Source organism: Inquilinus sp. NPDC058860, from assembly GCF_042743185.1.
Classification (GTDB): domain Bacteria; phylum Pseudomonadota; class Alphaproteobacteria; order DSM-16000; family Inquilinaceae; genus Inquilinus.
Genome location: NZ_JBHYMS010000001.1, coordinates 175,089 through 231,680, shown reverse-complemented (window position 1 = coordinate 231,680; position 56,592 = coordinate 175,089). Strand labels below are relative to the sequence as shown.

Below are 56,592 nucleotides of genomic sequence, written 5' to 3'. Positions count from 1 at the left end.
TCAGCCCGGCCGGATCGCACAGATTGGCCAGGGTGTTGAGGCGCACCGTCTGATCGTCGCCATCCTCCGCATCCGGCCGCGGATGCAGATCCGGCCAGAACTGCTCGACATAGCCGGCCAGCAGCTCGAGCCCCCCGCGCAGGCCGGAGAAGCCGGACTGGTTGAGGGCCGAGCGCGCCAGCAGCACGCCGATGCGCAGATCCTTGGTGCGGCCGGCGAGGTCGAGGCCCAGGCGCCAGACCTCGCGCCAGTCGGGGGGCTCGTCGGCCACGACGGCATCGCCGATCTGCTGGCCCGGCTTGCCCTGCGACGCCATTTCGAGCTCGAGGAAGCCCAGATCGTAGTCGAGGGCCTCGCCGCACGCATCGCCGTCGTCGACCGGCTTCAGCAGATGATCTGCGTCGAGCATGACCATGTCCGTCACTGCGGCTTTCCGGTTCGCGCCACCTTCGGGTCCCGGCAGTAAAGGCAAGAAGATCCGGGGGAAGGGGCGGTCGTTCGATTTCCGGAATCTAGCGAAGCCTCAGCGCCGGACTGCATGCGCGATTGATATGCGGGCATGTTGCGGCGCGTGCGCCGCATCCCGATCCCGAATGACCGGATATCAACTGCGCATGCGAGGGCCGCGCCGTCAGCCGTCAGAGTGTCCGCATCCTCGATCGCCGGCCCGGGCCCATGCCCGAGCGGCCTCGAATGATGCGGAGCGAGCAGGATGTCTTGGGACAACAGGGTCGTCTGGTCGGAAGGGCTGTTCCTCCGGCCGCAGCATTTCCAGCAGAGCGACCGCTATGTCGAAAAGCTCGTCCGCAGCCGGACGGCCGCCCTGCGCGGCTATGGCTGGGGCGTCACCGAGCTGCGGCTGAACCGCGAGCTGCTCAGCCTCGGCAAGATCGCGATCGAGACGGCCCGCGGCGTGATGGAGGACGGCACGCCGTTCAGCATCCCCGACGACGCCGACCAGCCGATCCCCTATGAGGTGCCGGAGCATCTGCGGGATTCGCTGATCCACCTGGCCGTGCCGCTGTACCAGCCCGGGGCGGTCGAGACCGACGGGCGCGCCGCGACCGACGTGCCGATCCGCTTCGCGGTGGCGGACCAGGACCTGGTCGACACCAATGCCGGCGAGCGCGACGGCGCCTCGATCGAGGTGGCGCGGCTGCGCTTCCAGCTGCTGCCGGACGGGGCGGACCGGGCCGGCTTCTCCTGCCTGCCGATCGCCCGGCTGGTCGAGGTCCGGGCCGACCGGCAGGTCGTGCTCGACGACACGCACATCCCGCCGACGATGGACTGCGCCGGCTCCCGCACCCTCGCCAACTTCATCACCGAGATCACCGGCCTGCTGCACCATCGCGGCGAGGCCCTGGCCGCCCGGGTGTCGCAGTCCGGCACGCGCGGCGTGGCCGAGATCGCCGATTTCCTGCTGCTGCAGGCGATCAACCGCTACGAGCCCTATTTCTCGCACCTCTCCGGCGCCGCGGTGGTGCATCCGGAAGCGCTGTACGGCCTGATGGTCCAGCTCGCCGGCGAGCTGGCGACCTATGCCCGGACCGAGAAGCGGCCACCGGCCTTCGGCGGCTACAGGCACGAGGACCTGGCGCTCAGCTTCCGGCCGGTGATCCAGTCGATCCGGGCCTCGCTCAGCGCCGTCTTGGAGCAGACGGCGGTGCCGGTGCCGCTCAGGCAGCACAAATACGGTGTCCACATCGCCGAGGTCGCCGACCGCTCGCTGTTCACGACCGCGACCTTCGTCCTGGCCGCCCGCGCCGATGTCGAGGTCGACCGGCTGCGCCGCGAATTCCCGACCCAGATCAAGATCGGCCCGGCCGAGAAGATCAAGGAGCTCGTCAACGTCGCGCTGCCGGGGATCATCATCAACCCGCTGCCGGTGGCGCCGCGGCAGATCCCCTTCCATGTCGGCGTCACCTATTTCGAGGTCGATCAGCAGAGCCCGTTCTGGAAGGACATGCGCCATTCCGGCGGCCTGGCGCTGCACGTCGCCGGCGACTTCCCGAACCTCGAAATGGCGCTCTGGGCCATCCGTGGCCAGTAGCAACCCGCAACCGACCTGGTGTCCCCCATGGCCCTCGTCCTCCGCGTAGACAGCACCGAGCCCGGCCTGCCTGGGACCATCGGACCCGACGGTCTGGTCGAGGCGGAGTCGGGGCTGACCATCGGCCGGGCCGACGACAACGGCCTGGTTCTGCGTGACGCGCAGCAGACCATCTCCAAGCATCACTGCTCGATCGAGCCGGCGGAGGGCCGCTTCGTCCTGATCGACCGCAGCCGCAACGGCACCTTCCTCAACGACGAGGCCGAGGCGCTGCCGCGGGAGGTGCCGGTGGCGCTCAAGGCCGGCGACGTCATCCAGATCGGCAGCTACCGGATCGACGTCGTCGCGGCGCCGGGCTCGACGCCGGCTGCGGTCGAGGCCGACGAGCCGGCGGAACGCACCGCGCCTTCGGCGGAGGAATTGAGCTTCCTCGGCACGGTCCAGATGGGGCCCGGGCTCGGCGGCGGCATCACCAGCCGGCGCGAGGAGCCGCTGCTCGGCGGGATCGACGGCGACCTGCTGCCGGCCCCGGGCTTCGGCGCGCCGCCGGAGCCGCCGGCGGACGACTGGTCGGCCGTCCGGAAGCCGGCCGCCTCCCATGCGGACCACGTGCCGGAGCATGCCGCCGTCTTCGTGCAGCCCAGGTCCGGCGTCGAGGCGATCCCCGACGACTGGGACATCATGGCGGAGCTCGGCGCGGCGCCGGCCGCAAAACCCGCGCCGGCCTTCACCAGGGTCGACATCGTCAGTCCCCCGGACGACGACGACATCCTCGAGGCCCCGCCGCCGCAGCCGGAGGCGCAGCCTGCCCCGCCACCCCGGCCGGCGGCGGATCAGCCGGCCGGCTCCAGCGGTGACGCCGATCGCGCCGTGGCCGCCTTCCTCGCCGCCTGCGGCCTGTCGCCGGCGGATGTCGGCGCGGCCGACCTCACCGCCGTGATGGACCGGGCAGGGCGGATGCTGCTGCATTCCGTCGCCGGGCTGCACGGCATCCTCTCGGCCCGCCGGCTCGCCAAGCAGGAATTCGGCCTCGAGCGCACGATGATCGAGCGCTCCGGCAACAACCCGCTGAAGTTCACGCTGGACGCGAAGGAGGCGATGCGCACGCTCCTCTGCGTCGAGATCCCGGGCTTCATCCGCGGCGACGCGGCGGTCGAGCAGGCCTTCTCCGACATCAGGGCGCACGAGGTCGCGATGCTGGCGGCGCTGCAGGAGGCGCTGCGCAGCGTCTGCGACCGTCTGTCGCCGGCTTCGGTCGAGCGGGCAGTCGGGCAGGCCGGCTGGCACTGGCCCGGCACCCGCAAGGCCCGCGGCTGGGACGAGTACCGGCGGATCTTCGACGACGTGGTCTCCGGCCTCGAGAACGACGCGCTGCGGATCTTCGGCGCCGACTTCGCGCGCGCCTATCGCGCCGAAACCTCGCGCCCGCGGGGACCGGAACGCAGGGACACGGATGGCAGCACCCATCCGGAAGGGAAAGGGCTGGATGGCGATGACTGAGGAAACCGTCCTGCTGCCGCGCGGTCCCGCCGCCCGGCCCAATCCGGGCGGGCGGCTGACCCTGGTGCCGCCGTCCCCGGCCTCGCCGGCCGAGCGGTTCTGGGAGGCGTTGGCGCTCGACCGGCTCGGCCCGCTGGTCGCGGCCGCGGCGGCGCTGCTCGGCCTCTGCGCCCAGCTCAAGAACAGCGCCAGCCATCCCGATGTCGAGGGGCTGCGTCTCCGGGTGCTGCGCGAGATCGACGCCTTCGAGCGCCGGGTCACCCCGCTGGGCCTGGCGCCGCGGGCGATCAAGGCCAGCAAATACGCGCTCTGCGCCACCATCGACGACATCGTCCTGAACACGCCCTGGGGCAGCCGCAGCGTCTGGACCACGCGCAGCATGGTCGGGTCGCTGTTCAGCGAGACCTGGGGCGGCGACCGGTTCTTCGACCTGCTGGCGCAGCTGAAAAAGGACCCGGGCGTCAATGTCGACCTGCTGGAGCTGCTCTACTACTGCATGAGCCTGGGCTTCGAGGGCCGGTTCCGGGTCGCGTCCCGCGGCGCCTCCGAGCTCAGCGTGCTGCGCGAGGACGTCTACCGCCTGATCCGGGCGGCCCGCGGCGAGTTCGAGCGCGACATCTCCCCCCACTGGCGGGGCGTGGCGGCGGCCCGCAAGCCGCTGCGCGGCATCGTCCCGGCCTGGGTGGTCGGGGCGGCGGGCGCGGCGCTGCTGCTGCTGCTCTATGCCGGGCTGCTGTTCGCGCTGAACGGCCGCTCCGACCTGGTGTTCGACCAGCTTGCCGCGCTGCCGCCGACCGGCGCGGTCAGCCTGGCGCGGGCGGCGCCGCCGCCGGTGATCGTGATGCGCGGCGACAAGCTGCGGCGCTTCCTCGAGCCCGAGATCCGCGAAGGTCTGGTCACGGTGGCCGAGGACGCCCAGCAGATCGTCGTCACCATCCGCGGCGCCGGCATGTTCGACTCCGCCAGCCCGACGGTGAAGAGCCGGTTCGAGCCGCTGCTGCTGCGCATCGGCGAGGCGCTGAACGACCAGCCGGGGGCGGTGCTGCTGACCGGGCACACGGATTCGACGCCGATCCGGTCGCTGGCCTTCCCGTCGAACTATCACCTGTCGGTCGCTCGCGCCAAATCGGTCGGCGAGATCATCACCTCGAAAATGAACGAGCCCGGGCGCGTGCGGGAAGAGGGAAGGGGCAGCACCGAGCCGGTGGCGCCGAACGACACGCCGGAGGGCCGCCAGCAGAACCGCCGGACCGAAATCATCATCAGCAAGACGAATTGAGGGAACGGACGGCCATGCAGTCCATCAAGAGCGCGCTCCGGTCGAAATGGCTCTATGTCGGCCTCGGCACCGGGATCGTCTGTGCCCTGATCTTCACGCTCGGGCCGCTGATCTCGATCGCGGGCTTCTCTCCGCTCGACAACCTCAGCAGCCAGCTCATGGCGTCGATGCTGATCCCGGTCGGATACAGCGTGACCTACCTGATCCAGTCGCATTTCCAGAGCCTCGTCCAATCGCGGGTCTCGAATGCCCTGTCCGGGATCGGGCAGAAGGACGAGGCCGGTGCCGCGGAGTCCTCGCGGAGCGGCGGGCGCGACGGTGCCGCCGCCGCGGGCCGGGAGCTGGAGACGATCTCCGGCCGCTTCCGCGAGGCCCTGGCCACGCTGAAGGGGCGTCGCTTCGCCGGCGCCAGCGGCCGGCGCTGGCTGTACCAGCTGCCCTGGTACGTGATGATCGGCCCGCCGGGGTCGGGCAAGACCACCGCGATCGTCAACTCCGGCCTCAGCTTCCCGCTGGCGGAGAAGTTCGGCCGCAAGGCGGTCGGCGGGGTCGGCGGCACGCGCAACTGCGACTGGTGGTTCACCGACGACGCGGTGCTGATCGACACCGCCGGCCGCTACATGACCCAGGACAGCGACGCCGAACAGGACAAGGCGGCGTGGCTGGGGTTCCTGCGGCTGCTGCGGCGCCATCGACGGCGCCAGCCCCTGAACGGCGTGCTGGTGGCGATCGGCATCAGCGAGCTGACCTCGACCTCCGAGGAGGCGCGGCTCGACCACGCCGCCCGGATCCGCCAGCGCGTGCTCGAGCTGTACCGCGAGCTCGGCCTGCGGCTGCCGGTCTATGTGATGCTGACCAAGAGCGACCTGCTGGCCGGCTTCGTCGAGTTCTTCGACGATCTCGGCCGCGAGGGGCGGGAGGCCGTCTGGGGCTTCACCTTCGCGCATGAGCCGGAGCGCGAGGGCGGCCCGATGGAGGCCTACGAGGCCGAATACGACGCGCTGGTCGGCCGCCTCGGCGAGCGGCTGCTGGAGCGGATGCAGCAGGAGAGCGACATCCAGCGCCGCGCCCTGGTGTTCGGCTTCCCGCAGCAGGTGGCCAGCCTGAAGCACCTGACCCACCAGTTCATGCAGGAGGCCTTCGCCCCGAACTCCTTCGAGGAGCCGATCATGCTCCGCGGCGTCTACTTCGTCAGCGGAACCCAGGTCGGCACGCCGCTGGACCGCGTGGTCGAGGCGATGTCGCGCACCTTCGACGTCGCCCGGCCGCCGCGCCCGACGCTCGGCGGGCAGAAGCGCAGCTATTTCATCAGCCGGCTGCTGCGCGAGGTGGTCTTCGCCGAAGCCGGTCTGGTCAACGCCGACCCCCGTGCCGAACGGCGACGGCGGCGGCTGCAATACGGCCTCTACGCCGGGATCGCGGCGGCGGTGGCCGTGGCCGGCATCCTGTGGGCGACCAGCTACGGCCGGAATGTCGACCTGATCGAAAACGTCCGGCTGACCGCCAGCAGCTACGCCGCGGAGGCCAACTCGCTGAAGCTCGACCGGGTCGACAGCGCCGATCTGCGGCCGGTCGTGCCGCTGCTGCAGAAGCTGCGCGAGATCCCGACCGGCTATGCCGACGGCGATGCCGCGCCCGACCGCCTCGCCGGCTTCGGCCTGGACCAGAGCGACAAGCTCGGGGTGCAGACGCGGGCGGCCTATCGCCACGCCCTCAACACCCTGCTGCTGCCGCGCCTGATCCTGCGGCTGGAGACGGTGCTAGCGGGGCGGCAGGACGATCCGGCGTTCCTGTACGAGGCGCTGAAGGTCTATCTGATGCTGGGGCAGCAGGGGCCGCTGCAGCGCGATGTGGTCCGCAGCTGGATGGCCCTCGACTGGGGCGTGCAGTTCCCCGGCGATGCCGATGCCGGGCTGCGCCGCGCGCTGGCCGGCCATCTCGACGCCCTGCTGGAAGGCCCCCTGTCCAATATCGGGCTGAACGGCGAGCTGATCGAGAAGAGCCGCGCCGGGCTGCAGGGCGTCTCGCTCGCCCGCCGGGTGCTCGACGCCGTCGTGGCCAGCCCCGAGGCTGTGGGGGAGCCGAGCTGGCGCTTGGCCGACCATGCCGGGCCGGTGGCCGAGGGCGTGCTGACCCGCCGGTCCGGGCAGCCCCTCGGCGCCGGCATCCCCGGCATCTACACCAGCGCCGGCTTCTACGAGGCCTTCCTGCCGCAGCTGCCGCAGGTGGCCGACGCCGTCGCCGCCGACGGCTGGGTGCTCGACCCTCAGGCGGCCGCGGCCCCGGCCGGCGGCGAGGCCAGCCTGAAGCTGCAGCGCGAGGCGACGGCGCTCTATGCCCAGGAATTCGCGCTGCGCTGGGACCGGCTGATCGGCGACGTCGCCATCCGGCCGATGCGGACGGTCGACGATTCGCTGCGCACCCTGAACACGCTGGCCGCGCCGACCTCGCCGATCCGCCTGCTGCTGGTCGCGGCGGCGCAGGAGACCAAGCTGGAGCGGCCGCCGGCGCCCGACGACGCGTCGCCGGCCGGCGACGGCGCCGCGCAGCCGGGCAAGGTGCCGCCGAGCAAGCTCGAGGCGCTGTTCCGGCCGCAGGCCGCGGCGGACGCGCCCGAGGCCATCGCCCGGCGCTACCTGAACGATCACTTCCAGTCGCTGCACCAGTTGGTCGACGTGCCGCCGAACAGCCAGGCCGACGCCCAGGCGCCGATCGACAGCGCCATCCGCGACCTCGGCGGCCTGTACCGCTCGCTCAGCGAGATGCAGGGGCTAGGCGGCGCGGGCTCGCTGCAGAAGGGCGACCAGGCGGCCGTCGCCATCCGCCGGATCGAAGCCGGCGCGGCCAACCTGCCGGAGCCGATCCGGCAATGGATCCTCGGCGTCAGCCGCACCAGCTCCGACCTGTCGATCACCGGCGCCAAGCGCCAGCTGACCGGCGTCTGGAGCAGCGGCCCCGGTGCCCTGTGCCAGCGGGCGACCGAGGGGCGCTATCCCTTCACCCCCGGCTCCGCCCAGGACGTCCCGCTCAGCGACTTCGGCCGGCTGTTCGGCCGCAACGGCGCGATCGACAGCTTCTTCGCCGAGAACCTGGCGCCCTTCGTCGACATGTCGGAAGGGTCGTGGAAGGTGCGGCCGACCGGCAATGTCGACTTCCGGCTCGACCGCGGCACCCTGGCCCAGTTCGAGCGGGCGGCGGCGATCCGCGACAGCATGTTCCAGGACGCCGGGGCGCAGCCCTCGGTCGGCTTCGTGCTGACCGTCGCCGAGACCGACCCGTCGACCGAGACGGTGGTGGTCGACATCGACGGCCAGCGGCTGGAAAGCCGGCGGGGCCAGTCCGCGGCGATGCATTTCCGCTGGCCGGCGACCGGCGGCGTCGGCGGCGCCTCGGTCACCTTCACCGGCGGCCAGGACGCGACCCTGTCCCGGACCGGCGCCTGGGGCCTGTTCCGCCTGCTGGATCAGGCGGCCCCGCGGCGCCTCGGCGGTTCCGACCGGCTGCAGCTGCGGCTGGCGGCCGGCACCCATTGGGCGACCTTGATCCTCCAGGCCGACAGCGTGATGAACCCGCTGTCCGGCAAGCTGCTGTCGCAGTTCCGATGCCCGCAGGATCTGTAAACTCCCGCATCCCGGCCGCGATCGCGGCCGGGCGGCCCTGCGGCTTCTACGGCAAGCTGCCGGCCCGCGCCGATTTCGTCGGCGCCGGGCTGCGGCCCGAGACGGTCGGCCGCTGGGACGCCTGGCTGCAGCAGGCGCTCGCCGCCGGCGAGGCCGCGATCGGCGCCGACTGGGCCGAGCTGTTCTTCGTCGCGCCGCTGTGGCGCTTCATCCTGCCGGCCGGCGCCTGCGGCCGGTCCATGCTGATCGGCGTGCTGATGCCGAGCGTCGACGCGGTCGGCCGCTGCTTCCCGCTGATGCTGGGGCAGGAGATCGAGCGGCCGGTCGACCCGGTCGGCCTGATGGCGGGCAGCGGCGCCTGGTTCGCCGCCGCCGAGGCCCTGGCGCTCGACGCCCTGGCCGACGGTTTCGACCCGGCGGAGTTCGGCCGCGACCTGCCGCCCTGGTCGGTCGTCCGCGGTGTGTCGGCCTCTCCGGCTCCGGTCCGGGAGGGCGGGGCCGGAACCTGGATCGAGCTTCCGATCGCCTCGGCGGCGCCGGCCGCTGCCGCGGCGCTGGCCGGGCGCGGGGCCCTGTGGTGGACGACCGGCGCCCGGCATGTGCCGCCGGGCGTGGCGGTCAGCGCCGGACTGGTCGCGCCGGACGGCTTCCCGGCGCTGATTGACGGCCGCTGGGCGCTGCACGGCTGGTCCGTCCGGCCGCCGACCCGCGGCGGGATCGAAGACGACGAATGGGACCGGGAGGGGTGACCGTCCGGTCCTGCCGCTCCGCATCAACCTCTTTTCATTTTCGACCAGAACGACAGGAGACAGATCATGCCGAAGCCACACACGAAGGAACGGGCAAGGAAGTTCATGAGTCTGATCGAGCAGACCCAAGGCAAGACAGACGATAAGGGCACGGATATTCGCTGCTGCTTTGCCGGCGGCTTCTACAAGGACGGAACCTCGGTCGTCATCGTCAGGGGCGTCGGTATCGAGACGGTGGAGACGACGCTCAAGAAGATGGCATATGACAACAAAATCACTAAGAAAAAGTTTGCGTCCAAAGATCCGGTCAAAGTCGATGTGGTCGGCTGGTTGAGATACGATGGTGCCAGTATCAGAGTGGATCTGAGGGAAGGAAATATCAGCAGAGCGAAAGAAAGAATTCAAGAGTATTTTAATGATTTTAAAGAGGGAAAGAAAAAAATTGTGATCGATGGTCCGGTGACCGAAGATCAAGATCTGGTTTTTACAAAGATGTTGGCGGAGAATCATAAGTATCTGAATCTTAAAGATGATGATGTGGAGCGTGACGAGAACGAGACCTCTCAGCCGGCTGGCGCGGCTGAGCAGCCGATGTCCGACCCGCTGGTCGGCGAGGATTTGGACTCGGATCCGGAAGACTCGGCGCCGATCTTCACTCCCCCGGAAAGCGAGGCCGGGGAGGAGGTGCCGGACGAAGATCTGACGGAGGGCGTGGATCTGTCGGCTGAGGACAGCGACTCCGACGAGGAGGATGAAAGCCCCGAGGAGGCGAGGACCTCGCGGGCGATGGAGGCCCTCTCGCCGGAGTTGAGAGAACAGGTCGCTGCCAAGGCCGGGACGATCGCCGCTCTCGATCTGATCTCGAGCCAGCAGATCGGCGTAGGACAGATGGCCGAGCAGGACCAGGTGCTGGGAAAGATCGCGGATGCGTTTGCGATCGCTCTGGCCGCGGTGCCGGAGGAAGAGCGGGAGATGCGGCTGCACAATCTCGCCGCCAGGCTGACCCTGATGCTGGCATACGCCGATAATCTGCGGTACCTCCAGCATGTCGACGAAAGCCAGACGGCCGATCGCTGGAAGCCGTACATGTCTGCTGCCGACGACGGCACCGAGCCCGAAGAGGCGACGGTGGACGGGATCGATCTCCGCGCCGTCCCGAGCGACGCTCTCAGCCAGGACGAGGTGACGAAGACGCTGTTCGACCTGGCCAAGATGAAGGCCATGGAGCGGCTGCTGCCCTATCCCCCGAACGAAGCCAGATCCGACAACATCGCGAAGATGGTGACGGGGCATTGGAGGGAAGGTGACGCGGCGGCCAATGCCGGGATCGTCGAACGCGTGCTCAAGGCAATGAAGCCGATGCTCGAGAACGACCAGGGGCTGACCCGCCTGCTGGGCTTCAAGCCGACGGACAAGATCGCCGGCATTGTCGAAAGCATTCGGGAATTCTGGGAGATGCACCGCAACAGCGCCATGGGGCAGAAGGAGGAGGTGAAGAATCGGGTCAACCAGATCCTTGGGGTCCCGGTGGAAAGGCTCGGCGGGACCTGGAAGCATGTTGACGACATCTTCCTGCAGATCGACCAGGAGATCTCCCAGCAGCTGGATGACATCCCCAAGCAGGAAGGAGAGGCCCGGTCGAAGGCGATCGAGCTCGTCATGGGCACCGTCGAGACGAATCTCGACTATCTGAAAGGCAACAATATCGTCGAGTTGCTCGACAAGCCTCCATTCGACGACGTCAAGGCCACGGTCGGCAAGACGTTGGTCGACGGCCTCGACCATGTGGCCAAGGGGCTGAAGCGGATCGAAGCGACGGGCGCCGCGGCCGCGGCATAGGCTCTCACCGGGCCGGTCTCCGCACCCGGAGGCCGGCCCGGGCCGATGCGAGCTGCCCTGGATTGCTTCGCTGCGCTCGCAATGACGATCCTTCAATGGGATCGCCGGTTTCAGACGTCCGCGAGATGGGCGAGCACGATAAGAGTGACATTGTCGGGGGCGCCACGCGCCAGCGCCAGGTCCAGGAGCGCGGCCGACGCCTCCTCGCAGGGCAGGGCGGCCAGGCGGTCCGCGATCTCGGCATCGGCCACGACATTGGTCAGGCCGTCGCTGCACAGCAGATAGACGTCGCCGGGCCGGCTGTCGCCCTGCGCCATGTCGAGCTCGAGCGGCCCCGTGGCGCCCACGGCGCGCGTGATCACATTGGCGCCGGGATGGCGGCGCCCCTCCTCGGGCGTCAGGCTGCCGTTGTCGATCAGGCGCTGGACGTAGGAATGATCGCGGGTGATCTGCCGCAGCACCCCGTCGCGCAGCCGGTACAGCCGGCTGTCTCCCGCCCACAGGCAGGTGAAGCGGCCGTCCCGGACGACCAGGACGACGACCGTCGCGCCGATCACCGCGCCGTCGCCGAGGCCGGTGGCCTCTGCCACCAGTGCCCGGTGGGCCGTGGTGAGCCGCGCGCGGATCTCCTCGATCTGAACGTGGCCCTGCGCCAGGGCCTCCATGATCATGCGGCTGGCGTGGTCGCCGCGCAGATGGCCGCCCATGCCGTCGGCGACAGCCCACAGCCCAAACTCGGGTCGCAGGAGGAACGCATCCTCATTGTGCCGTCGCACGGCCCCGGCATCGGTCTTCGCCGCCCAGTCGTATCGATGCTCGACCATGCGGCTACCGGGCCGGAGGGGCCTTGCTGTCTCTCCGCAACCGTTCCTCCCGTTCCGCCTGTGTGCGCGCCATGAACTCATCCTAGGCGGCTTCGGAGCGGAATCTCTTCATACGAAAGTGGTATGGTGATATGTCTCGGGACGGCGTGGCGCTCACCGGCGGATGAAGCAGTATTTCCGATGCTTTTGCCCGCCAATGGCCATGCTTTAGCGCATGGAGACAGGTCTGACCGAACTCGCGGGCGAGGTTACGCGGTGAAACGTATTCTCGTGGTCGACGACGATCCGGCGATGCGCGATGTGATCTGTGAATACCTCGAGCGCCATGATTTCGAGGTCCGGCCGGCCTCATCCGGCGCGGCGATGACGCGGATCCTGGCCACGGAGGAGATCGACCTGGTCATCCTCGACCTGAAGCTGGGACAGGAGGACGGGATGGATCTGATGCGCGGTCTGCGCACCGGCTCCGACGCGCCCGTGATCCTGATCACCGGCCATCGCCTGGAAGAGATGGACCGCGTCATCGGGCTCGAGCTGGGGGCCGACGACTATCTGACCAAGCCGCTGGCCCTGCGCGAGCTGGTGGCCCGGGTCCGGACCGTCCTCCGGCGCCTGGAGTCGGCCGGGGAACGGGCGCGCCGGCGGGAAGGCCGGGCCCGCTACCGCTTCGATGGGTGGGAGCTGGACATCGCCAGGCGGCGCCTGACCTCCCCGGCAGGCGCCGAGGTCAGCCTCACCTCCGGCGAGTTCAACCTGCTGACGGCCTTCGTCCGGTCGCCGCAGCGGGTGATGAGCCGGGAGCAGCTGCTGGTCACCAGCCGGGTGCATGATTCGGAGGTCTTCGACCGAAGCGTCGACGTGCTGGTCCTGCGCCTGCGCCGCAAGCTGGAGGCCAATCCCAGCGACCCGGGCCTGATCAAGACCGAGCGCGGCGTCGGCTACGTCTTCGCCCCCGCCGTGGAGTCGCTGTGATGAGTATCGTCTCGCGCGGTCTGGCCTGGGGCTTGGCCGCCGGCCTCGCGGTCCTGGTGTTCGGCGCGGCGCTGGGGCAGGGCGTCGACCCCGCCCGGGAGGAGCCGATCACGCCGGTGGAGCCGGACCGCACCCTGGACCCGGCGAAGGTCGCGCTCGGCAAGGCGCTGTTCTCGGATGTCCGGCTGTCCGGCGGCGACGTCCGCTCCTGCGCCTCCTGCCACGAATTCAATCGCGGCGGTGCCGACGGCCTGGCCCATTCGCAGGGCGCCAACGGGCAGCTGGAGCCCTTCAACACGCCGACGATCTTCAACCTCGCCGGCGATTTCCGCCTGAACTGGCGTGGCAACCATCGGGTGCTGGAGGCGCATAACGAGGCGGTGCTGCTGGAACCCCGGCTGATGAATGCCCGCTGGCCCGACGTGCTGGCGAAGCTGAACAAGGATTCCGGTTACCGCAGCGCCTTCGAATCGGCCTATGGCGCCGGGCCCAGCCGCGACTCCGTGCTGGACGCGCTCGCCACCTTCCAGCGGTCGCTGTCGACCCCCAATGCCCGGTTCGACCGCTATCTGCGCGGCGACGCCACGGCCATCACCGCCGACGAGAAGCGCGGCTACGAGCTGTTCAAGGCCTATGGCTGCGTCGCCTGCCACCAGGGCCGCAACGTCGGCGGCAACCTGTTCCAGAAGTTCGGCATCTTCTCCGACCCCTTCTCGGGCCGGACGGATGACGACATCGCGGATCAGGGCCGCTTCGCCATCACCGGCCGCGAGTCGGACCGCCGGGTGTTCCGCGTGCCCAGCCTGCGCAACGTCGCGCTGACCGCGCCCTACTTCCACGACGGCAGCGCCGACACGCTCGACGCGGCCGTCGCGATCATGGCCCAGGCCCAGCTCGGCCGCACCATGCCGCAGGTCGACCGCGACCTGATCATCCAGTTCCTGGGCACGCTGACCGGCGAATACGAAGGCAGGCCGCTGTCGCAGATCACCGCCGCAGAGGCCAGATGAGAACTCTGGGCGTCGCGCTGCTGGCCCTGATGCTGGCGCTGACCTATCTGCTGGTCCAGGGCGCCACGCCCGATGCCGGGCAGCACGAGCGCACGCTGGACGCGCTGCGCTCGCTCGATCTCAACAACGCGGCGCTGCAGCGCGATGTGCTTCGGTCCCGCACCGGGCTGCTGCGCAGCTACGACCCCCTGGTGCAGTCCGTGGCGGCGCTGCGGCAGGCGGCAGCCAGCCTGAGGACCGCCGGCGACATCGCCCAGGGCGAAGCGCGCGCTGCCATCGACCAGGACGTCGCGCGGTTGACGGCGGCGATCGACGATCAGGAGAGGCTGGTCGACGACTTCAAATCCAGCAACGCGATGCTGCAGAACTCGCTCAGCTATTTCAACCACACGGCCCGGCAGCTCGACCAGGCGGAGGGCCTGCGGCAGACCGCCCTGGGGTCGGAGATCGGCAGCCTGGCCAGCGCCATGCTGCTGTTCGCGGCCGACCCCAGAAGCGAGATGGCGGCCGAGCTGTCGGCCGCGCTCGACCGGCTGCGCAGCCTGGATGTTCCAGCCGCCGCGGCCGAGGGCGTCGACGCCCTGGTCATGCACGGGCACCTGATCCTCGCCACCCTCCCGACCGTGGACAGCCTCGTCGCCCGCCTGCAGGCGGCGCCGATCGCTACGCAGGCGCAGGAGATCAAGCAGGCCTATTTCTTCGCCTACGGCCGGGCTGCGACGCGGGCCCTGTATTTCCGTCTCCTGCTCTATGCCGTGGCGGTCGGCCTCGCGGCCTATGTCTGTTACCTGTTCCTGCGGCTGCGGGCCAATGCGCGGGCGCTGGAGAAGCGACTCGCCCTGGAAAACCTGATCGCCACGATCTCGACCGACTTCATCAACCTGCCCCGGGCCAGCCTCGACGACGGCATCGAACGGGGCCTGGCGCGGCTGGCCGGACACATGCTGTTCGACCGGGCCCATATCTTCGTCTGGGGTTTGGGCACGGCGCCCGGCGACCGCGAGTATTCGTGGTCGCAGCCCCAGGTCCCGAACACGGCCGACACCGGCCGGATGCTGCTCGACCTGGCGAATGACTGGCCGATCGCGGCCGGGGTCGACGACGGGACGATCCATGTGCCGTCCGTCGTCGCGCTGCCCGACGGGCCGATCAAGGACCGCCTGGCGCTGCTCGGCCTCCGCTCCTGGCTGTCGATTCCGTTGGGCAAGGCCGGCAGCCGCTCCGGCGTGCTGATGTTCGAGGGGGTGACGGCCGAGAAGCACTGGTCGACGGCCGATGTCGGCCTGCTGCGCACCGCAGCCGAAAGCTTCGCCAATGCGATCGAGCGGGAGCGCAGCGAGATCCGGCGCGAGGCGCTGGAGACCCAGCTCGCCCAGTCCCAGCGGCTGGAATCGCTCGGCGCCCTGGCCGGGGGCATCGCCCATGAGTTCAACAACATCCTGGGCGCGATCCTGGGCTATGGCGAGCTGGCGCTGTCGACGCTGACCCGCACCGGCTCGACCCAGCAGTATGTGAAGCAGATCATGACCGCGGGGACGCGGGCACAGTCGGTGATCGACCAGATCCTGGCCTTCAGCCGCCGCCGCGAGCGCCGGTATCGCGCGATCCGCCCCGAGCCCGTGGTCGCCGAGGCGCTGGAACTGCTGCGCGCCTCCCTGCCCCCGACGATCGCGCTGCACCGGCGCTTCGCGGCCGGGGACGCGGCGATCCTCGGCGATGTCACCGAGCTGCAGCAGATCGTGATGAATCTGTGCACCAACGCGTCGCACGCCATGACCGGGCAGGGCCGGATCGAGATCGGCCTCGACCTGGCCCGGATCCCCTCGGACACGGTGCTGTCGCATGGGCCTTTGACGGGCGGCGACTATCTGCGCCTCAGCGTGGCGGATTCCGGCCACGGCATCGACCCCGCCGTGATGAAGCGGATCTTCGAGCCCTTCTTCACCACCAAGGCGGTGGGCAGCGGCACCGGCCTCGGCCTGCCGACGGTGTATGGGATCGTGACCGGGCAGGGCGGCGCCATGAATGTGGAGAGCCGGCCCGGAATCGGCAGCACCTTCGAGGCCTATCTGCCCCTGACCGAGGAGCCTGTGGTGGATGAGGAGGAGGTCGCCGAGGCTTCATCCCTGTGGGGGCGCGGCGAGACCATCCTCGTGGTCGACGACGAGACGCCGCTGGTGCTGCTGCTGGAGGAGATGCTGGCCGCCCTGCAGTACGAGCCCGTCGGCTTCGACAGCAGCGCGGCCGCCCTGGCCGCCTTCCGCGCCGACCCCGACCGCTTCGACCTGGTCCTGACCGACGCGCTGATGCCGGACGTGACGGGGATCGAGCTGGCGGCCGAGCTGCATCGCATCCGGCCCGGCCTGCCGATCCTGATGATGACCGGCCATTTCGGCGGCCTCGATTCCGCGGAGATCGAGGCGGCCGGGATCCTCGAGGTGCTCCGGAAACCGCTGCGGTCGCGGCCGCTGGCGGAGCGCTTGGCTGCGTGCCTGGCGCCCGCCGACAGCGAGCGGGTCGTCTGAGGCGGCCGGCTCGGCCGCCTCGAACCGGCCGGGCCATGATCCGCGGGGGATCAGAACGCTGCCGCGTCGTACGACCCCGTCGCCGCGGCGGGCTGGTGGCTGCCCGGCACCGTCGCCAGCGCCGCCGCGGCGATCTCGGTGCGCAGCCAGCTGTGGTCCGGGTCGCGATGGCGCCGCTCGTGCCAGATCAGCGCGACCTCGTAGGCCGGCAGCTCCAGCGGCGGTTCGACGACCGCCAGTGACATCATGGCGGCCACCCGCGTCGCGACGCGGTGCGGCACGGTCAGCACCAGGTCGGTCTCCGCGATCATCGCCGGCGCCGTCAGCATGTTCGGGACCAGGATCGGGTCGCGGTCCGGCAGGTCCAGCTTGGCCAGCCCGTCATAGACCTGGCCGAAGCCGTCCTCGGAGCCGGAGGCGATCACGGCGTGGCGCAGGGTCGAGAAGGTCTCGATCGACCAGTCCTGCGCCAGGGCCGGATGGTCCCGGCGCAGCAGGCAGGCGAAGCGGTCGGCGTAGAGGCTGCGCCGGAAATAGCCGGGCGGGGTGTCGCCGATCTGCCCGACGGCGAGGTCGATCTCGCCCTGTTCGAGCCGCCGCAGCGCGCCGGCCAGCAGCGGGTCGGTGATGACGTCGAGGTGCGGCGCCCGCTCGCGCAGCCGCGGCAGCAGACGCGGCAGCAGGACCAGCGCCTGGTGGTCGGGCATCGCCATCGTCGTCCTGGACCGCCATTCGCCGGGGGCGAAGCTGCGGCTGGTGACCATTTCGCGGATCGCGTCCAGCACCGAGGGCAGGGCCGCGGCCAGGCGTTGGCCCCGCGGCGTCGGCGCCAGGCCGGTCGAGGTGCGGACCAGGATGTCGTCGTTGAACATGCCGCGCAGCCTGGCCAGGGCCCGGCTCATCGCCGGCTGGCTCTGGCCGACATGCTGGGCGGCGTGGGTGACGTTGCGGAATTGCAGCAGCGCCTCCAGCGCCACCAGCAGGTTCAGGTCGACCGACGCCAGATTCGGCATGCTCCGTTGCGGCGCGGCCTGGCGGCCGCCGGCGATCAGGGCCGGGTGCGGCCGCTCCATCGAGGTCTTCCGGGTGACAGCGAAGTCAGACATGGTTTTCCCCTCTTCGCAGGAGAGCCCGTCGGGACCGGGTGCTCCTGTGACGGAAAGACTCGTGTTGGTGGTGCCTGCCCGGCGGCGGCCGCCGGGTCGGCTCGTACGACGTCGCCGGACCAGAGGTAAGGCCCGATCCGGGGCCGGTGTCCCTCCGTCGGGCGACGCGGGAACCACCGGCTGCAGGCGCCAAGTTTCGGCAGCCGAGTTAATTGCGGATTTCAGAACCGGCCGGAATCGTTACAGATGAAATCCGGCGATGGGCGATCGGCTTCGACCCGGCCATCGCTCGGCAGCTTCGCGGGCGGCGGCCAGCGCCGCGCCGGCGATGGCGCTTGGACGAGATGTTCGTCCGGGCCGGCGGAAACAGACGTATCTCTGGCGGGCGGCCGCCGCCGAGGATGAGGTGCTCGAGGTGCTGGTGCATGCCACGCGCGACGCGGCGGTCGTCCGGATGGTCCAGCGCCTCCGCCATCCGCTCGACCTTCCGCCGGAATGGCTCTGCGATGTTCGGACGAGGCGGTCTGCGCCGTCCGCATGAAAGCGCTGAAAATAATGTCTTGGCAATCTTTGGGAAGATTTTCTGAAATGGAAAGAAAAATGCTACGATATGCACCCGATCATAGGGTGGATTGATGGAAGAGCGGCGTCATGGGCATGAGGATATAGTTTCGGGGCTTGATGGATTGAGAGATCCGGATTCCCCGGAACGTCCTCGGCTCGCGCGAGGCTGGAAGACGTCGCCCGGTTGGGCGAGCCAGTTGTCAGCGCCGCCGCATCGCAACCACTCGCCACCTGAGAGGCGAAGCCTCACACCCGGAGCAGCGTCTTGATGGCGCGACGGTCATCCATGGCGCGATAGCCTTCGGCCACGTCGGCCAGCGGCAGCTCGAGGTCGAAGACCTTGCCGGGGTCGATCTTGCGCTGGAGCACCAGGTCCATCAGATGCGGCAGGAACCGGCGCACCGGCGCGGGGCCGCCCAGCATCCCGGTCTGCGAGAAGAACAGCGCCTGGCCGTCGAACTGGACCCCGTGGGGGACGCCGACATAGCCGATCATGGCACCCGGACGGGCGCACTGGACCGCCTGGCTCATCGATTCCTGGGTGCCCACGCATTCGAGCACGGAGTCGGCACCGATGCCCTTCGTCAGCTCCTTGATCGTCGCCACGCCGGCCTCGCCGCGCTCCGAGACGATATCGGTCGCGCCGTATTCGAGGGCGAGATCCTGGCGGCTCTTGTGGCGGCTCATGGCGATGATGCGCGCGGCGCCCATCTGCTTCGCCGACAGCACCCCCATCAGCCCGACGGCGCCGTCGCCGACGACGGCGACGGTCGATCCGGGCCGGACCCGGGCCGCATCCGCCGCATACCAGCCGGTGCCCAGCACGTCCGACGTGGCCAGAAGGCTGGGGATGAGATCGTCGGGCGGCATCTCGGCGGTCGCGACCAGCGTTCCGTCGGCCAGGGGAATGCGGGCGTAGGGCGCCTGTGCCCCGCTCATGAACTCGCGCTGCTCGCAGGAGGACGGAAAGCCGAACCGGCAATGCGGACAGGTGTTGTCGGAGATGCAGAACGAGCCGACGACGAACTGGCCGGGCCGGACGGTCCTGACGTCGCTGCCGACCTCCACCACCACGCCGCAATATTCGTGGCCCATAGGGGCGGGGCCGCCCATCGGCTGGAGCCCGCGATAGGGCCACAGGTCGGACCCGCAGATGCAGGTGGCCGACAGCTTGATGACGGCGTCGGTCGGCTTCACGATCTTCGGGTCGTCGACATGCTCGAAGCGCACGTCGCCGGGGCCGTGCAGTACGGTGGCCAGCATCTTTCGTTTCTCCTGCTACGGTGTCAGGACAGGGGCTCGACGCGGAGCGGGAACTTGCCGCGCGTCAGCAACGGCTCGATGCCGCCGTCCAGGCGGCCGAGCCGGATCAGCCCCCTCGAATAGCGATAACCGGCGTAGAAGAACGCCAGGTTGCCCCAAGGGGCGTAATGGCAGAGGTCGGTCTTGGGCGGCGCGGTCTGAGCCGGCGCCGCGTGCGGCATGGCGGCGCCGACGAGGACGGCCCCCAGGAGGGCTCGGCGCCCGAGCGATCGGGGTTCAAGCTTCACGTGAGAGCTCCCATTCGAACCACGCCGCGGCCGCGGCCAGCGAGGAGCCCAGCAGCAGGAGCGCCGCGAAGGCGAAGGAGCTCCACCAGCCCGTCCGGTCGAACAGCAGGCCGCCGGCCGCGGCGCCGATCGTGATGGCGAGCTGGATGACGGCGACCTGCAGGCCCCCGCCGGCCTCGGCGTCGTCGCGCAGGACGCGGCTCAGCCAGGTTCCCCAGCCCACCGGCGCGGCGGTGCCGAAGAAGCCCCACGCGATCAGCAGAAGAGCCACCGGCAGCTGCATGGAGCCCATGGCGATCAGCAGGACGGCGATCCCGGCCATCACCAGGGGAATGGCGATGACGACCGGATAGAGGTGCGCGCCGAGCAGCCGGCTGATGCACCACGTGCCCGCGACACCCGCCAGCCCCATCAGCAGGAGGGCCAGGGACAGCGCCGAGACCGGATAGCCGGAGACGGCTTCGAGGAACGGCCGGAGATAGGTGAACAGCGCGAACTGTCCCATGAACAGCAGCAGGATCGACGTCATGCCCAGGGCGACCTGCGGGCGCCGCAGAAGCCGGAAGACATTCCCCGGTCCGGTCCGCTGCCGCGGCGGCAGCGACGGCATGCTGATCCACTGCCAGATCAGCGCCATCAGGGTCAGCGGCACCACCAGGAAGAAGGCGCCGCGCCAGCCGATATAGGCGCCGAGAAAGCTGCCGAGCGGGGCCGAGATCGTCGCCGCGACGGCATTGCCGGCGTTGAGCATCGCGAGGCCGCGGGGCACCGAATCCTCCGGCAGCAGCCGCATGACGATCGCGGTGGACATCGACCAGAACCCGCCGATCGCGACGCCCAGGAGCGCCCGGCCGAGCATCAGTATCGGGTAGTCGGGGGCGAAGGTCACGATCGTCCCGGAGACGATCAGCAGCACCGAGAACGACGACAGGACGATCTTGCGGTCGATGCGCCGGGTCAGCCCCGAGATGAACAGGCTGGTGACCACGGCGAAGAGGCCCGAGATCGAGATCGACTGCCCGGCCTGCCCCTCGGCCAGCCCGAGATCGTGCGCGATCGGCGTCAGCAGGCTGACCGGCATGAACTCGGATGCGATGAGGGCTGCGACGCAGAGGGCCATGGAGGCCACCGCGCCCCAGGCCGCGCGCGGTCTGACCAGCGTCTCGTCGTAAGTCGATTGCATGATGCGCCTTTCAGGGCGTGCCGCTGCCGAAGGGTCTCGGCCTGCCGCCGCCAGATGCAGCGGCAGGGGACCAGCCGGATCAGCCGTCGCAATTCGCTTGGATTTATCGACCGGCAGCATAAGTCCGGGCCGCCCGGGATGCCGCGGCGACCCGATCCGGCTCGAGTCCTCCTACCGGGCGCTCAGGAACCCGAGGCGGGTGAGCGGCTGCGGCAGTCGCTGGCCCCGCGCGTCGCGGAGATCGAGGACGAGATCGCCGCGCTCATGGAGTTCCGCGAGAAGCCCGCCGGGACGATCAGGATAACCCTGTCGGATCACGCCTACGAAACCGTCCTGTGGCCGAAGCTGCGGCCGGTCCTGAGCTCCTATCCGGACATCAAGCTCGAACTGAGCATCGACAACAAGTTCCGCAACATCGTCGAGGACGGGTTCGATGCCGGCATCCGGCTGGGGGAGAGCGTCGAGCGGGACATGATCGCCGTCCGGGTGGGGCCGGACTGGCGCATGGTCGCCGTCGCTTCGCCCCGCTATCTCGCAACCCGCCCCCCGCCGGAGCATCCGCAGGACCTGTTGGGCCACGACTGCATCAACATGCGCCAGGCCGCCGGGGGCTTCTATGCCTGGGAGTTCGCCAAGGACGGGAAGGACCTCCGGGTCAGGGTGGACGGGCAGTTCACCTTCAACAGCTCCTATCCCATGGTGGGCGCGGCCCTGGACGGTTACGGCATCGCCTTTGTGCCCGACAGCCTTGTCGAGCGGCAGGTCGCCGACGGGCGCCTGATCCTGTTGCTCGACGACTGGTCGCCCAGCTTCGAGGGGTACTACATCTACTATCCGAGCCGGCGCCAGAACTCGCCGGCGTTCAAGGTCGTCGTCGACGCGCTTCGGCATCGAGAGGGATGAGACAGGATCTGTCCGTCCTGACCTGGTCTCGACTGCGACGAGGCCGTCCTTTCCATCGATGCGACCCACGATCTTCTCCATTCGGCAACGGGGGCACCGCGTCAGCGCATCGCCGCCTGCACATAGGGCGACGGGATCTCGCGAGCGGCGTTCTGCGTGGCGAAGGAGGCGGTCAGCAGGGCGAGGCCGACGAGCGCCGGCAGGGCGCCGCCGGGCTTGCGGACACCGAGATGCGCCAGGCCCGACAGCAGCAGGTGATAGAGCATGCCGGCATAGGCGAGGTCGCTGAGCGGCACGCTGACGCGCGACAGGATCGCGGCCGCGCCCAGGATCTTCACGGCGATCATGACCGGCACGAGGTAGGCCGGGTAGCCGAGGCCGGCGAGCGCCTGGCGCACCCAGTCCCGTCGCGTGGCGTACATCCCGGCGGAAGAGAGGTAAAGCAGGCACAGAAGTGCCGTGCTGATCCAATATATGTAAGTCTCGGCCATGTGGTCTTCCTGGCTGCTTCTTCAGCAGCAACATCTCCGGGATTATCTGGTTTGCACGCAGGTTTTGATTTGATCGCTGCAGTGCGCATTGAAGATGTCGACCAGGATTGGTATCCGCAAGTAGGATGAATAATTGGCAGTCAGTATGGAAAGCCAGACCATGACCGGCGAAGAGAGCAACATGCACGAGGAGATGCGGCGTGCCTTCGCGTTGCTCTCCGGCAAGTGGAAGCTGGAGATCATGTGGCTGCTCAATCAGCGGATCTATCGCTTCGGGGAGCTGCGGAAGGCGATCCCCGGCATCACCCAGCACATGCTGACGGCACAGCTGCGCGAGCTCGAAGCCGACGGCCTGGTGTCGCGCACGGTCTTCGCGGAAGTGCCTCCCCGGGTCGAATACGAGATCACGCCGAAGGCCCGCGGGCTCGGGCCGGCGATGGAAGCGCTGACGGCGTGGTGGCAGACCCATGGACGCAGCGTGCCGCCGAAGCGGTCGGCCTCGCGCGGGCGCAAAACCGGAAGCCGCTAGCCGCCTCCGCGCCGGTGAACCCGAGGGCGACACGCAGGATTTATGAGCGGGATCGATAACCGCTATCGAACCGGCACCGCTATTTGAGAGGCAGCTGTCCCTTCTATCCTTACAGCTTCAAAGAGCAATCGGCCTCATCACCTGGTCTTGCCTCGGGCAGGGAATGGGAAGGGGCTGCGACGTCGCCCCATCCTCGGGCGCGAGGTGCTCTGCAATGCGACTGCGGCAGGCGGAGGCGAAGCGATGGCTGCGTTCACCATCAACGGGTCACCTCATGCATTCGACGGCGATCCGGAGATGCCTTTGCTTTGGTATCTCCGCGACGTCGCCGGCATGACCGGCACCAAATTCGGCTGCGGCCAGGCGCTGTGCGGCGCCTGCACCGTGCATCTCGGCGGGACCGCGGTCCGCTCCTGCCAGACCTTCATGGGCGACATCGACGGCCAGGCCGTCGTCACCATCGAGGGGCTGTCGCCGGACGGCATGCACCCGGTCCAGAAGGCTTGGCGCGACCTCAACGTCGCCCAGTGCGGCTATTGCCAGGTCGGCCAGATCATGCAGGCCGCCTCGCTGCTGCGGGACACGCCGAACCCGACCGACGCCGAGATCGATTCCGCGATGAGCGGGAACATCTGCCGCTGCGGCACCTATCCCCGCATCCGCGCCGCCATCAAGCTGGCCGCGACGGGGGCGTGACCACATGACGATCACGGATCAGGTCCCAGGGGTCATGAACGTCAGCCGTCGTTCGGCCCTGCTGGGGTTGGCTGCCGGAGCCTTTGTCCTGGCGGTCCGCATTCCGCCCGCGACGGCCCAGGACACGAAATACGGCGGCGACGCGATGGAGGGCGGGCTCAGGGACGATCCCCGGATCTTCCTGTCGATCGCGGATGACGGCACGGTGACCCTGCTGTGCCATCGCGCCGAGATGGGGCAGGGGATCCGGACCAGCTGGGCGATGGTGGTCGCCGATGAGCTGGAGGCCGACCTTGCGCGCATGACGGTGCTTCAGGCGCCGGGCGACGAAGCGCGTTTCGGCAATCAGAACACCGACGGCTCGCGCAGCATGCGCCAGCATTTCGACCCGCTGCGCCGCATCGGGGCCGCCGCCCGGCAGATGCTCGAGCAGGAGGCGGCGGCGCGATGGGGCGTCGCCGTCACTGAGGTCAAGGCCGACAACCACGAGGTGGTGCACCAGGCCAGTGGCCGGCGCCTCGGCTTCGGGGCGCTCGCGCAGGGCGCAGCCTCCCGCCCGGTCCCGGCGCGGGAGGCGCTGGCGTTCAAGGCGCCCGAACGGTTCCGCTATATCGGGCGAGAGCGGATCGCTCTCGTCGACAATCTCGACATCACGACGGGCAAGGCCGTCTTCGGCATCGACGCCCGCGTCGAGGGAATGGCCTATGCCGTCGTCGCCCGGCCTCCGGTTCTCGGCGGCAAGGTGCGGAGCGTCGACGCCGCCGAGGCGCTGAAGGTTCCGGGCGTTCTGAAGATCGTTCCGATCGACGCGCCCGAGATCCCCTCGGCATTCCAGCCGCTCGGCGGCATCGCCGTCGTCGCGGAGAACACCTTCGCGGCGATCAAGGGCCGCGCCCGCCTGCAGATCGAATGGGATGACGGGCCGAACGGCAGCTACGATTCGGTCGAGTATCGCAAGGCGCTCGAAGCGGCCTCGACGCAGCCGGGCAAGGTCGTGCGCGACGACGGTGACGCCTATGCCGCGCTGGCCGGCGCGTCCCGGCGCGTCGAGGCCTCCTATTACATCCCCCATCTGGCGCAGGCGCCGATGGAGCCGCCGACGGCGACCGCGCGCGTGACCGGCGACGAATGCGAGGTCTGGTGCAGCGTGCAGGCGCCGGAGGCGATCCGGACCGATCTGTCCAAGCGGTTCGACATTCCGCTCGAAAAGGTCACCGTGCACACCCTGCTGCTCGGGGGCGGATTCGGGCGCAAGTCGAAGCCGGACTTCGCCAGCGAGGCGGCGATCCTGTCCCATGCGATGGGCGGCCGGCCGGTGAAGCTGGTCTTCACCCGGGAAGACGATATCCAGCACAGCTTCTTCCACACGGTGTCGGTCGAGCGGCTCGAGGCCGGCCTCGATGCGGCAGGCAAGCCGGTCGCGTGGCTGCATCGCACCGCGGCGCCGACGATCACCTCGATCTTCATGCCGGATCCCAAGCAGGAAGCGGCGTTCGAGCTCGGAATGGGCGTCGTCGACCTTCCCTTCGCAATTCCCAATATCAGGGCCGAGAACCCCGAGGCGCCCGCCCATACGCGCATCGGCTGGTTCCGGTCGGTCTCGAACATTCCCCACGCCTTCGCGATCCAGAGCTTCGTGGCCGAACTCGCCGCGGCGGCGGGCCGCGATCCCAAGGACTATCTCCTGGAGCTGATCGGACCCGACCGGAATGCCTTCGGCGACCGCTGGGCCGAGATCTGGAACTACGGGGAGGATCCGAAGCTCTATCCCTTCGAGACCGGGCGGCTGCGGCAGGTGATCGAGAGGGCCGCCGGCGAAGCCGGGTGGGGGCGCGCGCTGCCGGCCGGGCACGGCCTCGGCATCGCCGCGCATCGCAGCTTCGTCAGCTACACCGCGGTGGTGGCCGAAGTCGCGGTCGGCGACGGCGGCGTGCTGACCATCCCCCGCGTGGACATCGCCTTCGACTGCGGCGCCGTGGTCAACCCCGACCGGGTGCGATCGCAGCTCGAAGGGGCCGTGGTGCAGGGCGTCAGCCTCGCGACGCTCGGGGAGATCTCGTTCAAGAACGGCCGAGCCGAGCAGACCAATTTCGACGGCTACGAGGTCACGCGCATCGATGCCGCGCCGAGGGAGATCCACACGCATCTGATCGCGTCCCGCTTCGACGGACCTCTCGGCGGGGTCGGCGAACCCGGGCTTCCCCCGGTCGCGCCGGCCCTGACCAACGCGATCTTCGCCGCGAGCGGCAGGCGGATACGGGCGCTGCCGATCCGCGACCAGCTGGCCCTGGGCGAATAGGCGCAGCCTGGTCGGCTCCCCCGTCCGCGGGATGCCGCGGACGGGGCGGCCTTCGTCAGTCCTTCGGCACGGGGCGGATGTTCATGGCCAGCGTGTCCTCGTCGGCGCGCGGAACGATCGTGACCTTGTCCTTGCGCATGGTCCAGGCCGTCACGATGCTGGCGACCGGCAGCGACGGCCGTTCGCTCGCGATCAGGCGGTTGCCCTCCTCGAGGAGGGCCTCCCGTTTCGCCACGTCCATCTCCACCGCCGCGGCTTCGACGATCCGGTCGACCTCCGGGTTCGAATAGCCGCGGACGTTGAAGGCCCCCAGCTTCTTCGCCGGATCGTTGGTGTGGAACAGCGACGACAGGGTGTAGTTGGATTCCCCCGTCAGCGTGCCCCAGCCGCCCATGTCGAAGGAGAATTCGCCGCGGGTGCGGGCCGGCGACCACACGGCGCCCGGCTGGGCGTTCGCCTGGGCGTCGATGCCGATCGCCGCCAGCATCTGGCTGATCGAGGTGCCGACCGCGCGATCGCCGGGCAGCCCGTCATTGGTGAAGTTGAAGACCACCCTGAAGCCGTCGGGATATCCCGCCTCGGCCAGCAGCGCCTTGGCGCGCTTGGGGTCGGGCGCCGGGATCTCGATCGACGGGTCGTAACCGAAGATGTTCGGCGTCACCATCTGCGTCGCCGGCTTGCCCATCTCTTCCATCGAGATCTCGGCCAGGGTCTCGCGGTCGATCGCGAGGTCGAACGCCTCGCGCACCCGCGGGTCGCGGAACGGGTTCTTGGCCAGGGGCTTGCCGTCCTTGCCGGTCAGCTGCGGCGTCGGCTCGCGGAAGTCGAACTCGACATAGAACAGGTAGACGCTGTCGGCCTTCACGACCGAATAGGCCGGGTCGCCCTCCAGGGACGGCACGTCGGCCGCCGGGGTGCGGGCGATGATGTCGACCTGGCCCGCCTTCAGCTGGGCCACGCGCGTCGCATCGTTCGGCAGTTCCTTGCGGATCACCGTCTGCCACGGCTCGCGCCCGCCCCAATAGTCGTCGAAGCGCTCGAGGACCAGCTGTTCCTTCGGCGTCCAGGAGACGAACTTGTACGGCCCCGTGCCGATCGCCGCCTTGCCGGTGTTGAAGCCCTCGTTCGCCGTCTCCTTGGTCGAATAATCCTTCGCCGCGACATGCGAGACGATGAACAGCCGGATGAAGTCGTTCGGCAGGGTCGGGGCCGGCCCGTTGGTGTGCACCCGGATGGTGTGGGGATCGACGATCTCGACCGACTTCACCTGGCGCACGTAGATGGTGGCCGGGTTCGGGCCGGTGACGAGCGGGATCCGCTCGATCGAGAACTTCACGTCCTCGGCCGTGAAGTCCGACCCGTCATGGAACTTCACGCCTTCGCGCAGCTTGAATTCCCAGGTGGTGTCGTCCAGCGCCTTCCAGCTGGTGGCGAGGCCCGGCTCCAGCTCCAGGTTGTTGCCCGACTTCACCAGCGTGTCGAAGACATGCTTCAGCGCCTCGGCGCTGACGCCGCTGGCGGTGAAGTGCGGGTCGATCGACAGCGGCCCGGCGCGGACGCCGACCGTCAGCGTCTGCGCCGTCGCGGCGTTCGAGAACGGCGCCGTCAGCGCCAGCGAGAGCGAGGCCGCGAATGCGGCCCCCGCGAGCCATCGTGCCATTGTCATGAAGCCTCCTGCGGATCTGCGTTTGCCGGCCAGTCGCCCGAGGCGACGACCATTTTCGTGAGCAGCTCGTACAGCATGTGCTGCTCGCCGGCGGTCAGGGCGGCGAGCATCGCGCGCTCGCGCTCCACCATCGGCGGCACCACCGCATCGACGACCTCGCGGCCGCCTTCCGTCAGCCGCAGCACGAAGCTGCGGCGGTCGGACCTGTCCGTCGCGCGCCGGATCAGCTTGCGCTGCAGCAGCGTCTGGATCGCGCGGCTGATGGTGTTCTTCGGGAACACAGTCGCGGCGCAGATGTCCTTCGCCGCCAGGCCGTCCTTGAGTCCGAGGGCATAGAGCACGACGACCTCGGGCCGCTTCAGCCCAAAGGCGGCTTCGATCCAGCCGTAGATCGGCGCATTGAAGCCGGCGCCCAGGAAGTTCAGCCGGAACGACAGCCAGCACGGGTTCTGCCACAGCCAGACGCCGACCATGGGCGACAGCGCGCCCAGCCTGTCGGCCAGCCGGTCCGACAGAGTCTGGCCCTGGAAGTCCTGGCGACGCTCGGTCATCCGCCCTGCCGGTTGGTTTTGCATCGGGATTTAGTTCCATATGGAACTTGACGATGTTGCATATCACTGTCAACTTTTAGAATATGGTTCCGAATGGGACGATAGCGGCGATGCTTTCTGAGCGTCCGCCGCACGCCGCGTCGCCCCGATGCGGCCACGGAAAACGGGAGAGGCCGGCCGCCGATGCGGATCGTCGAGATGAATTGGATGCAGGTCGAGGACCGGGCGAAGGCGGATGACCGCTGCGTCCTGCCGATCGGCAGCGTCGAGCAGCACGCCTATCTCAGCCTGGGCGTCGACATGATCCTGGCCGAGCGGGTGGCGGTCGAGGCGGCGGAGCCGCTGGGCGTCCCGGTCTTCCCGGTCCAGCCCTACGGCATGGTGTCCACCTTCCTCGACTTCCCCGGCACGATCTCGCTACGGCTGTCGACCTATGCCGCGCTGATCGAGGACGTCCTGGACAGCGTGTACCGCGCCGGCTTCCGCCGCATCGTCGTGGTGAACGGCCATGGCGGCAATACCCCGGTCGCCCCGGTCTTCGGCGAATGGTTGGACCGGCGGCGCGACGCCCAGGTGAAGCTGCAGGACTGGTGGCGGGCGCCCCGGACGATGGCCAAGGTGCTGGAGATCGATCGCCATGCGTCGCACGCGTCCTGGATGGAGAATTTCCCCTGGACCCGGCTGTCGGGGGTGGAGATGCCGGCGGAGCGGAAGCCGGCGGTCGACCTGGCCCGGCTGGCCCGGCTGAATCCGGCCGACAAGCGCCGCCTCCTCGGCGACGGCAACTACGGCGGCCTGTACCAGCGCCCCGACGCCGACATGCTGGCCGTCTGGGCCGTGGCGGTGGAGGAAACGCGGCAGGCGATCGCGGCCGACTGGGCCACCGGCCGGGCCGACCGGGAAGGCTGAGCCGCGCCATGGCCGCCCAGATCGTCCGACGGCTGGCCCAGGCGCTCCTGGTGATGCTGGCGATGTCGCTCCTGGTCTTCCTCGGGGTCTTCGCCATCGGCAACCCGGTGGATGTCCTGATCGCGCCGGATGCGACGCAGGAGATGCGCGCCCAGATCATCGCCTATTACGGCTTCGACCTGCCGCTGTGGCAGCAGTATCTGGGCTTCCTCGGCCGCGTGATCCACGGCGATCTGGGACGCTCCTTCGTCTATGACATCCCGGTGATGCGGCTGATCCTCGAACGGCTGCCCGCGACGCTCGAGCTGACGCTGACGGCGATGCTCGTCGCGGCCCTGGCCGGGGTGCCGCTCGGCATGTATGCCGGGTACCGACCGGAAAGCCGGGTCGCCAGGTCGCTGATGGCGGTGTCGATCCTGGGCTTTTCCGTCCCCACCTTCTGGGTCGGCCTGGTGCTGATCCTGACCTTCTCGGTCTGGCTCGGCTGGCTGCCCGCAGGCGGGCGGGGGGAAACGGTCGGTGTGTTCGGGGTCCAGTTCAGCGTCTTCACCGGCGACGGCCTGGCGCATCTGGTGCTGCCGGCCCTGAACCTGGCGCTGTTCAAGATGTCGCTCCTGATCCGCCTGGCCCGGTCCGGCACGCGCGAGATCATGCTGTCGGACACGGTGAAGTTCGCGCGCGCGGCCGGCCTGTCGGAGTGGGCGGTCATGCGCTACCACGTGCTGCGGTTGATCGCGATCCCGATCGTCACGGTGATGGGGCTCGAATTCGGGTCGACCCTGGCCTTCGCCGTGGTGACCGAGACCATCTTCTCCTGGCCCGGCCTCGGCAAGCTGATCATCGAGTCGATCTCGTCGCTCGACCGGCCGGTCATGGTGGCCTACCTGGTGCTGGTCGCGCTTCTGTTCATCACCATCAATCTCGTCGTGGACCTGACCTATGCGGTCCTGGATCCGCGGCTGCGGAAAGGGCGCGGCGGATGAGCGCCACCACTCCCGTCGGGCGCTTCGTCGCCGAATTCCGCGAGAACCGGGTCGCGGTGGCGGCCCTGATCGTGGTCCTGGCCGTCATCGCCCTCGCCCTGCTGGCGCCGGTCCTGACCCCGCAGGATCCCTACGATCTGTCGACCCTGTCGCTGCGCGACGCCAGGCGACCGCCCGGCTATGTCGGCACCGCCGGCTACATGCACCTTCTGGGCACCGACGCCCAGGGCCGGGACCTGCTGTCCGCCATCCTCTACGGCCTGCGCATCTCGCTGGAGATGGGGCTGATCGCCGGGGCCGTGGCCTTCCTGGCCGGATCGGCGCTCGGCGTCACGGCCGCCTATGCCGGCGGGCGGGTCGAGGCCTTGATCATGCGCGTGATCGACCTGCAGCTGTCCTTCCCCGCCATCCTCCTGGCGCTGGTGCTGGCGGCCATCCTCGGCCAGGGGCGCGGGCCGCTGATCGCGGCGCTGGTGGCCGCGCAATACGCCTATTTCGCGCGCACCGCCCATGGCGCCGCGGCGGCGGAGCGCGGCAAGGACTATGTCGAGGCGGCGCTGTCGACCCCGCTGCCGGGCTGGCGGGTCGCCTTCCGCCATATCCTGCCGAACTGCCTGCCGCCCCTGATCGTCGTCGCCACGGTGCAGGTGGCCAGCGCCATCTCGCTGGAGGCGACGCTGTCCTTCCTGGGCGTCGGGCTGCCGCCCACCGAACCGTCGCTGGGCATGCTGATCGCCAACGGCTTCCAGTACATGATGTCCGGCCGCTACTGGATCTCGATGTTTCCCGGTGTCGCCCTGATCATCCTGATCGTCGGCATCAACCTGGTCGGCGACCAGATCCGCGACCAGCTGAACCCCAGGCTGAAGCGATGACGGCGCCGGTTCTCGAGGTCCGCGACCTGGCCACCCATTTCCACACCCGGGCCGGGGTGGTGAAGGCGGTCGACGGCGTGTCCTTCACGCTGGAGCGGGGCGAGGTGATGGGGCTGGTCGGCGAATCCGGCTCCGGCAAGTCGATCACCGGCTTCTCGCTGATCGGCCTGATCGCCCCGCCCGGGCGGATCGTCGCCGGGTCGGTCCGCCTGGCGGGCGAGGAGCTGGTGGGGCTGGACCAGCGCCGGCTGCGGCAGATCCGCGGCCGCGCCGTCTCGATGGTGTTCCAGGACCCGATGATGACGCTGAACCCGGTCCTGACCGTGGCGCGGCAGATGCAGCTGGCGCTCCTGGCGCATGAGCGGATGTCCCGGGCCGTGGCGCGGGCGCGGTCGGTCGAGGTGCTGGCCCGGGTCGGCATCCCGGATCCGGAGCGGCGGATCGACGCCTACCCGCACGAATTCTCGGGCGGCATGCGCCAGCGCGTGGCCATCGCCATCGCGCTCCTGCACCGCCCGGCCGTGATCATCGCGGACGAGCCGACCACGGCGCTCGACGTCTCGATCCAGGCCCAGATCCTGGCCGAGATGAAGAGCCTGGTGCGGGAGAGCGGCACGGCCCTGGTCTGGATCAGCCACGACCTCGCCACCGTCTCGCAGATCGCGGGCAAGCTGGCCGTCATGTATGCCGGCCGGATCGTGGAGGATGGGCCGATCCGCACCGTCCTGTCGGCGCCGCGGCATCCCTACACCCGGGGACTGCTGGAATCCCTGCCGTCCCGGGCGACACCCGGCGCCGACCTGGCGCAGATCCCCGGCGCGACGCCGTCCCTGCTGCGGCTGCCCGCCGGCTGCGCCTTCGCGCCCCGCTGCCCGAACCGCATCGCCGCCTGCGACACCGTGGTGCCGCCGCCGACCATCGTGGGCGGCCGCGGCTTCCGCTGCCACAACCCGGTCGGCGCCGAGGCCGCGGCATGAACGGCTTCGTCTCGATCGACGGCGTGTCCAAGAGCTTCGCGCGGTCGCCGTCGCTGGCCGACCGGATCGCCGCGCTGGCCGGCAAGGCCCCGGGCCCCCGCGCCGTCCGGGCGGTGGACGGCGTCGATCTCGCGATCGCGAAGGGCGAGACGCTGGGCCTGGTCGGCGAATCCGGCTGCGGCAAGTCGAGCTTGGGCCGGGTCGTTGCCGGCATCCATGCCGCCACGGGCGGCCGCGTGCTGATCGACGGCCGACCGGTGATGGAGCGCGGCCGCAAGGCCATGACCCGCGTGCAGATGGTGTTCCAGGACCCGTTCGCGTCGCTGGATCCCCGCATGCGGGTCGGCGACATCATCGCCGAGGGGCCCCTGGCCCATGGGTTCGTGACCCGCGCCGGCGCGGCTGGCCATGTTGGCCGCACCCTCGACCTCGTCGGCCTCGACCGGGAGTTCGCCGGCCGGTACCCGCACCAGTTCTCCGGCGGCCAGCGCCAGCGCGTGGCGATCGCGCGGGCCCTGGCCATGCAGCCCGACGTGCTCGTCTGCGACGAGCCGGTCGCGTCGCTCGACGTCTCGATCCAGGCGCAGATCGTCAACCTGTTCCTGAAGCTGAGGCGCGATCTCGGCCTGACCATGCTGTTCATCAGCCATGATCTGGGCGTCGTGCGGCATCTGTGCGACCGCGTGGCGATCATGTATCTCGGCCGCATCGTCGAGGTCGGGCCGGCGGCGGACATCTACGGCGCGCCCCAGCACCCCTATACCCGCGCCCTTCTGGACAGCATGCCGAAGCTGGTGCTGGACGACGATGCCGCCGTCGCGCTCAGGCCGATCCGGGGCGAGTTGCCGTCGCCCCTGAACCCGCCGGCCGGCTGCCATTTCCACGCGCGCTGCCCGGTGGCCGAGCCGCGCTGCCGGGCGCAGGCGCCCGACCTGCGCGCCACGGCCCCGGGCCGGCGCGCAGCCTGTCATCTGGTGCCGGCGGCCTGACGGCCGCGGCCGATTTACCGGAGGTCCCATGGAACCGTGGCAATGGCCCGAAGAGGTGTGGCGCGAGCGCGTCGGCAAGGTCCGCGCCGGGCGGTCGCTGAAGCCGGCCGCCTGGAAGGACGGCCGGCGCTGCGCCGTCGCCCTGTCCTTCGACAGCGATCATGAGACCAACGAGCTGCGCGACGGCGGCCGGTCGATCGGCCGGATGTCGCAGGGGGAATACGGCAGCCGCGTCGGCGTGCCCCGCATCCTGGACCTGCTGGGCCGCACCGGCGTTCCAGCGACCTTCTTCGTGCCGGCGGTGTCGGCGCTGCTGCACCCCGACGAACAGCGGCGCGTCGTGGCGGAGGGGCACGAGATCGGCCTGCACGGCTGGATCCACGAGCTGAACACCGCGGTGCCGGCCGAGGCCGAGCGCGACCTGCATTTCCGCGCCGCCGACACGCTGGAGCGCATCACCGGGGTGCGGCCCGTGGGCATGCGGACGCCGTCCTGGGACTTCTCGGACGCCACGCTCCAGATCGAGCGCGAGCTGGGGCTGCTCTACGATTCCTCGCTGATGGCCGATGACGACCCCTACGAGATCGTGGAGGCGGGGGAGCCGACCGGCATGGTCGAGCTGCCGGTCGAGTGGATCCGCGACGACGCCGTCTATTTCAACATGAACCGGTTCCAGGCCCTGCGGCCCTACACCGACCCCGAGACGGTGCTGTCGATCTTCCGGCGGGAGTTCGACCGGGCGCATGCGGAGGGCGGCCTGTTCCTCCTGACCATGCACCCGCATGTGATCACCTACCGCTCCCGCTTCTTCATCCTGGAGGAGCTGATCTCCCACATCCAGGCCAAGGGCGACGCCTGGTTCGCGACCCATGCCGACATCGCCCGCTTCGCGCTCGAGGCCGGCTGACGCGGGCATGGTCCGCTGCCGGCGCCAGGCGTGACGCGGGTCGGCCGACCGGCCCGCCTCAGGCTGCGCGAAGCAGCGCTTCCGCTGCGGTTGCGAGCACCTGGCAGCCCAGGACGAGGTCGGCGTCCGCCGTGTTCTCCGTCCAGTGATGGCTGATGCCGCCGATGCTGGGCACGAACAGCATGCCCGCGGGCAGGCGCCTGGCGAGGTACTGGGCATCGTGGCCCGCGCCGCTCGGCATGCGCAGGGCGGTGCCGGGCGCGTGGTGCTCCGCCGCCTGTTCCAGCGCCGCCTGGACGGGCTCGGCCATGACGTTCGGGATCGAGCGCGACAAGGGGCGCAGGCTCGCCCGGCAGGGGCCGGCGGCGTCGGATTGCGCCACCAGCTCCTCGAGCGCCTGCTCCATGATGCGCAGGCGCTCGGGATCGGCGTCGCGGAACTGGAAGATCATCTCGGCATGCCCCGGAATGATCGAGGCCGCTCCAGGCTCCAGCCGGATGCGTCCGGTCGTCCAGACCGAGCGGGGGCCCGTGACGTCGGGAAAGCGCGTTGCGATCGCGTGGCATAGCTCCGTGAGCGCGAGGCCGGCATCCTGGCGCGCGCCCATGCGGGTCGTGCCGGCGTGGTTCTGCTGGCCGTCGAATGTGATGGCATAGGTCCAGATGCCGACGATGCTGGTCACCACGCCGATGCGCTTGCCCGAGCTTTCGAGCGTGTCGCCCTGCTCGATATGCGCCTCGATGAAGCCGGCATGCCGGCCGGGCTCGAGGACATAGCGGGGCCGTCCGGCGTACCCAGCCTCGGCCAGCGCGTCCCGGAGCGGCTGGCCGGTCGTCCGGTTGGCCGCCTTCGCCATGTCGTCCTCGGACAGCTCGCCGATGAAGGACCGGCTGCCGAGGAAGGAGCCGAAATGCCCTTCCTCGTCGGCGAAGACCGCGACCTCGATGCCGAGGTCGCGGCAGGCCGGATCATCGCGGAAGGCGCGGGCGACCTCGAGGCCGTAGATCACGCCCATCGCCCCGTCGAGCCAGCCGGCATAGGGCTGGCTCTCCAGATGGGAGCCGATCAGCAGCTTCGGACCCTTGGCCGGGCTGGCCGACATGATGTTGCCGATGCCGTCGATCTCGGCGGCGAGCCCGGCCTCCTGCAGCCGCTCGACGAGCCATTGGCGCGCCTGGACATCCTGGGGCGAATATGTCGGCCGATGCACGCCGCTCTTGTAGCGGCCGAATTCGGCGAGCTGGCGCAGGTCGCGCAAGAGGCGCGTACCATCGATCTCAGGCATCCCGGGTCCTTTGCGGCATGTTCACGGGTGTACGGCCGTTCTGCTGGCCGATCGGGGAATAGGCAACCCCCTTTTGCGGTGGGGAGGGGGGCGCGCATCGCGGCTCTCGCCGGGGCGGCGACCGCATCAGTCCGGAATCGCGATCAGGCCGGTCGCCGACCGGGTCAGCATCCGGACGCCGTCGCCGGTCAGGGCAAGCGTCTCCTCGACCATCATCCCGCCCCATCCGAGGACGTAGAGCGGGGCCTCGAGGCACAGGACCATTCCTTCCTCCAGGATCGCATCGCTGCGCGGCGCGAGCACCGGGGCTTCGAAGCATTCGAGCCCCAGCCCGTGCCCGATATGGTGCCGCTCGAAGCCCGGCAGGCCTTGCTGCCGGACATGCGCGACCGTCCTGTCGAACAGCTCTCCCGCAGCCATGCCCGCCCGGACGGTCTCGACCGCGAAGCGCGTGCCGGCCTCGACCGCCTCGAAGCTCTGCCGCACCCGCGCGTCGGGCGTGCCGACGACGGCCGTGCGCGCCATGTCCGCCCAGTACCCGTCGACCGAGCAGCCGATATCGAACCTGACCAGATCCCCGGGCTGCAGGCGGCGGCCCGAAGGATAGGCGTCCGCAAGGGCGCTCCGCTCGCCCGAGGTGACGACGACGAAGCCGGGAACCCCGCCGCCGCCGACGATGCCGTGGGTGATGGCGGCGGCGATCTCCCACTCGGTCATGCCGGCCTTCGCCGCGGCCACGGCCTGCATCAGGCTCCGCTCGGCAAGGGCCGTGACCCGCGCCAGGAGGTCGAGCTCCTCCGCCAGCTTGATCGAGCGTGCGCGCAGCAGGAGATCCCGCGCGGGCCCGAAGCGGATGCCGGGATGGGCCGCCGCCAGGGCGGCGGCGACGGGCCCGCCCGGGGTGTCGTCGACGCCGACGGTCCCGATCCGGCCCAGCGAGGCCAGGCCGTCGGTCAGGGCGGCCGCGAAGCCCTCGAACGGTTTCGGCAGGGCAGGGGCCGCGCCCGGCTCGCTGTCGAACCGGAAGCGGCCGAAGGTCCGGATGTCGCCGGGGTCCGGCACCACCTCCAAAGCGGGCCCGAAATCCACCGCGGGCGCGACGAGCATGCAGCGCTCCCGCGTCGCCACCGCGGCCATCGCATGGTGGCGATCGGTGTCATGCGCCATGCTCTTGTAGCCGGAGAGGTAATGGACCGATTCCGGCGTCAGGCCGATCACGACATCGAGATCCGCCGCGTGGGACCCGAACAGGCGGCGCCGGATCTTCGCCGCCCGCTCGCTCGCATCAGGTCGGAACGCCATCGGAACCGGGAAGGCTGGGGTTGAGGGGGTTGAACTCGCCGACGAACTCGTTGCGGGCGCCAGCGAAGGTCAGGCGCAGCCAGGTGACCGGCTCGCTTTCGCTCCAGGTGCGGCGCTCCGCGATCAGCAGCGGATCGCCCGTCCGGATCCGCAGCTGCCGGGCCTCCTTCGGGCTCGCCGCCCGGGCCTTGATGACCTGCGACAGGCGGGTGCAGGGCAGGCGCGCCAGCAGCCAGCTGCTCGGCGGATTGTCCTCGAAATCCTCCTCCGCCGCTTCGGGCACGAGCGAGAGCCGGATCAGGCGCTCCTCGATCACCTCCGCCAGCCCGTCGCCGCAATGGAGGGCCTCGAGGGCGAGCAGCGGCTCGCCGCTGCGGGCCTCCGGCCACTCCCCGCCGGCCGGGCCGTCGGGCAGGAGGCGCTTCGACATGACGCGATAGGAATAGCGGCGGCCCGTGCCCTCGATGTCCTTCCGGATGTCGAGGATGCCGATGACGGCGTGCCCTTCCGTCGACTCCCGGACGTAGGACCCGCTTCTGCGGCGCCGTACGATCAGCCGCGCATTCGCAAGGTTGGTGAGCGCCTTGTTCATCGTCGCCCGCGAGCATTTGGCGAGCCGCATCAGCTCGAGCTCCGACGGGATCTTGAAGCCGGGACCCCACGCGCCGCTCTGGATGTTCGCCCGGATCGCGCGCTCGATCTGGTGGTAGACGGCGCCTTCGCCGTCCAGCTCGAAACGCACCGCTTCGGATCCAGGCTTCGTCATGACCATCCGCATGTCCGCGGGGGAACAGCCGGGTGCTGTGCCGCCGCCTTGAAACAGAGCCGACCCGCACCCGTCTGTCCAGACCGGATCGTACTCGTTTTTGTCTAGACAAATAACGCCACCGCTGCAACTCTCCCGCGACGATTTGCGAGGGGAGCACGGCGATGCCGGTCGAGCCGGAAATCTCAGCTTCGGCAGTGCGGTGCCAGAGATCGCTCGGCCCGGGCCGCCCCGAATATCCGCTGCTGCCGACCCGGCTGTCCGGATGCCCGCAGACGTCCACGCCGGAGATGCAGTACCCGTTGGAGCTCGATTTCGACTACGGGGCCGCGCCCGACCGTCTCCGTGACGGAGGCGTGCCCGCCTTCCGGCATTGGCAGGCGCTGCTGCCGCCCCTGTCGACGGCGGTCGGCCTGGGCGCCGGCGACACGCCGCTGATCGAGATCGGGGCTGCGGTCCAGGGGGCGATGCGCGAGCGCGGCGTGTTTCTGAAGGACGAGAGCCGCAACCCGACCTGGAGCCACAAGGACCGCCTCAACACCTGCACCGTCAGCGCCGCCCTCCAGGAAGGCGCATCGACCGTGATCGTGGCCTCCTCGGGCAATCACGGCGTGTCCGCGGCCGCCCACGCCGCCCGGGCCGGCCTCGGCTGCGTGGTCATCACCATGCCGGAGGTGAGCGCGGCCTTCCGGGAGATGATCCTGGCCTATGGCGCCTATCCGATCTTCCTTCCGGCCGAGGCGCGATGGCCGGCGATGCGGGCCCTGATGCAGCTCGACTCGGTCTATCCGGTCAGCAACCTCACCCCCGTCCATACGGGCCATCCCTGGGGGCCGGAGGGCTACAAGACGATGGCCTACGAGATCGCCGCGGATCTCGGCCGCGCCCCGGCGGCCGTCGTCGTCCCGACCGGCTACGGCGAGATGCTGTTCGGCATCCACAAGGGGTTCCGCGAATTGCGGGACCTCGGGCTCGTGTCGCAGCTGCCGCAGATCATTTCGGTCGAGCCCGCGGCCCGGGGGCCGCTCCACCGGGCGATCGAGACCGGCGTGCCCGCCGCCTCGGTCGAGCCGCGCCCGACGCTGCAGAGCGGCACCGCCTGCACCGTCAACAGCTACCGGGCGGTCCTCGCCCTTCGCGAGAGCGGGGGATTCCCCCTCCTGGTCGACGACGAGGAGGCCGGCCGGGCACAGCAAGTCCTGGCGCGCCAGGGCCTGTGGCAGGAGCTGTCCCCCAGCGCGGCGGTCGCCGCCCTCGGCAAGATCGGCCGGCTGGATCATGACGGGCCCGTCGTGGTGATCGGCTGCTCGACCGGCTTGAAGGAGCCTGCCGCGCATCGCGAGGTGCGGGTGGCCGCGCCGGATCTCGCGTCGCTCCGGAGCCATCTCAAGGCGGAGTACGGCTTCGACCTCTGAAAAGCCGGCGCTACCGCTTCAGGCGGGGGTCGAGCGCATCGCGCAGCCCGTCGCCGAGCAGGTTGAAGGCCAGCACGGTCATGAGGATCGCCAGGCCGGGCAGCGTGACCACCCATGGCGCGCGCTGGATGAAGCCGCGGCTGTCGGCCAGCATCGTGCCCCATTCCGGCGTCGGCGGCTGTGCGCCTAGGCCCAGGAAGCCGAGGGCGGCGGTGTCGAGGATGGCGGCGGAGATGCCGAGCGTCGACTGCACGATCAGGGGCGCCAGGCAGTTCGGCAGGACGGTGTGGACCATCAGCCGCAGCGTGCCGGCGCCGGCCACCTTCGACGAGACGACGTAGTCCTTCGACAGCTCGGTCAGCACCGCCGCCCGCGTCAGCCGGGCGTAGTGGGGCACGTTGCTGATGGCGACGGCGATCATGGCGTTCACCAGGCCGGGCCCGAGGATCACGACCACGACGATCGCCAGCAGCAGGCCCGGAAGGGCCAGTGTCAGGTCCATCAGGCGCATCACCGTGCCGTCGATCCAGCCGCGGTGGAAGCCCGCGACCAGGCCCAGCAGCACGCCGGCGCCGAAGGAGAGCGTCACGACGATGAGGCCGACCAGGAGCGACAGCCGGGCGCCGTAGATCAGGCGGGACAGCGTGCAGCGGCCGAGCGGATCGGTGCCCAGCGGGTATGTCCAGCTGCCGCCTTCGACCCAGGCCGGCGGCAGCAGCAGGCGGAACTTGTCGATCGCGTTCGGGTCGTTGGGGGCGAGAAGGGGGGCCAGCACGGCGACGAGCACCAGCGCGGTGATGAAGCCGAGGCTCAGCACCGCTGCCCGGTTGGCGCGCAGCGCCAGCCACAGCTCGCGCGACGGGGACGGGAACCGGGCTTCCGGCTCGCTCGGCGTCGCGGCGTGCGCGTCCATCTTCACGCTCCCGATCATCGCGGCGCCGCGTGGCGGACGCGGGGGTTGAGAACGCCGTACAGCAGGTCCACGGCGAGGTTCACGAGGATGATCATCGTGGCGATCAGGAGGACGCCGCCCTGGACGGCCGGATAGTCCCGCTTGAAGATCGAATCGACCAGCCAGCGCCCGATCCCGGGCCAGGAGAAGATCGTCTCCGTGATGATGGCGCCGCCCAGCAGCGTCCCGATCTGCAGGCCGACGACCGTGACCACCGGGATCAGGGCGTTGCGCAGCCCGTGCACGCGCACCACCCGCGACTCCCGCAGCCCCTTGGCCCGCGCGGTCCGGATGTAGTCCTCGCCGAGGGTCTCCAGCATCGCCGACCGGGTCATCCGGGCGATCACCGCCATCGGGACGGTGCCGAGCGCGAAGGCCGGCAGGATCAGATGCGCGACCGCCGAGCCGAAGGCGCCGTCCTGGTCGGACAGCAGCGCATCCACCAGCATCAGCCCGGTGCCGCCCTCGAAGTAGTATTCGACGCCGATCCGCCCCGACACCGGCGTCCATTGCAGCCCGACCGAGAAGGCCAGCACCAGCAGCAGTCCCCACCAGAAGATCGGCATCGAATATCCGGTGAGGGAGACGGTCATGATGGCGTGGTCGATCGGGGTGCCGCGGCGGCGGGCGGCGGCCACGCCGAGCGGCACCCCGGCGCAGACCGCGAAGGCCATCGCCGCCGCGGAGAGCTCGATGGTGGCCGGCAGCAGCGTCAGGAACTCGGTCAGCACCGGCTGCTTGGTGGCGATCGACAGGCCGAGGTCGCCCTGGGCGATGCGGCCCAGATAGTCCAGGAGCTGGACGGGCAGCGGCCGGTCGAGGCCGAGGCTGCGCACGATCTCGGCATGCCGTGCCGGGTCGAGCACCCGCTCACCCAGCATCATCTGCACCGGGTCGCCCGGAATCAGGTGCATCAGGGCGAAGGTCAGCACGACGATGCCGAGGAAGGCGGGCACGAGGACCAGCAGGCGGGCGAGGGCGAAGCGGATCATTCGGTCTTGTCGACGCCCTCGAAGTTGGGCACCGCGACCGGGCCGGTGTTGTAGTTCAGGACACCCTTGCGCAGGGCCATGAAGCTGGTGACATGGGCGACCGGCAGCCACGGCGCCTCCTCATGGGCGATGCGCTGCGCCTCCCTGTACAGCGCCGTCCGCTCCGCGACGTCCGAGGTCTCCTTGGCCTTGCGGATCAGCTCGTCATAGGCGGCGTTGCACCACTTGGCATTGTTCTGCGGCGGCGGCTCCCGCGCTCCGGCGCAGCTCAGCACGTAGAGGAAGTTGTCCGGGTCGCCGTTGTCCCCGATCCAGCCGCCCTGCGCCATCCAATGCTCCGCCGCGACCACCTTCTTGCGGTATTCGGCGGCATCGAAGGTCATCAGCGTGGCGTCGAGGCCGATGGCGTTGAGATCGGCCTGCATCAGCTCGCCCATCCGCTTCGGGTCCGGATTGTAGGACCGCGCGGTCGGCAGGAACCAGATCTCGATCCCGGCGCCTTCCGCGCCGGCTTCGGCGATCAGCGTCTTCGCGGCCGCGGGATCGTAGGGGTACGCCGCGACATCGTCGTTGTACGACCAGATCACCGGCGGCAGCGGGTTCTTGGCGGGCGTGGCGCCGCCCAGATAGACCGCCCGGATGATCGCGTCCTTGTCCACCGCCATGTTGATCGCCCGGCGCACCCGCCTGTCGTCCAAGGGCGGCTTGCGGACATTGAGCGAGACATAGGCGACGTTCATGCCCGCGCTCTCGAGCAGGGTCACGTCCGGATTGGCGCGCAGGCTGTCGATATCGGCCGGGGCGGGCGCCATCATCACGTCGCACTCGCCGGCCTCCAGCTTGGCCCGCCGGATGGCCGGGTCCGGCACGATCGAGAAGATCAGCGTGTCGACCGGCTGCCGGCCCCGGAAATAGTCCGGGTTGGCGCGATACCGGATGACGGCGTCCTTCTGGTAGGCGACGAAGCTGTAGGGGCCCGTCCCGACCGGCTCCTGATCGATCTTCTCCGGCGTGCCTGCCGCCATCAGGCGGTCGGCATATTCCTGCGACAGGATCGAGGCCCAGTCCATCGCCAGGTCGGCGAGAAACGGCGCCTCGGGGCGGCTGAGCGTGAACCGCACCGTGTGCTGGTCCAGCTTGTCGACCGCCTTGATGATCTCGGGCATGCCCATGCCCGCGAAGTAGAGATAGGTGCCGCCGGAGACCTGGTGGTAGGGGTGGTCCTGCTTCAGCATCCGCTCGAAGCTGAACAGCACGTCGTCCGCGTCGAAGTCGCGGGTCGGCTTGAAGTCCCCGCGGGTCTGGAACCTGACGCCGGGCCGCAGGCGGAAGGTGTAGGCCAGGCCGTCCTCGGAGACGGTCCAGGATTCGGCCAGGCCCGGCTTGAGCTGCGTCGAGCCGGTCTCGAACTCGACCAGCCGGTTGAACACCGGCCGCACGGCATCGAGCGAGGCGCCGAGATCCCAGAGCTGCGGCCCGAAGCCCTGGGGGCTGGAATCGGAGCAGTAGACCAGCGTCTTGCCGTGGGCGGCCGGAGCCAGGCCCAGGACGACCGCAGCGGCCATGGCCGTCGCCAATCGCAGTCCCATCGTCGAACCTCCTGTTGTCCTGCGCCGCCCTTCTGCCCGGACGGTCGCCGCTTCGGTCCGATGGAGCGGTGCTCGACGTCGACGCGGCAGCGCCCCTCTCGGACCTTAATTGTATAGACATATCGGAATTTGCCGGTCAAGCTCGCGACCACCTCGACGGAAGGGCGGAACGCATCATGGCGGATGTGCAGGCAGCGCTGCGGGTGGCGGACCGGGAGCTCGACCGGTCGGTCGAGCGGCTGTTCGAACTGGTGCGGATCCCGTCCGTCTCCAGCGATCCGGCGTATCGCGACGAGTGTCGCCGGGCCGCGGGATGGCTGGTCGAGGCCCTGGCGGCGCTGGGCTTCGATGCCGGTCTGTGGGAGACGCCGGGGCATCCCGCGGTGATCGGGCATTTCCGCCGGCGGGATCGGTCGTCGCGGGCTGCGCATGTCCTGTTCTACGGGCACTACGACGTGCAGCCGCCGGACCCGCTCGACCGATGGACCACGCCGCCGTTCGAGCCGTGCCGGGTTGCCGGGCCGGACGGCCGGGAACGGCTGGTCGGCCGTGGGATGGCCGACGACAAGGGGCAGCTCTGGACCTTCGTCGAAGCCTGCCGCGCCCTGCTCGCGGTCGACGGGGACCTGCCGGCGGATGTCACGCTGTTCCTGGAAGGGGAGGAGGAGTGCGGGTCGCCCAGCCTGCTCGACGCCTTGAGGCGCTGTGCCGGCGAGCTGCGCAGCGACGTCGCCTATGTCTGCGACAGCGACATGTGGGATGCCGATACGCCGGCCATCACCTGCCGGCTGCGGGGTCTGCTGCACGAGCGCATCGTCGTCAGCGGCCCGACGTCAGATCTCCATTCCGGGCTCTATGGCATCGCGGCGAACCCGCTGGCGGTGCTGGCGAGGATCGTGGGCAGCCTTCACCACCCCGATGGGCGCGTCGCCATCCCGGGCTTCTACGACGACGTCCGGGAGGTCCCGCGGGAGACGCTGCGGGAGTGGGAGGCTCTCGGCGTCACCGCCGGGGACATCCTGTCGGAGGTCGGGCTCTCCGTGCCGATGCTGGAGCCCGGCCGGTCCGTTCTGGAGCAGATGTGGGCGCGTCCGTCGCTGGACATCAACGGGGTCCACGGCGGCAATGCCGGCCCGGGCGAACGGTCCGTCCTGCCGGCGCAGGCGAGCGTGCGCCTCTCGATCAGGCTGGTCGGGGATCAGGATCCTGAGCGCGTCAGGGCGCAGCTGCGGTCGTTCGTTGCCGCCATGGTCCCGGCGGATTGCAAGGTCGAGTTCGAAGGCCATGGGGGCAGCGGCGCGATTGCCGTTCCCGAGCGGAACCCGTACCTGTCGGCGGCCGCAGACGCCCTGGCCGAGGAATGGGGGCGACGGCCCGTCCTGAAAGGATCGGGCGGCACGATCCCCGTGGTCCGCCATCTCAAGGACGTCCTCGACCTCGACAGCGTCATGGTGGGATTCGGCCTGAGCGACGACGCGATCCATGCGCCCAACGAAAAGTACGACCTGCGGTGCCTGCACAAGGGAATCCGCAGCTGGATCAGGATCCTCGCGGGCTAGGCTGAAACCGCCCGCAGCCCGGCGCGCGGGGTTGCTGCCGCTGCCAGAACCAGGTCGGCCGCCTTCTCCGCGATCATGAAGACGGCGGCCTGGGTGTTGCCGGACACGATCGTCGGCATGATCGAGGCGTCGACGACCCGCAGCCCGTCGATGCCGTGGACCCGCAGCTCCGGATCGGTCACGGCGCCGTCGTCGCGGCCCATGCGGCAGGTGCCGCACACGTGATAGATCGTCTGGCCGTCGCGGCGGGCGAAGTCCAGCCATTCGGCATCGGTCCGGCAGTCCGGGCCGGGGGCCGTCTCCCGCTCCCGGAACGGATCCATCGGCGGCTGTTCGACGATGCGGCGGGCGATCTTCATGCCCTCGACCATGGCCCGCCGGTCCTCCGCCTCCGCCAGGAAGTTGGGGCGGATCGCCGGGGCATGCATCGGGTCGGGCGACACCGCGTGGATCGTGCCGCGCGACTGCGGGCGCAGCTGGGTGACGCCGACGGTCATGCCCGGCAGCCGGTCCAGCCTGCGCTCGGCCGCGTTGGCGTAGCTCGCATGCATGAAGAAGTACTGCACGTCCGGGCCTTCGAGCCCCGGCCGCGTGCGCACGAAGCCGAAGGCGAGGCCGGTGCCGAGGGTCAGGATGCCGCGCCGCGTGGCGGCGTATTGCAGCACAGAGGCGCCGAGCCGCCAGCCGCGCGTCTGCTCGTTCAGCGTGACCGGCTGCTTCACCCGCCAGTTCATGCGCGTGCAGAAATGGTCGACATAATTGGCGCCCACGCCGGGCAGGGCGCACCGCACCGGAATGCCGAGCGGCTGCAGGATGGCGGGATCGCCAAGGCCCGACAGCTCCAGCAGCTGCGGCGTCTGTACCGCGCCGGCGGCGAGGATGACCTCGGCCCGGGCGAGGAAAGGGACGTCCTGGCCGCCGATGCGTGCGGTGACGCCGACGGCGCGGCCCTCCTGCAGGTCGACTCTCAGCACATGCGCCTCGGTGCGCACGGACAGGTTGGGCCGGCCCACAACCGGCTTCAGATAGGCCTCCGCGGCGCTGATCCGCCGGCCGTGGCGCTGGTTGACCTGGTAGTAGCCGAAGCCGTCCTGGCTCTCACCGTTGTAGTCCGGGTTGCGGCCGTGGCCGGCCGCCCCGGCGGCGGCGATGAAGGCCTCGGCGATCACCGGCCGCTCCGCCACCTCGGTGACCGGCAGCGGGCCGCCTTCGGCGCGCAGCGGTGTGGCCGGCCCGCCATAGTCCTCGACCCGCCGGAAATAGGGCAGGACGTCGTCGAAGCCCCAGCCGGTGCAGCCCCGCTGGGCCCAGCCGTCATAATCCTGCGGCTGGCCGCGCACATAGATCATGCCGTTGATCAGGGTGGAGCCGCCGAGGCCCTTGCCGCGCGGCACGGCGATGACGCGGTTCCCGGTCGCCTCTTCGGGCTCGGTCCAGAAGCGCCAGTTGTAGGCGGGGTTGGTCAGCAGCCTGCTGAAGCCTGCCGGGATCGGCACCCACAGGCTTCGCGCCTCCCGTCCCGCCTCCAGCAGCAGCACCGTGTGCCGGCCCGACGCGGTCAGGCGGTTGGCCAGGACGCAGCCGGCGGTGCCTCCGCCCACGATGATGTAGTCGAACGTCTCGGCCGACACTACAGCGCACCCATATGCCGGGCCATCAGGGTGATCTGCGCCTCCAGCATCGGCAAGCCCGGCTGGACGCGGCAGCCCTTGGCCGCGGCGGCCGCGAGCAGCGGCGTCTCCGCCGGATCCATGATCGCCTCGGCGACGAACTGGCGGTGCTCGATCCGGGACAGGTCGAGGGGAGGGGGATCGCCGGGACGCAGGCCGAGCGAGGTGGCGTTCACGACCAGGTCGTGCGCCGCCACGCTGTCCGCATCGGTTCCGACCGACAGCCCGGGATGGGCGTCGCGCAACCGCGCGGCCAGGGCCTCGGCCTTGTCTCGCGTCCGGTTGGCGATGGTGAGATGGCGCAGGCCGGCCTCTGCCAGGGCGAAGGCGATCGCGCTCGCGGCGCCGCCCGCGCCGGCGAGATAGGCCCGCAGGCCCTGCGGCTCGAGGCCGGAGGCGCGCAGCGCCGCGACGAAGCCGGTGCCGTCCAGCATGGCGCCGACCATGCGCCCGTCCGTCTCCCGCCGGACGCAGTTCACCGCGCCGATGTGCTGCGCCTGCGGCGTGACCTCGTCGCACAGCGCCAGCATCGCCGGCTTGTGCGGCACGGTGGCGATGAAACCGCCGAAGTTGCGCTGGGCGCGCAGGCCGTCGACCAGCCGCGCCAGCCCGTCCGGCGCGACATGGAAGGGGACGAGGACGCCGTCGACGCCGTGGCGGTCGAGCAGGGCGTTCATCACCTCCGGCGTTTTCACGTGATGGATCGGATCGGCCAGGATGCCGAAGATGCGCGTATGCCCGGTGATCGTCCGCATGCCCGCCCGCTTACCCCCTCTCAGCACAGGTTGCACCGTCCTCCACGCCCGATCAGGTCATGTAGAGGCCGCCGGCGACGTCGATCGTCTGGCCGGTGACGAAGCTGGCCTCCGCTGATGTCAGATAGAGCGCGGCATCCGCGACCTCGTCCGGCGCGCCGAGCCGGCCCATCGGCGTCAGGCGCACCTGGTCCTCGTTCACTTCGGCCGCCACCGCGCGCACCATCGGCGTCTCGATCCGCCCGGGCGCCAGGGCGTTGACGCGGATGCCGAAGGGGCCGAGCTCGGCCGCCAGGTGCTTGGTGAAGCCGATCAGCGCCGATTTGGTCGCGGCGTAGTGGCAGGCCACGATCGGCGAATAGGTCTTCCCGGCCACCGAGGACATGTTGACGACCCAGCCGCGCCCGGCCTCGCGCATCGCCGGGCTCAGGGCGCGCACGGTGTTGAAGCAGCCGGTCAGGTTGACGGCGACGACCCGGCTCCATTCGGCGGGGTCCATCTCCCACACCTTGCGGGCGACACCGTCATGCTTCGGCGAGATGCCGGCGTTGTTGACCACCGTGTCGAACGGCCCGCCCATCGCGCGGGCGGCCCCGGCCAGGCCGGCCTCGACCGCGGCATAGTCGGCGACGTCGAGGGCAAGGGGCTGGGCCTCGCTGCCGGCCGACCGGATCTGCGCCACCGTCTCGTCGATATCGGCCGGCGTCAGATCGGCGACGCCGACGACCGCGCCGCGCCGGGCGAAGCCGAGGGCGATCGCCCGGCCGATGCCGCGGCCGGCGCCGGTGACGAGAACGCGCCGGCCGCGGTGGCTCGGGCGGCCGGCGATCCCGGCCGGGTTGGCTTCACGTGTGGCCATGTCCGTATCCGTGCGGTGAGGGGTCAGATGCCGAGATAGGCCTGGCGGACGTGATCGTTGTCGAGCAGCGCATCCGCCGTGTCCGACAGCACGATCTGACCGTTCTCCAGGACATAGCCGCGGTCGGCGGCCTTCAGCGTGTGGAAGACGTTCTGCTCGACGATCAGCACCGTGGCGCCGGTGCCGACGATGGCGTCGATCGCCTCGAAGACCTGGGCGACGATGATGGGGGCGAGGCCGAGCGACGGCTCGTCGAACATCAGCAGCTTCGGCCGGGCCATCATGCCGCGCGCGATCGCCACCATCTGCTGCTCGCCGCCCGACAGCGACACCGCGTTCTGGTCCAGGCGCTCGCGCAGCCGCGGGAACAGCGCCAGCACCTGCCCCAGCGTCCCGGACCGCCGGTCGCGCGCGGCCTGGCGATAGGCGCCCATCAGCAGGTTCTCGCGCACCGTCATGTCGGGGAAGAGCTGGCGGCCTTCGGGGATCAGCGTGATGCCGAGCTCGACCGTCTCATGGGCCGACAGGCGGGTGATGTCCCGCCCCTCGAACAGGATGCGCCCGGCGGTCGGCCGCAGCAGGCCCGCGACGGTGCGCAGCGTCGTGGTCTTGCCGGCACCGTTGGCGCCGACGATGGTCACGACCTCGCCGGCGCCGACCTCCAGCGACACGTCGTGCAGGACGGTGGTCGCGCCGTAGCCGGCGTGGACGCCCTCAAGCCTGAGCATGGACGAACTCCTTGCCGAGATAGGCCTCGATCACCGTGGGGTCGCGCACCACCTCCTGCGGCCGGCCCTCGGCGATGACCTGGCCGGAGGACAGCACGATGACCCGGTCCGAAAGCGACATCACCGCCTGCATCACATGCTCGATGGCGATGATGCTGACGCCGTCGTCGCGGATCGACCGCATCAGGTCGATGGCGCGGCGAACATCGGTCTGGTTGATCCCCGCCATCACTTCGTCCAGCAGCAGGATGCGCGGCTTCATCGCCATCACACGGGCCACCTCCAGCCGCTTCAGCCCGCCGATCGTCAGGCTGCGCGCCTCCGCCTCCAGCCAGGGGGCGAGGCCCATGCGGTGGGCGGTCTCGCGCGCCAGCTCGCGCGCCTCGCGCACGTCGCCGCAGCGGTGGAAGGCGCCGACCATGATGTTCTCCTCCACCGTCATGGCGGCGAAGGGCTGGACGATCTGGAAGGTGCGGCCGACGCCGATCGCGGCGAAATCCGCCGGCGACGCCGGCTTGTGCCAGCCGCCGTCCGCCCCCCGTACCGAGACCGAACCCGCATCGGGGGCCATGAAGCCCGAGATCATGTTGAACAGGGTGGTCTTGCCGGCGCCGTTGGGGCCGATCAGGCCCAGCACCTCGCCCTCGCGCAAGGTGAAGCCGACATCGTTGGTGACGTGCAGCCCGCCGAAGCGCTTCTGCAGCCCCTCGACCCGCATGATTTCGTCGCCCATCGGCGGGCGCTCGGCCGCAGCCGGCGCGGCTGCGACCGCCTTGGCCTGCGGGCTCTTTGCCTTGGCGCCGCCGTCCTTCAGCCGCGCCAGCACCCCCATCAGCCCGTTCGGCATGAACAGGACGACCAGCACCAGCACCGCGCCGTAGACGAAGCCGTGCAGCCCGAGCGCCTGGGCGCCCAGCCAGCCGCGCGCCATCTCCGACACCGGCACCAGCAGCACGGCGCCCAGCAGCGGGCCGAACACCGTGCCGATGCCGCCGATCAGGGCGAACATCGCGATCTGGATCGACAGCGTCAGCGAGAACATCGCCGCCGGCTCGATGAAGGTCAGGTACATCGCGTGGAAGGTGCCGACCATGGCGGTCAGCGCCGCCGAGACGGCGACGGCGACGAGGCGCACCTGCACCGTGTTCACCCCGGCCGCCCGGGCGGCGGATTCACGCTCGCGCGTCGCGACCAGCTGGAAGCCGATGCGGCGCGAGCGGATCCACCACGCCACCGCCAGGCACAGCAGCAGCAGGCCGAAGGCAATGGCGAGCGAGGGCAGGCGCTCGCGGAACACCATCCACTGCCAGCCCATCTTCAGCGGGATCATCAGGCCGTTGGCGCCCCCGGTCAGGTCCCGGAAATGCAGCGCCACGACGCGGAACACCTCGAGGAAGGCGATGGTCGCCAGCGAGAAGAACGGTCCGCGCAGCCGGAAGCAGGGATAGCTGATGGCGATGGCGGCGACGATGGCGACCGCCGCGCCGGCGAACATGCCGAGCCAGGGGCTGATCCCAAGAGTCGTCAGAATGACGCCGGCATAGGCGCCGATGCCGTAGAAGATGGCGTGGCCGAGCGACAGCTGGCCGGCGAAGCCGCCGACGATGTTCCAGGCGGTGGAGAGCGCCGCGAAGACGCAGACGGTGATGAAGACGTGGTAGACGAAGTCGTCGCCGATCAGGACGGGCAGGACGACGAGTGTGGCCAGCAGGCCCGCGAGGGCCAGCAGGCCGGGCCGGGCCAGGCCGGAGAGCCGGGCGGGGGCGGCCGGGGCGAGGGGAGTGTCGGTCATGGCGACACGTGCGACAGGGCCAGCCGGCGGCCGAACAGGCCGGCGGGCCTCAGGATCAGGATGACGAGGAACATGCCGAAGACGGCGACCTCGCGCAGGTCGGAGCCGAGATAGAACCCGGCGAAGCTGTCGATCAGCCCGATCACCAGGGCGCCGACGAAAGCCCCGGTGATGGAGCCGAGCCCGCCCAGCACCACGACGACGAAGGCGGTGAGCACGAAATAGGCGCCGATCGTTGGCGAGGTGGGGTACAGCGGCGCGACCAGCACCGCCGCGACGCCGACGCAGGCCGCGCCGATGCCGAAGGCCAGGATGAAGATGCGGTCGACATTCACGCCCATCAGCTGCGCGGCGGCGCGGTTCTGGGCGACCGCACGGATGGCGTGACCGGTCCGCGTGCGCGAGAGGAACAGCTGCAGCCCGGCCACCAGCAGCACGGCCGCGGCGAAGATGGCGATCTGACCGCTGAGGATTCGGACGGGGCCGATCTCGACCGGCGTGCGCAGGCCGCTGGCCGGCGTGGTGGCGATGTCGGCCCCGAACACCAGGAGGGCGAGGTTGATCAGCGCCGTCGACAGGCCGACGGTCGCGAAGATCTGGATGTGGTCGTCGCGCGCGCTCATCAGCGGCTGGATCACCAGGCGCTGGGTCAGGGCGCCGAACAGGAACAGGGCGGGCACCACCACGATCACCGCCACATAGGGGTGAAGGCCCAGCCAGCCGGTGACCAGGAAGGTCAGGTACATCCCGGCCATCAGGAACTCGCCATGGGCGAAGTTCACCACCTTGACGATGCCGAAGATCAGGGTCAGCCCGATCGCCACGATGGCGAACAGCCCGCCCAGCATCAGCCCGTTGGCGAACAGCTGCAGAACCGTATCCATGCGCCTCTCCCGGGAGCAGGCGGGGGAGGCGTGCGGCCTCCCCCGGCGGATCATTGGTCGAGGCGGATCTGGGACACCGCGGCGGCGTCGGGGTAGACGGTCACCAGCTTGCCGTCCTGCCACTGCATGCCCATCATCCGGGCGCGTTCGTTCTGGTTGTTCCGGCCGAACTTCACGCCATAGCCGACGGCCGTCGCGCCTTCCGGGACGTCGATCGCCTTGACGGCGTCGAGGATCGCCTCCGGCTCCAGGCCCTTGGCCTTGTTCAGGGCCTCGAGGATGGCCTTGGCGCCGGCGTAGTTGTTGAGCGAATGGCCCGACCGCGGCGCCCCGCCGTACTTCTTCCTATAGGCCTCGACGAAGCTCTCGAGGCCGGGCGTGTACGAGGTGTTGACCAGGTACTGGGTGAAGTCGACGTCGAGGACGCCGTCCATCACCTCGTGGCCGACCGCATCGGCCGTCGGCTGCAGGGAATAGCCGCCGCCGCCGCCGATGATCGCGGCCGGCTTGTACCCGGCCTCGCTGGCCTGCCGCAGGAACAGGACGGAGTCGTTCTGGTACGAGGTCTGCAGCACGACATCGGCGCCGCGCGACTTGAGGTCGAGCACCAGCGACGACATGTCGACGGTCGAGGCCGGATAGCTCTGGAACGCGACGATGTTCAGGCCGGCATCCGCCGCGTACTGCTTCTGGTGCCCGGCGACCGAGGTGCCGTAGTTCGAATCCTCGAAGATCACGCCGATCTTGAGGTCCCCGGGCTTCTTGCCGAGGCCGGGCGCGACCTTGCCGACGATCATCTCGACGATCATCTTGGCCATGTCGTCCGCGGTCGGGTTGGTGCGGTAGAGATACTGCAGCCCGCGGCCGGTGACGTCGTCGGCCACCGCGCCCATCTCGAAATAGGGGGTGCCCGACAGCTCGGCCACTTGGCTGGCGGCGATCGAGCGGGCCGAGGAATAGGTGCCGAAGATCGCCGCAACCTGCTCGCGCGAGATCAGGCGCCGCGCCTCGCCGATCGCCTGGTTGTTGTCGACGGCGTCGCCGCGCACCAGCACGACCTTCTCGCCCTGCACACCGCCGGCGGCGTTGATCTCGTCGACCGCGATCTCCAGCCCGCGCGCGCTCTCGTCGCCCAGAAGGGCGAGATCCCCGCTGAAGGGGTACAGCGCGCCGAACCTGACCTCGGCATGGGCCACCGTCGCCGACAAGGCGATGGCGGCAATAGCGGTCTTCAGCAACAGCGGCAGCTTCATGGCGATTCCTCCCTCGGTGTTTGTTGGTGCTGCGGTCAGTAGTTCAGGGCGTCCTTGCCTTCGAAGGCGGTGATCGGCGGATAGGCGCGCTGGTCGGTGACGACGTCGATCACGGTCACGTCCCGGCGGGCGAGCGCCTCCCGCAGCGCCGGCAGGAACTCCGCCGGCCGCTCCACCCGCACGCCGCTGCAGCCGCAGGCGCGGGCGATCGCGGCGTGGTCCACCGTCTCGAAATCGCAGGCATCGGTGAAGTCGCCGAACAGGCTGAGCTCGGCATGCTTCTGGTAGCCGAGGATCTGGTTGTTCAGGATCACCAGCACGACCGGCAGCCGCATGCGGCGGGCCGTCTCCAGCTCGGCCCAGACATGGCCGAAGCCGCCGTCGCCGCTGACCGCGATCACCGGCGCGTCCGGCCGGGCCGCCTTGGCGCCGAGGGCGAAAGGCAGGCCCCAGCCCAGACCCGCCAGGCCGCGCGGCGTCAGGAAACGCTGCCCGGGCCGGCGCGCGGTCAGGAAGTTGGCGATCCAGATCGAGGAGTAGCTGGCATCCGCGACGACGATCGTGTCCGGCGTCAGCACGCCGTCGATATCCGCCATCAGCCGCTCGGGGCGGATGGGCGCGGCGTCGAGGTCTACCAGGCGCCGCATGTCCTCGGCATGCCGCGCGCGGCCGGCGGCGATCTTCGCCTCCAGAGCAGGACGGCGGGCCGCGAGGGCGGCGGGCTTCGCCGCCTCCAGCGCCGCCGTCAGGGCGGCGAGCGTCAGCTTGGCGTCGCCGGCCAGCCGCAGCGCCTCGTAGTTGCGGCCGATCTCGGCGCTGTCGACGTCGATATGGATGTAGTGGGCGTGGCGCGGATACAGCGACCAGCTGTCGGTGCCGTTCTGGTTGGTGCGGTTGCCGACCAGCACCACCACATCGGCCTCGGTGATCAGGTCGCGCAGATGCGAGGAGCGGCCGCCCGGCGCCATGAAATAGCCGACGACGCCGACCGACAGCGGGTCGGTCTCGTCGACCGCGCCCTTGCCCATGACCGTGGTGGCGACCGGGATGCCCAGCGCCTGCAGGGCCGCCAGCTCGGCCGCGGCGCCGGAGGCGTGGACGCCGCCGCCGGCGATGACGACCGGGGCCTTGGCCTCGGCGATCAGCTTGGCCGCCTCGGCGACGCGGGCGGGATCGGCCACGGTGCGGTCGAGCGGATAGGTGCCGAGGCTGTCCATCCGCTGCGGCGGCGCCGGGTCGAGCTCCGGCCGCTCGTCCAGCACGTCGAGCGGCACCAGCAGCACGGCCGGGCCCGGACGGCCGCTGGCGGCGGCGGTGAAGGCCATGTCGACATAGTCGTCGATGCGGGCCGGGTCGGCGACGCGGCGCACCCATTTGGCGACGCCGCCGAACAGGGCGAAATGATCGAGCTCCTGGAAGGCGTTCCTGTCGGTGAACCGGCGGCTGACATCCTGCACGATGGCGACCACGGGGATGGAGGCCTTCAGCGCCTCGGCCAGGCCGGGCACCAGGAGGGTCGCGGCCGGGCCGTTCTGGGCGGTGACGACCGCCACCTTGCCGGAGATCCGGGCATAGGCGTCGGCCATGGCGGCGCCGGCATTCTCGGTGCGGTAGCCGATCTGGCGGATGCCGTAGTCGGGCGCGGCCAGGAACAGGGCCGATGGGATGCTCTGGCCGAAGATCTCGCGCACGCCGTGGCGCTGCAGCGCCGCCGCGATCAGATGGGCGCCGGAGATGTTGCCGGCGGCGCGCGGCGCGGGCTTGGTGATGGCGGTCATGCTCCTGGTCCTTCCCCGGCGCTCAGGCCTTCCATGGTGAGAACGATCTTCCCGAGATGCGCCCCGCTCTCCATCCGCGCATGGGCGTCGGCGACGCGGTCGAAGGGGAAGGTCGAATCGATCAGCGGCTTGGCGCGGCCGGCGGCGATCAGCGGCAGCACATGCTCGGCCAGGGCCGTGGCCAGCGCCGCCTTCATCGCCACCGGCCGGGCCCGCAGGGTCGACCCGGTCAGCGTCACCCGCTTCAGCATCAGCGGCATCAGGTCGAGCTCGACCTTCGAGCCGCGCTGGAAGGCGATCTGGGCGATGCGGCCGTCGACGGCGACGGCGTCGAGGTTCCGCCGGATATAGTCGCCGCCGACCATGTCGAGGATGACGTCCGGGCCCTTGCCGTCGGTGGCGGCGCGGGCGGCGGCCACGAAGTCCTCGGCGCGGTAGTCGATGGCGACGTCGGCGCCGATCGCGCGGCTGGCCGCGCATTTCTCCGGCGAGCCGGCGGTGACGATGACGCGGGCGCCGAAGGCCTTGGCCAGCTGGATGGCCGTGGTGCCGATGCCGGAGGTGCCGCCATGGGTCAGCACGGTCTCGCCGGCCTTCAGCCCGGCCCGCTGGAACAGGTTCGACCAGACGGTGAAGTAGGTCTCGGGAAAGGCGCCGGCCTCGACGAAGGACAGGCCGTCGGGAACGGGCAGCGCCGCCGCCTCGTCGATCACGGCCCATTCGGCATAGGCGCCGCTCGCCACCAGCGCCATCACCCGGTCGCCCGGCCGGAAGCGGCCGGCGCCGGGGCCCAGGCTCTCGACCACGCCGGCCAGCTCCAGCCCCAGCACGTCCGAGGCGCCGGGCGGCGGCGGGTACAGGCCCTGGCGCTGCATCACGTCCGGGCGGTTGACGCCCGCGGCATGCACCCGGACCAGCGCCTGGCCCTGGCCGGGCACCGGCCGGTCCCGTTCGACGATGGTCAGCGCCTCGGGCCCGCCGGGGACCGGGGCGATGGCGACGCGCGTCAGCGTCATGCGGCTTCACTTTCGGCTTGGGGGAGGAGCAGGACCTTCACCGCCTGGCGCTGGCGGGCCAGCTCGAAGGCCTCGACGGCCCGGGTGAGCGGCAGGCGGTGGGTGACCAGGCGGGACAGGACGGCCGCATGGGCCGTCAGCAGCTCGATCGCGGTCTGGAAGGCCTGCGCGGTGGTGTCGTGGGCGGCGCGGAGCTGCTTCTTGTCCCGGACGAATCGCGTCAGATCTAGGTCCAGATGACCGGAATGGATGCCCGCGACCACCAGGATGCCGCCGGAGCGCAGCACGGCGAGCCCGTCACTGACCGAGCGGGCGGCGCCCGTCGCCTCCATGACGCGGTCGGCCGGGCCGTCGAAGACGCGTGTCACCGCATCGGCCAGCGCTTCCCCGGCCAGATCGATGCAGTGGGCGATCCCCAGCTCGCGCGCCAGGTTCAGCCGGACGCCGTCGTCCAGGCCGCACAGCAGCACCCGCGCGCCGCGCAGCTGCGCCACGAAGGCGATGCCGAGGCCGATCGGCCCGGGGCCGAGGACGACGACCCTGTCGCCGGGCGACGCCTCGGCAATGTCGACGGCGTTGACCGCCACCGACAGCGGCTCGGCCAGCGCCGCGACCTCCAGCGGCAGGCTCTCCGGGATGCGCCGGCAGCTGGCGGCCGGCGCCCGCACGGTCCCGGCGAAACCGCCGTCCCGATGCAGGCCGATGATGTTGCGGGCCTGGCAGTGCTGGGGCTCGCCGCCGCGGCAGGCGGCGCAGCGGCCGCAGGCGACGGTGGGCCAGCAGGTGACGCGGTCGCCGACCGCGAGGCCGGTGACGCCGGGGCCGAGCGCGCGCACAATCCCGGCGAACTCGTGGCCCAGGGTGACCGGCAGGACCGCCGCCATGAATTCGTAGCCGGGCGTCCACTCATAGGCATGGAGATCGCTGCCGCAGATGCCGGCCGCCACCACCGCGATCAGGACCTCGCCTTCCGCCGGGGCGGACGGCTCGGCCGACGTCACCAGTTCGGCCCCAAAGGCCGCGGCCGTCTTCCTGAACGCGATCACCGCTTCCTCCGCTGTCAGCACCGTTGCCGGGCCGGCCCCTCACAGGGGCCGTTGCCATCGGGATGGGCATCGGTTGCTGCAATAAGTAATTTGTTATAACAAGATTGGTCGAGGATCCTGGTCGATGTCAAGTCGTGTGCAGCAGAGCATGGAAAACACGCCCGAGCCGGCGGATTGGGTGCAGCCGATCGTCAGGGAGAACCTGAGCGAGCGGGCCTATGCCAGCCTGCGCGCGGCCCTGATGCGGGGCCAGCTGCGGCCGGGCGAGCGGCTGCTGCTGCGGCCGATGTCGCTGCGCTTCGGCATCAGCGCGACGCCGATGCGCGAGGCGCTGCTGCGCCTGGTCGGCGAGAAGGCGCTGACGCTCGGTGCCCGCAACACCGTGGTGGTGCCGACGCTGACCCTGGACCAATTGCAGGAGATCCGGGCCATTCGCGTCGATCTGGAGGGGCGGGCGGCCGCCACCGCCGCCACCGTCGCCTCAGCGGAGGAGATCGAGGCGCTCGCCGCGATCCACGCGCAGATCGCGGAATGCCATCTCTCGCGCAGCTTCGAGCGGGCGGTGGACCTCAACACCGAGTTCCATCTCACCTTCTGCCGGATGGCGCGCCTGCCGATCCTGTACGAGATCGTCGAGGGGCTGTGGGTGCGCTGCGGGCCGATCCTCTCGCATCTCTATGACGAGGGCCTGCCGGACTGGGAGCCGCACCCGCACCGCAGGCTGATCGGCGCGCTGCGCGAGCGCGACCCGGAGAAGGCGCGCGAGGCCAGCCGGGAGGATATCGAGCGCGGCGGCCAGGGGCTCCTGGTGCATGTCCGGGAGACCGCGGGCGGGTAGGGACCTCGCCCGCGTCCGCGGGTCATGGAGCAGGGAACAGCTCCGGCATCATCGACCGTGCGACCGGGCGGAGGCGCTGGGCCTCGGCGTCGTCGATCCAGCGATAGGGACGCCGCAGCCGCGTTCCGACCGGGCCCCAGCCGCCGATCGCCGCCAGCAGCTTGTCGAGCGCGGCGTTGGAATAGCCGTGCAGGCTGCGGAACGGCACGACATGCTGGTCCATGAAGCGGCAGATCCGGCGTTCCAGGTCGAGCGCGCCCTCGATGTCGCCCGCCATCCGGTCGGTCCAGGCCTGGGCGCCCGACGGGCTGAGGCAGGCGACGTTGGAGAAGGCGCCGGCGGCGACGCCGTGCTTCATGCCGGTCGCGAGGTGGTGGCCCGGGACGAACAGCGCGGTGCCGGACAGATGCTGCTTCGCCGCCGCGTACCAGGCGGCGTCGCCATCGGCGAGCTTGATGCCGGCCACCGCCGGTACGGCGCGCACCAGCCGGCCGAGCTCGTCCGGCGCCAGCACACGCTTGGCATGCGGCGGGTTGTAGAGGATCAGCGGCACCGGACCTGCGGCCT

General features: G+C 70.2%; 49 protein-coding genes (2 of these 49 running past the window's edge). 22 read left to right on the top strand and 27 right to left on the bottom strand.

Annotation, left to right across the window (positions count from 1 at the left end):
* Positions 1-409 carry the beginning of a type VI secretion system protein TssA gene (tssA, locus tag ACFW16_RS01090; RefSeq protein ID WP_380300982.1) on the bottom strand. The gene continues 578 nt to the left of window position 1, outside the view, so the window shows 409 of its 987 coding nt (coding positions 1-409); the start codon lies at positions 407-409; the stop codon falls past the left edge of the window.
* A gap of 303 nt (positions 410-712) precedes the next feature.
* Between tssA and tssK the strand changes: the two genes are divergently transcribed.
* The 6 genes from tssK to ACFW16_RS01060 all read left to right on the top strand — a co-directional run bounded on the left by tssK (position 713) and on the right by ACFW16_RS01060 (position 11,037).
* Positions 713-2,050 (top strand): type VI secretion system baseplate subunit TssK, encoded by a 1,338-nt coding sequence (gene tssK / locus ACFW16_RS01085; RefSeq protein WP_380300980.1) that lies wholly within the window; start codon positions 713-715, stop codon positions 2,048-2,050.
* 27 nt (positions 2,051-2,077) lie between these two features.
* Positions 2,078-3,550: a type VI secretion system-associated FHA domain protein TagH gene (gene tagH, locus ACFW16_RS01080; RefSeq protein WP_380300978.1), complete on the top strand. Its 1,473-nt coding sequence runs from the start codon at positions 2,078-2,080 to the stop codon at positions 3,548-3,550.
* Complete coding sequence (gene icmH, locus ACFW16_RS01075; RefSeq protein WP_380300976.1) at positions 3,543-4,829, top strand: type IVB secretion system protein IcmH/DotU; 1,287 nt, start codon at positions 3,543-3,545, stop codon at positions 4,827-4,829. The genes tagH and icmH overlap by 8 nt, the downstream gene beginning before the upstream one ends.
* Before the next feature lie 14 nt (positions 4,830-4,843).
* Positions 4,844-8,449, top strand: coding sequence for a type VI secretion system membrane subunit TssM (gene tssM, locus ACFW16_RS01070; protein WP_380300974.1), 3,606 nt, complete (start codon positions 4,844-4,846; stop codon positions 8,447-8,449).
* Positions 8,431-9,198 carry a type VI secretion system-associated protein TagF gene (gene tagF, locus ACFW16_RS01065; RefSeq protein ID WP_380300972.1) on the top strand — a complete coding sequence of 256 codons (768 nt, stop codon included), beginning with the start codon at positions 8,431-8,433 and terminating at the stop codon, positions 9,196-9,198. Before tssM ends, tagF begins: the two co-directional genes overlap by 19 nt.
* Positions 9,199-9,264: 66 nt before the next feature.
* A complete protein-coding gene (locus ACFW16_RS01060) occupies positions 9,265-11,037 on the top strand; it encodes a hypothetical protein (RefSeq protein WP_380300970.1) in 1,773 nt (590 codons plus the stop codon).
* A gap of 110 nt (positions 11,038-11,147) precedes the next feature.
* Here ACFW16_RS01060 and ACFW16_RS01055 read toward each other — a convergent pair whose 3' ends face one another.
* Complete coding sequence (locus ACFW16_RS01055; protein WP_380300968.1) at positions 11,148-11,861, bottom strand: PP2C family protein-serine/threonine phosphatase; 714 nt, start codon at positions 11,859-11,861, stop codon at positions 11,148-11,150.
* Positions 11,862-12,116: 255 nt separating this feature from the next.
* Here ACFW16_RS01055 and ACFW16_RS01050 point away from each other — a divergent pair, with 255 nt between their 5' ends.
* From ACFW16_RS01050 to ACFW16_RS01040, 3 genes are read left to right on the top strand one after another with little or no spacing between them, the layout of a single operon-like run.
* Complete coding sequence (locus tag ACFW16_RS01050) at positions 12,117-12,833, top strand: response regulator (protein ID WP_380300966.1); 717 nt, start codon at positions 12,117-12,119, stop codon at positions 12,831-12,833.
* On the top strand, positions 12,833-13,843 hold the full coding sequence (locus ACFW16_RS01045; protein ID WP_380300964.1) for a cytochrome-c peroxidase: 1,011 nt from the start codon (positions 12,833-12,835) through the stop codon (positions 13,841-13,843). The genes ACFW16_RS01050 and ACFW16_RS01045 overlap by 1 nt, the downstream gene beginning before the upstream one ends.
* Positions 13,840-16,368, top strand: a complete 2,529-nt coding sequence (locus tag ACFW16_RS01040; RefSeq protein ID WP_380300962.1) for a two-component system VirA-like sensor kinase — start codon at positions 13,840-13,842, stop codon at positions 16,366-16,368. The genes ACFW16_RS01045 and ACFW16_RS01040 overlap by 4 nt, the downstream gene beginning before the upstream one ends.
* A 50-nt stretch (positions 16,369-16,418) precedes the next feature.
* On the opposite strand, the gene ACFW16_RS01035 is transcribed toward ACFW16_RS01040, so the two are convergent.
* The 5 genes from ACFW16_RS01035 to ACFW16_RS01015 all read right to left on the bottom strand — a co-directional run bounded on the left by ACFW16_RS01035 (position 16,419) and on the right by ACFW16_RS01015 (position 20,771).
* Positions 16,419-17,474: a LysR family transcriptional regulator gene (locus tag ACFW16_RS01035; protein ID WP_380300960.1), complete on the bottom strand. Its 1,056-nt coding sequence runs from the start codon at positions 17,472-17,474 to the stop codon at positions 16,419-16,421.
* 208 nt (positions 17,475-17,682) lie between these two features.
* Complete coding sequence (locus tag ACFW16_RS01030; RefSeq protein ID WP_380300958.1) at positions 17,683-17,949, bottom strand: hypothetical protein; 267 nt, start codon at positions 17,947-17,949, stop codon at positions 17,683-17,685.
* A gap of 335 nt (positions 17,950-18,284) precedes the next feature.
* Positions 18,285-19,301, bottom strand: coding sequence for a zinc-dependent alcohol dehydrogenase family protein (locus ACFW16_RS01025; protein WP_380300956.1), 1,017 nt, complete (start codon positions 19,299-19,301; stop codon positions 18,285-18,287).
* A 23-nt stretch (positions 19,302-19,324) separates the two neighbouring features.
* Entirely contained in the window at positions 19,325-19,588 is a 264-nt protein-coding gene (locus ACFW16_RS01020) for a cyclophilin-like fold protein (RefSeq protein ID WP_380300954.1), read from the bottom strand.
* Entirely contained in the window at positions 19,578-20,771 is a 1,194-nt protein-coding gene (locus ACFW16_RS01015) for an MFS transporter (protein WP_380300952.1), read from the bottom strand. The genes ACFW16_RS01020 and ACFW16_RS01015 overlap by 11 nt, the downstream gene beginning before the upstream one ends.
* A 138-nt stretch (positions 20,772-20,909) precedes the next feature.
* Between ACFW16_RS01015 and ACFW16_RS01010 the strand changes: the two genes are divergently transcribed.
* Positions 20,910-21,674, top strand: a complete 765-nt coding sequence (locus ACFW16_RS01010) for a LysR substrate-binding domain-containing protein (protein WP_380300950.1) — start codon at positions 20,910-20,912, stop codon at positions 21,672-21,674.
* Between the two features lie 101 nt (positions 21,675-21,775).
* Here the strand turns inward: ACFW16_RS01010 and ACFW16_RS01005 are convergent, their stop codons facing one another.
* Positions 21,776-22,165: a DoxX family protein gene (locus ACFW16_RS01005; protein ID WP_380300948.1), complete on the bottom strand. Its 390-nt coding sequence runs from the start codon at positions 22,163-22,165 to the stop codon at positions 21,776-21,778.
* Between the two features lie 160 nt (positions 22,166-22,325).
* Between ACFW16_RS01005 and ACFW16_RS01000 the strand changes: the two genes are divergently transcribed.
* From ACFW16_RS01000 to ACFW16_RS00990, 3 genes are all read left to right on the top strand, one after another.
* Positions 22,326-22,694, top strand: coding sequence for a winged helix-turn-helix transcriptional regulator (locus ACFW16_RS01000; protein WP_380300946.1), 369 nt, complete (start codon positions 22,326-22,328; stop codon positions 22,692-22,694).
* Between the two features lie 243 nt (positions 22,695-22,937).
* Positions 22,938-23,390 carry a (2Fe-2S)-binding protein gene (locus ACFW16_RS00995; protein ID WP_380300944.1) on the top strand — a complete coding sequence of 151 codons (453 nt, stop codon included), beginning with the start codon at positions 22,938-22,940 and terminating at the stop codon, positions 23,388-23,390.
* 4 nt (positions 23,391-23,394) lie between these two features.
* Complete coding sequence (locus tag ACFW16_RS00990) at positions 23,395-25,689, top strand: molybdopterin cofactor-binding domain-containing protein (RefSeq protein ID WP_380300942.1); 2,295 nt, start codon at positions 23,395-23,397, stop codon at positions 25,687-25,689.
* A 55-nt stretch (positions 25,690-25,744) separates the two neighbouring features.
* Here the strand turns inward: ACFW16_RS00990 and ACFW16_RS00985 are convergent, their stop codons facing one another.
* On the bottom strand, positions 25,745-27,349 hold the full coding sequence (locus ACFW16_RS00985) for an ABC transporter substrate-binding protein (RefSeq protein ID WP_380300940.1): 1,605 nt from the start codon (positions 27,347-27,349) through the stop codon (positions 25,745-25,747).
* 2 nt (positions 27,350-27,351) lie between these two features.
* Complete coding sequence (locus ACFW16_RS00980) at positions 27,352-27,906, bottom strand: MarR family winged helix-turn-helix transcriptional regulator (RefSeq protein WP_380300938.1); 555 nt, start codon at positions 27,904-27,906, stop codon at positions 27,352-27,354.
* 198 nt (positions 27,907-28,104) lie between these two features.
* On the opposite strand from ACFW16_RS00980, the gene ACFW16_RS00975 reads away from it, so the two are divergent.
* The 6 genes from ACFW16_RS00975 to ACFW16_RS00950 are packed head-to-tail and all read left to right on the top strand — an operon-like array spanning position 28,105 to position 33,546.
* Positions 28,105-28,815, top strand: a complete 711-nt coding sequence (locus ACFW16_RS00975) for a creatininase family protein (protein ID WP_380300936.1) — start codon at positions 28,105-28,107, stop codon at positions 28,813-28,815.
* A gap of 8 nt (positions 28,816-28,823) precedes the next feature.
* Positions 28,824-29,798: an ABC transporter permease gene (locus ACFW16_RS00970; protein WP_380300934.1), complete on the top strand. Its 975-nt coding sequence runs from the start codon at positions 28,824-28,826 to the stop codon at positions 29,796-29,798.
* Complete coding sequence (locus tag ACFW16_RS00965) at positions 29,795-30,673, top strand: ABC transporter permease (RefSeq protein ID WP_380300932.1); 879 nt, start codon at positions 29,795-29,797, stop codon at positions 30,671-30,673. The genes ACFW16_RS00970 and ACFW16_RS00965 overlap by 4 nt, the downstream gene beginning before the upstream one ends.
* Entirely contained in the window at positions 30,670-31,650 is a 981-nt protein-coding gene (locus tag ACFW16_RS00960; RefSeq protein ID WP_380300931.1) for an ABC transporter ATP-binding protein, read from the top strand. The genes ACFW16_RS00965 and ACFW16_RS00960 overlap by 4 nt, the downstream gene beginning before the upstream one ends.
* Positions 31,647-32,639, top strand: a complete 993-nt coding sequence (locus ACFW16_RS00955) for an ABC transporter ATP-binding protein (RefSeq protein ID WP_380300930.1) — start codon at positions 31,647-31,649, stop codon at positions 32,637-32,639. The genes ACFW16_RS00960 and ACFW16_RS00955 overlap by 4 nt, the downstream gene beginning before the upstream one ends.
* A 28-nt stretch (positions 32,640-32,667) precedes the next feature.
* Positions 32,668-33,546, top strand: a complete 879-nt coding sequence (locus ACFW16_RS00950) for a polysaccharide deacetylase (protein WP_380300928.1) — start codon at positions 32,668-32,670, stop codon at positions 33,544-33,546.
* Between the two features lie 58 nt (positions 33,547-33,604).
* On the opposite strand, the gene ACFW16_RS00945 is transcribed toward ACFW16_RS00950, so the two are convergent.
* The 3 genes from ACFW16_RS00945 to ACFW16_RS00935 all read right to left on the bottom strand — a co-directional run bounded on the left by ACFW16_RS00945 (position 33,605) and on the right by ACFW16_RS00935 (position 36,899).
* Positions 33,605-34,831 (bottom strand): Zn-dependent hydrolase, encoded by a 1,227-nt coding sequence (locus tag ACFW16_RS00945; protein ID WP_380300926.1) that lies wholly within the window; start codon positions 34,829-34,831, stop codon positions 33,605-33,607.
* Between the two features lie 126 nt (positions 34,832-34,957).
* Complete coding sequence (locus ACFW16_RS00940) at positions 34,958-36,133, bottom strand: M24 family metallopeptidase (protein ID WP_380300924.1); 1,176 nt, start codon at positions 36,131-36,133, stop codon at positions 34,958-34,960.
* On the bottom strand, positions 36,117-36,899 hold the full coding sequence (locus ACFW16_RS00935) for a UTRA domain-containing protein (RefSeq protein WP_380300922.1): 783 nt from the start codon (positions 36,897-36,899) through the stop codon (positions 36,117-36,119). The genes ACFW16_RS00940 and ACFW16_RS00935 overlap by 17 nt, the downstream gene beginning before the upstream one ends.
* 290 nt (positions 36,900-37,189) lie before the next feature.
* Between ACFW16_RS00935 and ACFW16_RS00930 the strand changes: the two genes are divergently transcribed.
* On the top strand, positions 37,190-38,314 hold the full coding sequence (locus ACFW16_RS00930) for a pyridoxal-phosphate dependent enzyme (protein WP_380300920.1): 1,125 nt from the start codon (positions 37,190-37,192) through the stop codon (positions 38,312-38,314).
* Between the two features lie 10 nt (positions 38,315-38,324).
* On the opposite strand, the gene ACFW16_RS00925 is transcribed toward ACFW16_RS00930, so the two are convergent.
* The 3 genes from ACFW16_RS00925 to ACFW16_RS00915 are packed head-to-tail and all read right to left on the bottom strand — an operon-like array spanning position 38,325 to position 41,847.
* Positions 38,325-39,227, bottom strand: coding sequence for an ABC transporter permease subunit (locus ACFW16_RS00925; RefSeq protein WP_380300918.1), 903 nt, complete (start codon positions 39,225-39,227; stop codon positions 38,325-38,327).
* Between the two features lie 14 nt (positions 39,228-39,241).
* Positions 39,242-40,258, bottom strand: a complete 1,017-nt coding sequence (locus ACFW16_RS00920; RefSeq protein WP_380300916.1) for an ABC transporter permease — start codon at positions 40,256-40,258, stop codon at positions 39,242-39,244.
* Complete coding sequence (locus ACFW16_RS00915; RefSeq protein ID WP_380300914.1) at positions 40,255-41,847, bottom strand: ABC transporter substrate-binding protein; 1,593 nt, start codon at positions 41,845-41,847, stop codon at positions 40,255-40,257. The genes ACFW16_RS00920 and ACFW16_RS00915 overlap by 4 nt, the downstream gene beginning before the upstream one ends.
* A 68-nt stretch (positions 41,848-41,915) precedes the next feature.
* Here ACFW16_RS00915 and ACFW16_RS00910 point away from each other — a divergent pair, with 68 nt between their 5' ends.
* Entirely contained in the window at positions 41,916-43,406 is a 1,491-nt protein-coding gene (locus tag ACFW16_RS00910) for a M20/M25/M40 family metallo-hydrolase (protein WP_380300912.1), read from the top strand.
* Here the strand turns inward: ACFW16_RS00910 and ACFW16_RS00905 are convergent.
* From ACFW16_RS00905 to ACFW16_RS00860, 10 genes are read right to left on the bottom strand one after another with little or no spacing between them, the layout of a single operon-like run.
* Positions 43,403-45,037, bottom strand: a complete 1,635-nt coding sequence (locus ACFW16_RS00905) for a GMC family oxidoreductase (protein ID WP_380300910.1) — start codon at positions 45,035-45,037, stop codon at positions 43,403-43,405. The genes ACFW16_RS00910 and ACFW16_RS00905 overlap by 4 nt on opposite strands.
* A complete protein-coding gene (locus ACFW16_RS00900; protein WP_380300908.1) occupies positions 45,037-45,831 on the bottom strand; it encodes a shikimate dehydrogenase family protein in 795 nt (264 codons plus the stop codon). Before ACFW16_RS00900 ends, ACFW16_RS00905 begins: the two co-directional genes overlap by 1 nt.
* 52 nt (positions 45,832-45,883) lie before the next feature.
* Positions 45,884-46,690: a 3-oxoacyl-ACP reductase FabG gene (fabG, locus tag ACFW16_RS00895; protein ID WP_380300906.1), complete on the bottom strand. Its 807-nt coding sequence runs from the start codon at positions 46,688-46,690 to the stop codon at positions 45,884-45,886.
* 23 nt (positions 46,691-46,713) lie between these two features.
* Positions 46,714-47,418 (bottom strand): ABC transporter ATP-binding protein, encoded by a 705-nt coding sequence (locus tag ACFW16_RS00890; RefSeq protein ID WP_380300904.1) that lies wholly within the window; start codon positions 47,416-47,418, stop codon positions 46,714-46,716.
* On the bottom strand, positions 47,405-49,210 hold the full coding sequence (locus tag ACFW16_RS00885) for an ATP-binding cassette domain-containing protein (RefSeq protein ID WP_380300902.1): 1,806 nt from the start codon (positions 49,208-49,210) through the stop codon (positions 47,405-47,407). Before ACFW16_RS00885 ends, ACFW16_RS00890 begins: the two co-directional genes overlap by 14 nt.
* Positions 49,207-50,094: a branched-chain amino acid ABC transporter permease gene (locus ACFW16_RS00880; protein ID WP_380300900.1), complete on the bottom strand. Its 888-nt coding sequence runs from the start codon at positions 50,092-50,094 to the stop codon at positions 49,207-49,209. Before ACFW16_RS00880 ends, ACFW16_RS00885 begins: the two co-directional genes overlap by 4 nt.
* Before the next feature lie 50 nt (positions 50,095-50,144).
* Complete coding sequence (locus tag ACFW16_RS00875; RefSeq protein ID WP_380300898.1) at positions 50,145-51,347, bottom strand: ABC transporter substrate-binding protein; 1,203 nt, start codon at positions 51,345-51,347, stop codon at positions 50,145-50,147.
* Between the two features lie 35 nt (positions 51,348-51,382).
* The gene (locus ACFW16_RS00870; RefSeq protein ID WP_380300896.1) at positions 51,383-53,125 is read right to left on the bottom strand and encodes an acetolactate synthase catalytic subunit; all 1,743 of its coding nucleotides are present in this window, start codon (positions 53,123-53,125) and stop codon (positions 51,383-51,385) included.
* On the bottom strand, positions 53,122-54,141 hold the full coding sequence (locus ACFW16_RS00865) for an NAD(P)H-quinone oxidoreductase (RefSeq protein WP_380300894.1): 1,020 nt from the start codon (positions 54,139-54,141) through the stop codon (positions 53,122-53,124). Before ACFW16_RS00865 ends, ACFW16_RS00870 begins: the two co-directional genes overlap by 4 nt.
* On the bottom strand, positions 54,138-55,187 hold the full coding sequence (locus tag ACFW16_RS00860) for a zinc-binding dehydrogenase (protein WP_380300892.1): 1,050 nt from the start codon (positions 55,185-55,187) through the stop codon (positions 54,138-54,140). The genes ACFW16_RS00865 and ACFW16_RS00860 overlap by 4 nt, the downstream gene beginning before the upstream one ends.
* Positions 55,188-55,311: 124 nt before the next feature.
* Between ACFW16_RS00860 and ACFW16_RS00855 the strand changes: the two genes are divergently transcribed.
* A complete protein-coding gene (locus ACFW16_RS00855) occupies positions 55,312-56,025 on the top strand; it encodes a GntR family transcriptional regulator (protein WP_380300890.1) in 714 nt (237 codons plus the stop codon).
* A 22-nt stretch (positions 56,026-56,047) separates the two neighbouring features.
* Here ACFW16_RS00855 and ACFW16_RS00850 read toward each other — a convergent pair whose 3' ends face one another.
* Positions 56,048-56,592: the 3' portion of a dihydrodipicolinate synthase family protein gene (locus tag ACFW16_RS00850; RefSeq protein WP_380300888.1), read on the bottom strand. Its footprint extends 391 nt past the window's final position; the window shows 545 of its 936 coding nt (coding positions 392-936); its start codon lies beyond the right edge, outside the window; it ends in the stop codon at positions 56,048-56,050.

Coding starts and splice junctions, on each gene's coding strand:
- ACFW16_RS00925 (WP_380300918.1), bottom strand. CDS start 39,227: ATGGACGCGCACGCCGCGACGCCGAGCGAGCCGGAAGCCCGGTTCCCG.
- ACFW16_RS01005 (WP_380300948.1), bottom strand. CDS start 22,165: ATGGCCGAGACTTACATATATTGGATCAGCACGGCACTTCTGTGCCTG.
- ACFW16_RS01035 (WP_380300960.1), bottom strand. CDS start 17,474: ATGTCTGACTTCGCTGTCACCCGGAAGACCTCGATGGAGCGGCCGCAC.
- ACFW16_RS00935 (WP_380300922.1), bottom strand. CDS start 36,899: ATGACGAAGCCTGGATCCGAAGCGGTGCGTTTCGAGCTGGACGGCGAA.
- ACFW16_RS00865 (WP_380300894.1), bottom strand. CDS start 54,141: ATGACGCTGACGCGCGTCGCCATCGCCCCGGTCCCCGGCGGGCCCGAG.
- tssM (WP_380300974.1), top strand. CDS start 4,844: ATGCAGTCCATCAAGAGCGCGCTCCGGTCGAAATGGCTCTATGTCGGC.
- ACFW16_RS01045 (WP_380300964.1), top strand. CDS start 12,833: ATGAGTATCGTCTCGCGCGGTCTGGCCTGGGGCTTGGCCGCCGGCCTC.
- ACFW16_RS00985 (WP_380300940.1), bottom strand. CDS start 27,349: ATGGCACGATGGCTCGCGGGGGCCGCATTCGCGGCCTCGCTCTCGCTG.
- ACFW16_RS00875 (WP_380300898.1), bottom strand. CDS start 51,347: ATGAAGCTGCCGCTGTTGCTGAAGACCGCTATTGCCGCCATCGCCTTG.
- ACFW16_RS00915 (WP_380300914.1), bottom strand. CDS start 41,847: ATGGGACTGCGATTGGCGACGGCCATGGCCGCTGCGGTCGTCCTGGGC.
- ACFW16_RS00960 (WP_380300931.1), top strand. CDS start 30,670: ATGACGGCGCCGGTTCTCGAGGTCCGCGACCTGGCCACCCATTTCCAC.
- icmH (WP_380300976.1), top strand. CDS start 3,543: ATGACTGAGGAAACCGTCCTGCTGCCGCGCGGTCCCGCCGCCCGGCCC.
- ACFW16_RS01015 (WP_380300952.1), bottom strand. CDS start 20,771: ATGCAATCGACTTACGACGAGACGCTGGTCAGACCGCGCGCGGCCTGG.
- ACFW16_RS01010 (WP_380300950.1), top strand. CDS start 20,910: ATGCCGCGGCGACCCGATCCGGCTCGAGTCCTCCTACCGGGCGCTCAG.
- fabG (WP_380300906.1), bottom strand. CDS start 46,690: ATGGCCACACGTGAAGCCAACCCGGCCGGGATCGCCGGCCGCCCGAGC.
- ACFW16_RS00995 (WP_380300944.1), top strand. CDS start 22,938: ATGGCTGCGTTCACCATCAACGGGTCACCTCATGCATTCGACGGCGAT.
- ACFW16_RS01055 (WP_380300968.1), bottom strand. CDS start 11,861: ATGGTCGAGCATCGATACGACTGGGCGGCGAAGACCGATGCCGGGGCC.
- ACFW16_RS00885 (WP_380300902.1), bottom strand. CDS start 49,210: ATGACCGACACTCCCCTCGCCCCGGCCGCCCCCGCCCGGCTCTCCGGC.
- ACFW16_RS00920 (WP_380300916.1), bottom strand. CDS start 40,258: ATGATCCGCTTCGCCCTCGCCCGCCTGCTGGTCCTCGTGCCCGCCTTC.
- ACFW16_RS00900 (WP_380300908.1), bottom strand. CDS start 45,831: ATGCGGACGATCACCGGGCATACGCGCATCTTCGGCATCCTGGCCGAT.
- ACFW16_RS00945 (WP_380300926.1), bottom strand. CDS start 34,831: ATGCCTGAGATCGATGGTACGCGCCTCTTGCGCGACCTGCGCCAGCTC.
- ACFW16_RS00855 (WP_380300890.1), top strand. CDS start 55,312: ATGTCAAGTCGTGTGCAGCAGAGCATGGAAAACACGCCCGAGCCGGCG.
- ACFW16_RS00890 (WP_380300904.1), bottom strand. CDS start 47,418: ATGCTCAGGCTTGAGGGCGTCCACGCCGGCTACGGCGCGACCACCGTC.
- ACFW16_RS00990 (WP_380300942.1), top strand. CDS start 23,395: ATGACGATCACGGATCAGGTCCCAGGGGTCATGAACGTCAGCCGTCGT.
- ACFW16_RS00955 (WP_380300930.1), top strand. CDS start 31,647: ATGAACGGCTTCGTCTCGATCGACGGCGTGTCCAAGAGCTTCGCGCGG.
- ACFW16_RS00975 (WP_380300936.1), top strand. CDS start 28,105: ATGAATTGGATGCAGGTCGAGGACCGGGCGAAGGCGGATGACCGCTGC.
- ACFW16_RS01030 (WP_380300958.1), bottom strand. CDS start 17,949: ATGGCGGAGGCGCTGGACCATCCGGACGACCGCCGCGTCGCGCGTGGC.
- ACFW16_RS00980 (WP_380300938.1), bottom strand. CDS start 27,906: ATGACCGAGCGTCGCCAGGACTTCCAGGGCCAGACTCTGTCGGACCGG.
- ACFW16_RS01060 (WP_380300970.1), top strand. CDS start 9,265: ATGCCGAAGCCACACACGAAGGAACGGGCAAGGAAGTTCATGAGTCTG.
- ACFW16_RS00950 (WP_380300928.1), top strand. CDS start 32,668: ATGGAACCGTGGCAATGGCCCGAAGAGGTGTGGCGCGAGCGCGTCGGC.
- ACFW16_RS00930 (WP_380300920.1), top strand. CDS start 37,190: ATGCAGTACCCGTTGGAGCTCGATTTCGACTACGGGGCCGCGCCCGAC.
- tagH (WP_380300978.1), top strand. CDS start 2,078: ATGGCCCTCGTCCTCCGCGTAGACAGCACCGAGCCCGGCCTGCCTGGG.
- tagF (WP_380300972.1), top strand. CDS start 8,431: ATGCCCGCAGGATCTGTAAACTCCCGCATCCCGGCCGCGATCGCGGCC.
- ACFW16_RS00870 (WP_380300896.1), bottom strand. CDS start 53,125: ATGACCGCCATCACCAAGCCCGCGCCGCGCGCCGCCGGCAACATCTCC.
- ACFW16_RS01040 (WP_380300962.1), top strand. CDS start 13,840: ATGAGAACTCTGGGCGTCGCGCTGCTGGCCCTGATGCTGGCGCTGACC.
- tssK (WP_380300980.1), top strand. CDS start 713: ATGTCTTGGGACAACAGGGTCGTCTGGTCGGAAGGGCTGTTCCTCCGG.
- ACFW16_RS01000 (WP_380300946.1), top strand. CDS start 22,326: ATGACCGGCGAAGAGAGCAACATGCACGAGGAGATGCGGCGTGCCTTC.
- ACFW16_RS00970 (WP_380300934.1), top strand. CDS start 28,824: ATGGCCGCCCAGATCGTCCGACGGCTGGCCCAGGCGCTCCTGGTGATG.
- ACFW16_RS00940 (WP_380300924.1), bottom strand. CDS start 36,133: ATGGCGTTCCGACCTGATGCGAGCGAGCGGGCGGCGAAGATCCGGCGC.
- ACFW16_RS00880 (WP_380300900.1), bottom strand. CDS start 50,094: ATGGATACGGTTCTGCAGCTGTTCGCCAACGGGCTGATGCTGGGCGGG.
- ACFW16_RS00965 (WP_380300932.1), top strand. CDS start 29,795: ATGAGCGCCACCACTCCCGTCGGGCGCTTCGTCGCCGAATTCCGCGAG.
- ACFW16_RS01025 (WP_380300956.1), bottom strand. CDS start 19,301: ATGCTGGCCACCGTACTGCACGGCCCCGGCGACGTGCGCTTCGAGCAT.